Annotated in this window: 40 protein-coding genes, 1 tRNA gene and 2 pseudogenes (2 of these 43 only partly in view); 31 read left to right on the forward strand and 12 right to left on the reverse strand. The window is 68.6% G+C overall.

What is annotated here, in order from left to right:
* The 6 genes and pseudogenes from OG858_RS25940 to OG858_RS25965 form a co-directional block, all read left to right on the forward strand.
* A protein-coding gene (locus OG858_RS25940; protein WP_328544386.1) for a TadA family conjugal transfer-associated ATPase crosses the window boundary here: on the forward strand, positions 1–161 show its final stretch. 1,192 nt of this gene lie to the left of the window's left edge; only the last 161 of its 1,353 coding nucleotides appear in the window; its start codon lies off the left edge, out of view; it ends in the stop codon at positions 159–161.
* Positions 162–175: 14 nt separating this feature from the next.
* Positions 176–1,015 carry a type II secretion system F family protein gene (locus OG858_RS25945; protein WP_319065628.1) on the forward strand — a complete coding sequence of 280 codons (840 nt, stop codon included), beginning with the start codon at positions 176–178 and terminating at the stop codon, positions 1,013–1,015.
* Positions 1,012–1,800: a type II secretion system F family protein gene (locus OG858_RS25950; RefSeq protein WP_319065527.1), complete on the forward strand. Its 789-nt coding sequence runs from the start codon at positions 1,012–1,014 to the stop codon at positions 1,798–1,800. Before OG858_RS25945 ends, OG858_RS25950 begins: the two co-directional genes overlap by 4 nt.
* Before the next feature lie 149 nt (positions 1,801–1,949).
* Positions 1,950–2,183: a DUF4244 domain-containing protein gene (locus tag OG858_RS25955; protein WP_319262635.1), complete on the forward strand. Its 234-nt coding sequence runs from the start codon at positions 1,950–1,952 to the stop codon at positions 2,181–2,183.
* Complete coding sequence (locus OG858_RS25960; RefSeq protein ID WP_319320884.1) at positions 2,170–2,586, forward strand: TadE family type IV pilus minor pilin; 417 nt, start codon at positions 2,170–2,172, stop codon at positions 2,584–2,586. The genes OG858_RS25955 and OG858_RS25960 overlap by 14 nt, the downstream gene beginning before the upstream one ends.
* Positions 2,583–2,969, forward strand: a pseudogene (locus OG858_RS25965) (Rv3654c family TadE-like protein); the annotation flags it as partial. The gene OG858_RS25960 and the pseudogene OG858_RS25965, both read left to right, overlap by 4 nt.
* A 138-nt stretch (positions 2,970–3,107) precedes the next feature.
* On the opposite strand, the gene OG858_RS25970 reads toward OG858_RS25965, so the two are convergent.
* On the reverse strand, positions 3,108–5,582 hold the full coding sequence (locus OG858_RS25970; protein WP_328544385.1) for a DEAD/DEAH box helicase: 2,475 nt from the start codon (positions 5,580–5,582) through the stop codon (positions 3,108–3,110).
* 83 nt (positions 5,583–5,665) lie between these two features.
* Here OG858_RS25970 and bldG point away from each other — a divergent pair, with 83 nt between their 5' ends.
* The 15 genes from bldG (at position 5,666) to OG858_RS26045 (ending at position 37,839) form a co-directional block, all read left to right on the forward strand.
* Positions 5,666–6,007: an anti-sigma factor antagonist BldG gene (gene bldG, locus OG858_RS25975; protein ID WP_005475923.1), complete on the forward strand. Its 342-nt coding sequence runs from the start codon at positions 5,666–5,668 to the stop codon at positions 6,005–6,007.
* Positions 6,008–6,115: 108 nt separating this feature from the next.
* Positions 6,116–6,547, forward strand: a complete 432-nt coding sequence (locus OG858_RS25980) for an ATP-binding protein (protein ID WP_086749727.1) — start codon at positions 6,116–6,118, stop codon at positions 6,545–6,547.
* A gap of 330 nt (positions 6,548–6,877) precedes the next feature.
* The gene (locus OG858_RS25985) at positions 6,878–9,283 is read left to right on the forward strand and encodes a sodium-translocating pyrophosphatase (RefSeq protein ID WP_086749726.1); all 2,406 of its coding nucleotides are present in this window, start codon (positions 6,878–6,880) and stop codon (positions 9,281–9,283) included.
* Positions 9,284–9,489: 206 nt separating this feature from the next.
* A complete protein-coding gene (locus tag OG858_RS25990; RefSeq protein ID WP_086749725.1) occupies positions 9,490–10,101 on the forward strand; it encodes a small secreted protein in 612 nt (203 codons plus the stop codon).
* A 286-nt stretch (positions 10,102–10,387) separates the two neighbouring features.
* Entirely contained in the window at positions 10,388–11,920 is a 1,533-nt protein-coding gene (locus OG858_RS25995; RefSeq protein ID WP_319262630.1) for a DUF7059 domain-containing protein, read from the forward strand.
* A gap of 328 nt (positions 11,921–12,248) precedes the next feature.
* The gene (locus OG858_RS26000) at positions 12,249–14,591 is read left to right on the forward strand and encodes a serine/threonine-protein kinase (protein ID WP_328544384.1); all 2,343 of its coding nucleotides are present in this window, start codon (positions 12,249–12,251) and stop codon (positions 14,589–14,591) included.
* Positions 14,592–14,689: 98 nt separating this feature from the next.
* Positions 14,690–14,887 carry a hypothetical protein gene (locus OG858_RS26005; RefSeq protein ID WP_319262626.1) on the forward strand — a complete coding sequence of 66 codons (198 nt, stop codon included), beginning with the start codon at positions 14,690–14,692 and terminating at the stop codon, positions 14,885–14,887.
* Between the two features lie 309 nt (positions 14,888–15,196).
* Complete coding sequence (topA, locus tag OG858_RS26010) at positions 15,197–18,028, forward strand: type I DNA topoisomerase (protein ID WP_319262625.1); 2,832 nt, start codon at positions 15,197–15,199, stop codon at positions 18,026–18,028.
* A 258-nt stretch (positions 18,029–18,286) separates the two neighbouring features.
* Positions 18,287–21,643 (forward strand): dTMP kinase, encoded by a 3,357-nt coding sequence (tmk, locus tag OG858_RS26015; RefSeq protein ID WP_327724625.1) that lies wholly within the window; start codon positions 18,287–18,289, stop codon positions 21,641–21,643.
* 439 nt (positions 21,644–22,082) lie between these two features.
* On the forward strand, positions 22,083–23,288 hold the full coding sequence (locus OG858_RS26020; RefSeq protein WP_327724626.1) for a DNA polymerase III subunit delta': 1,206 nt from the start codon (positions 22,083–22,085) through the stop codon (positions 23,286–23,288).
* 124 nt (positions 23,289–23,412) lie between these two features.
* Positions 23,413–24,999: an alpha/beta hydrolase gene (locus tag OG858_RS26025; protein ID WP_327744612.1), complete on the forward strand. Its 1,587-nt coding sequence runs from the start codon at positions 23,413–23,415 to the stop codon at positions 24,997–24,999.
* A gap of 122 nt (positions 25,000–25,121) precedes the next feature.
* Positions 25,122–25,198, forward strand: a tRNA-Thr gene (locus tag OG858_RS26030).
* A 1,197-nt stretch (positions 25,199–26,395) separates the two neighbouring features.
* Complete coding sequence (locus OG858_RS26035) at positions 26,396–29,995, forward strand: LamG-like jellyroll fold domain-containing protein (RefSeq protein WP_328544383.1); 3,600 nt, start codon at positions 26,396–26,398, stop codon at positions 29,993–29,995.
* 171 nt (positions 29,996–30,166) lie between these two features.
* Positions 30,167–37,000, forward strand: coding sequence for a polymorphic toxin-type HINT domain-containing protein (locus OG858_RS26040; protein ID WP_328544382.1), 6,834 nt, complete (start codon positions 30,167–30,169; stop codon positions 36,998–37,000).
* Between the two features lie 14 nt (positions 37,001–37,014).
* On the forward strand, positions 37,015–37,839 hold the full coding sequence (locus OG858_RS26045) for a barstar family protein (RefSeq protein WP_328544381.1): 825 nt from the start codon (positions 37,015–37,017) through the stop codon (positions 37,837–37,839).
* A gap of 114 nt (positions 37,840–37,953) precedes the next feature.
* On the opposite strand, the gene OG858_RS26050 is transcribed toward OG858_RS26045, so the two are convergent.
* The 7 genes from OG858_RS26050 to OG858_RS26080 all read right to left on the reverse strand — a co-directional run bounded on the left by OG858_RS26050 (position 37,954) and on the right by OG858_RS26080 (position 43,765).
* Positions 37,954–39,261, reverse strand: coding sequence for a tyrosine-type recombinase/integrase (locus OG858_RS26050; RefSeq protein ID WP_328544380.1), 1,308 nt, complete (start codon positions 39,259–39,261; stop codon positions 37,954–37,956).
* Positions 39,261–39,485 carry a helix-turn-helix domain-containing protein gene (locus tag OG858_RS26055; RefSeq protein ID WP_328544379.1) on the reverse strand — a complete coding sequence of 75 codons (225 nt, stop codon included), beginning with the start codon at positions 39,483–39,485 and terminating at the stop codon, positions 39,261–39,263. Before OG858_RS26055 ends, OG858_RS26050 begins: the two co-directional genes overlap by 1 nt.
* Complete coding sequence (locus tag OG858_RS26060) at positions 39,485–40,930, reverse strand: replication initiator (protein WP_328544378.1); 1,446 nt, start codon at positions 40,928–40,930, stop codon at positions 39,485–39,487. The genes OG858_RS26055 and OG858_RS26060 overlap by 1 nt, the downstream gene beginning before the upstream one ends.
* A gap of 150 nt (positions 40,931–41,080) precedes the next feature.
* Positions 41,081–41,779 (reverse strand): DUF2637 domain-containing protein, encoded by a 699-nt coding sequence (locus OG858_RS26065; protein ID WP_328544377.1) that lies wholly within the window; start codon positions 41,777–41,779, stop codon positions 41,081–41,083.
* Positions 41,780–41,815: 36 nt separating this feature from the next.
* Entirely contained in the window at positions 41,816–43,225 is a 1,410-nt protein-coding gene (locus OG858_RS26070; protein WP_328544376.1) for an FtsK/SpoIIIE domain-containing protein, read from the reverse strand.
* A gap of 1 nt (position 43,226) precedes the next feature.
* Positions 43,227–43,415: a hypothetical protein gene (locus tag OG858_RS26075; RefSeq protein ID WP_328544375.1), complete on the reverse strand. Its 189-nt coding sequence runs from the start codon at positions 43,413–43,415 to the stop codon at positions 43,227–43,229.
* Entirely contained in the window at positions 43,412–43,765 is a 354-nt protein-coding gene (locus tag OG858_RS26080; RefSeq protein WP_328544374.1) for an SCO3933 family regulatory protein, read from the reverse strand. The genes OG858_RS26075 and OG858_RS26080 overlap by 4 nt, the downstream gene beginning before the upstream one ends.
* A 177-nt stretch (positions 43,766–43,942) precedes the next feature.
* Between OG858_RS26080 and OG858_RS26085 the strand changes: the two genes are divergently transcribed.
* A complete protein-coding gene (locus OG858_RS26085; RefSeq protein ID WP_328544373.1) occupies positions 43,943–44,812 on the forward strand; it encodes a GntR family transcriptional regulator in 870 nt (289 codons plus the stop codon).
* 86 nt (positions 44,813–44,898) lie between these two features.
* Here the strand turns inward: OG858_RS26085 and OG858_RS26090 are convergent, their stop codons facing one another.
* Positions 44,899–46,743 carry an IS481 family transposase gene (locus tag OG858_RS26090; protein ID WP_328545292.1) on the reverse strand — a complete coding sequence of 615 codons (1,845 nt, stop codon included), beginning with the start codon at positions 46,741–46,743 and terminating at the stop codon, positions 44,899–44,901.
* 667 nt (positions 46,744–47,410) lie between these two features.
* Between OG858_RS26090 and OG858_RS26095 the strand changes: the two genes are divergently transcribed.
* From OG858_RS26095 to OG858_RS48215, 6 genes are all read left to right on the forward strand, one after another.
* Positions 47,411–48,658, forward strand: coding sequence for a helix-turn-helix domain-containing protein (locus OG858_RS26095; protein WP_328544371.1), 1,248 nt, complete (start codon positions 47,411–47,413; stop codon positions 48,656–48,658).
* A gap of 157 nt (positions 48,659–48,815) precedes the next feature.
* Complete coding sequence (locus OG858_RS26100; RefSeq protein WP_328544370.1) at positions 48,816–49,160, forward strand: hypothetical protein; 345 nt, start codon at positions 48,816–48,818, stop codon at positions 49,158–49,160.
* Positions 49,153–49,440, forward strand: coding sequence for a DUF7848 domain-containing protein (locus tag OG858_RS26105; RefSeq protein ID WP_328544369.1), 288 nt, complete (start codon positions 49,153–49,155; stop codon positions 49,438–49,440). Before OG858_RS26100 ends, OG858_RS26105 begins: the two co-directional genes overlap by 8 nt.
* A gap of 1,176 nt (positions 49,441–50,616) precedes the next feature.
* On the forward strand, positions 50,617–50,931 hold the full coding sequence (locus tag OG858_RS26110) for a hypothetical protein (RefSeq protein WP_328544368.1): 315 nt from the start codon (positions 50,617–50,619) through the stop codon (positions 50,929–50,931).
* A 100-nt stretch (positions 50,932–51,031) separates the two neighbouring features.
* Positions 51,032–51,463 (forward strand): hypothetical protein, encoded by a 432-nt coding sequence (locus OG858_RS26115; protein ID WP_328544367.1) that lies wholly within the window; start codon positions 51,032–51,034, stop codon positions 51,461–51,463.
* A gap of 1,071 nt (positions 51,464–52,534) precedes the next feature.
* Positions 52,535–53,290: a hypothetical protein gene (locus OG858_RS48215; RefSeq protein WP_408059488.1), complete on the forward strand. Its 756-nt coding sequence runs from the start codon at positions 52,535–52,537 to the stop codon at positions 53,288–53,290.
* Positions 53,291–53,338: 48 nt separating this feature from the next.
* Here OG858_RS48215 and OG858_RS26125 read toward each other — a convergent pair.
* Positions 53,339–54,964, reverse strand: a pseudogene (locus OG858_RS26125) (tyrosine-type recombinase/integrase).
* A complete protein-coding gene (locus tag OG858_RS26130) occupies positions 54,961–55,263 on the reverse strand; it encodes a hypothetical protein (protein ID WP_328544366.1) in 303 nt (100 codons plus the stop codon). The pseudogene OG858_RS26125 and the gene OG858_RS26130 overlap by 4 nt, the downstream one beginning before the upstream one ends.
* Positions 55,264–55,343: 80 nt before the next feature.
* Here OG858_RS26130 and OG858_RS26135 point away from each other — a divergent pair, with 80 nt between their 5' ends.
* The 3 genes from OG858_RS26135 (at position 55,344) to OG858_RS26145 (ending at position 57,209) form a co-directional block, all read left to right on the forward strand.
* The gene (locus tag OG858_RS26135; RefSeq protein ID WP_328544365.1) at positions 55,344–55,952 is read left to right on the forward strand and encodes an RHS repeat-associated core domain-containing protein; all 609 of its coding nucleotides are present in this window, start codon (positions 55,344–55,346) and stop codon (positions 55,950–55,952) included.
* 40 nt (positions 55,953–55,992) lie between these two features.
* The gene (locus tag OG858_RS26140; protein WP_328544364.1) at positions 55,993–56,625 is read left to right on the forward strand and encodes a hypothetical protein; all 633 of its coding nucleotides are present in this window, start codon (positions 55,993–55,995) and stop codon (positions 56,623–56,625) included.
* A 101-nt stretch (positions 56,626–56,726) separates the two neighbouring features.
* On the forward strand, positions 56,727–57,209 hold the full coding sequence (locus tag OG858_RS26145; protein ID WP_328544363.1) for a hypothetical protein: 483 nt from the start codon (positions 56,727–56,729) through the stop codon (positions 57,207–57,209).
* Between the two features lie 387 nt (positions 57,210–57,596).
* Here the strand turns inward: OG858_RS26145 and OG858_RS26150 are convergent, their stop codons facing one another.
* On the reverse strand, positions 57,597–57,671 hold the end of the coding sequence (locus OG858_RS26150) for a MerR family transcriptional regulator (protein ID WP_328544362.1). It continues 948 nt past the right edge of the window; 75 of the gene's 1,023 nt are visible here — the last part of the coding sequence; the start codon falls outside the window, past its right edge; its stop codon occupies positions 57,597–57,599.

Raw genomic sequence — 57,671 nt, forward strand, 5'->3', positions numbered from 1 at the left:
AGGGCCGGGGCGACGCGCTTCGGGGGTGGTCTGCGGGAGGAGGGCCGGTTGGGCCGCAGGACACGGAGCTCGTCGGGTCCGGGAGGCCGGCAGCCCGGCTCGGTGAGGGTTTTGCGAGAGAAACAGATGGTCTGGACGGTCTGGAGGGTGGGCGGCAGTGACGGGGGTCGGGGAGATGTCGGTCGGGGTGGTGGCTGTTGCGTGCGCCGGGGCTGCGGCCTGGATGGCGGGCGATGGGCGAGGCGCCGAGGTCCGGCGGGCGCGGTTGTTGCTGGCGGGAGGTGAGGTGGTGGGGTCGCCGCCCTGGGCGCGGGTGCTCGGCAGGGTGCGGCGGCTGGGGGCCGAGTGGTGGGCACCGGTCGCCGGGTTGGTGATCGCGGTGCTGGGGGCCTCGGTGCTGCCGATTCTCGCGGGGGTGGCGGCGGTGCCGTTGCTGAGGCGGGTGCGGCGGGCGGCGGAGGAGCGCCGGGCCAGTGAACGGCGGAGCGATGCGGTGGTCGCGCTGTGCTCGGCGCTCGCCGGAGAGGTGCGGGCCGGGCGGCAGCCGGGTGAGGCGTTGTCACGGGCCGCGCGGGACTCCGGAGGACTGGGGGAGGCCGAGGCGGTGGTACTGGCGGCGGCAAGGTTCGGCGGGGACGTACCGGGTGCCCTTGCGGACGCGGCACGGCAGCCGGGGGCCGACGGGCTGCTGGGGCTCGCCGCGTGCTGGCGCGTGGCCGTCGACCGGGGCGCGGGCCTCGCCGCCGGGCTCGACAGGCTGGAGGGCGCCCTGCGCGCCGAGCGGGACCAGCGGGCCGACCTGCGCGCCCAGTTGGCCGGCGCCCGGTCGACGGCGGTGATGCTCGCAGGGCTCCCGGTCCTGGGCCTTGTGCTGGGCACAGCGCTCGGCGCCGACCCCCTGCGTGTGGTGCTGCACAGCACGGCCGGCCTGGGCTGCCTGCTCGTCGGCGCGGTGCTGGAGGGCGCGGGGCTGTGGTGGGCGCTGCGGATCGTACGGGGAGCTGAGGCGGCGTGAGCGGCGAGGTTGTCCACAGGCTGGGGATGGCCGTCTGCGCTCTGGCGGGACTGTGGTGGCTGGCCCGGTCGCTCGACACCGCGCGGCGCCGACGAAGGCTGCGGGCCCGGCTGGCCGCGGTGCTCGCCCTCGCGGCCGAGCCGCCCCGGCGGAGCATCGTGTCCCGGGGTGTCGTGCGGCGATGGCTGCCGGTCGCCGGGGCGGTCTGTGCCGCGTGGGTGCTTGTCGGTGGCCTCCCGGGGCTGCTGCTGGGGCCGGCTGCCGGAGTCGGGGCCTGGCTGTGGCTGCGGAGGGCGCGACGCGCGGGTGGTGACCCGGCGGAGGCGTACGACGCTGCGGAAGCCGCTCGCCGACTTCCGCTCGCCGCCGACCTGCTGGCCGCCTGCATCACGGCCGGGGCGAGCCCTGTGGTGGCCGCGCAGGCCGTGGGTGAGGCGCTGGGCGGGCCGGTGGGCGAGCGACTGTCCAGGGGGGCGGCAGAGGCACGGCTCGGGGGCGAACCGGCCGAGGCGTGGCGTGGGTTGGCTGCCCTCCCCGGCGCCGGGGCTCTGGCGAGGCTTCTGGAACGCGCCGACGAGTCCGGCGTACCTGCTGCCTCCCCTGTCGCCCGGCTCGCCGCCGAGGCCCGCGCCGAGTGGGGCCGTTCGGCGACGGAGCGGGCCCGCCGGGCCGCCGTGATGGTCACCGCACCGGTGGGGCTGTGCTTCCTGCCCGCCTTCATCGCGGTGGGCGTGCTGCCGGTGGTGATCGGGCTGGCGGACGGGTTGTTGGGAGGGGGTGGGTGATGACGGGGCGGGCTTGAGCGGACGGGGTGCGGTGCTGACCGGCGAGGACCAGAAGTGGCCGACGAACGACCGGCGGGCCCGCTGACCAGCGGTGACAGCAAATCAGTAACCAGCGGTAGTCAATGGAACAGAGCCTCACGGGGGTTGAGATGTACAAGGCAGTGAAGGCAGTCGGGGAAGCGGTGCGGGTTCGGGTGGTGTGTGCCGTGATGTGCCGGGTGCGGGCGGCGCGGAGGGACGCGGGGATGGTGACCTCCGAGTACGCGGTGGGGATCATCGCGGCGGTGGCCTTCGCCGCGGTGCTCTACAAGGTGGTGACCAGCGGGCAGGTCCAGGCGGAACTGCAGCAGATCGTCGGGCGGGCCCTCAATGGTGGTGCGTGAGCCATGTGGGCCGTGGCGGCGTCGCGGGGTTCTGGGCGGCGACGGCGGGTTCGTGACGGCCGAGGCGGCCATGGTTCTGCCCGTGATGCTGCTGTTCGCGACGGCGCTCGTGTGGGCCCTGTTCGCCGTCTGCGCGCAGATCCAGGTCGTGGACGCCGCTCGGGCCGGTGCCCGGGCGGCAGCCCGGCAGGACCCGTCGACTGCCGTCGTGGCGGCGGCCCGCAGGACGGCGCCGGACGGGGCGGAGGTGAGCGTGGACAGGGAGGGCGACTTCGTACGTGTCGTGGTCTCGGCCCCGGCGCCGGGGCCGGACGGACTCGGCCTCGACCTGAGCCATGCGGCCGTCGCGCTGGCGGAGGAGACGGTGGGGGCGGCCACGACGGAGGGGGCGGAGGCCGGGTGAGCGCGTTCTCGTGGTCCGGCCGACGGCCGGGAGTCGTCCGGTCGGTCCGGTCGGACCGAGGCTCCGCGACCGTCTGGGCCGTCGGTTCGATCCTCGCGCTGTGTGCCGTGTTCGGTGCCCTACTCGCCCTGGGGCAGGCCGTTGTGATCCGGCATCGGGCTGCCGCGACGGCCGACCTTGCGGCCCTCGCCGCCGCCGACCACTGGATGAAGGGCGGCGAGGGGGCCTGCGTGACGGCGGAACGGGTGGCGAGGGCTCAGGGCGGCAGACTCGTGCACTGCGAGGTCGAGGGAGAGATCTCGGACATCACGGCGGCCTCGGACATGGGCCCGCTCACCGCGGAGGTCAGGGCGAGGGCGGGACCGCCAGGCATGCCGGGCCCGGCAGGCTCCGCAACGGGCTGGAGGGAACGCCGGCGTGCCCGTAGGAGCGCCCCGCAGGAGCGCCGGGTAGGGCGTGCGAGGGACCGCGCGATCAGCCACGCACGACTGGCGGGCGCCAGAGCCCAGTGGCCCCGAGCCTTAGGGTGTCCGGTCCTCCGGCGGAGCGTCGGGTGCTGCCCTGAGCAGTTCGGTCAGCAGCCGTACGGCGCCTCGCTTGTGCAACGGGTCGTTGCCGTTGCCGCACTTGGGGGACTGGATGCAGGACGGGCAGCCGGCGTCGCACTCGCAGGAGGCGATGGCCTGGCGGGTGGCGGTGAGCCAGGCGCGCGCGGTGTGGAAGGCGCGCTCGGCGAAGCCCGCGCCGCCGGGGTGGCCGTCATAGACGAAGACGGTCGGGAGCAGTGTGTCCGGGTGGAGCGGGACCGAGACGCCGCCGATGTCCCAGCGGTCGCAGGTCGCGAAGAGGGGCAGCATGCCGATCGAGGCGTGTTCGGCGGCGTGCAGGGCGCCGCCGAGGATCTCGGGGTTGATCCGGGCCGCGTCGAGCTGGTCCTCGGTGACGGTCCACCAGACGGCACGGGTGCGCAGCGTACGAGGAGGGAGGTCGAGTTTGGACTCGCCGAGCACCTCACCGGTGATGAGGCGGCGACGGAGGAAGGAGACGACCTGGTTGGTGACTTCGACGGAGCCGAAGCACAACCGGCCTTCGCCCCAGGGGACTTCGGTGTCGGTCTCCAGGACGGAGATGGAGGTGGTGTCGCGGGCGACCGTCGAATAGGGCGGGTCGGCCTGTTCGACGAGGGCGACGGAGTCCTCCAGGTCCAGTTCGCGCACCAGGTACGTACGGCCCTGGTGCAGGTGGACCGCGCCCGCGTGGACGGTGGTGTGGGCGGCGCCCGCGTCGACCGTGCCGAGGAGTCGGCCCGTGCCGGTCTCGACGACCTGGACGGGGCGGCCGCCCTGGCCACGGATGTCGGTGAGGTCGGCGGCCCGTTCGCGGCGCGTCCAGTGCCAGGCCTTGGCCCGGCGGCGGAGCAGTTTCGCGGCCTCCAGTTGCGGCAGCAGTTCCTCGCAGGCCGGGCCGAACAGGCCGAGGTCCTCGTCCGTCAGGGGCAGTTCCGCGGCGGCGGCGCAGAGGTGCGGGGCGAGGACGTACGGGTTGTCGGGGTCGAGGACGGTCGATTCCACCGGTTGGTCGAACAGGGCTTCCGGGTGGTGGACCAGGAAGGTGTCCAGCGGGTCGTCGCGGGCGACGAGGACGGCGAGGGCTCCCTGGCCGGCGCGTCCGGCGCGTCCGGCCTGCTGCCAGAAGGAGGCGCGGGTGCCCGGGTAGCCGGCGATGAGGACGGCGTCCAGACCGGAGATGTCGATGCCGAGTTCGAGGGCGGTGGTGGCGGCGAGGCCGAGGAGTTCGCCGGAGTGGAGGGCGCGTTCGAGGGCGCGGCGTTCCTCGGGGAGGTAGCCACCGCGGTAGGCGGCCACGCGCCGGGCGAGGGAGCGGTCGATCTCGGAGAGGCGTTCCTGGGCGATCACCGAGATCAGTTCGGCGCCGCGCCGGGAGCGTACGAAGGCCACGGAGCGTACTCCCTGGACGGTCAGGTCGGTGAGGAGGTCGGCGGTCTCGGCGGTGGCGGTGCGGCGGACGGGGGCGCCCTTCTCGCCGTGCAGTTCGGTGAGCGGGGGCTCCCAGAGGGCGAACACCAGTTCACCACGGGGTGAGGCGTCGTCCGCGACCTCGGTGACCGGGACGCCGGTGAGGCGGCGGGCGGCGACCGAGGGCTCGGCGGCGGTGGCGGAGGCCAGCAGGAAGACGGGTTCGGCGCCGTAGCGGGCGCAGAGGCGGCGCAGTCGGCGCAGGACCTGGGCGACGTGGGAGCCGAAGACACCGCGGTAGGTGTGGCACTCGTCGATGACGACGTACTTGAGGGCGCGCAGGAAGGAGGACCAGCGGGGGTGGGAGGGGAGGATCCCACGGTGCAGCATGTCGGGGTTGGTGAGGACGTAGTTGGCGTACTGGCGCACCCACTCGCGTTCCTCGACGGGCGTGTCGCCGTCGTACACGGCCGGGCGTACGGCGTTTCCGAGAGGTTGTGAAAGTTTTTTCACGGATCGGTGCTGATCTGCCGCGAGGGCTTTCGTGGGGGCCAGGTAGAGCGCGGTCGCCCCACGTCCGTTGGGGGCCTCGGAGCCGTCCAGGAGGCGCGACAGGACGGGGACGAGATAGGCCAGCGACTTGCCGGAGGCGGTTCCGGTGGCGACGACGACCGAGTCGCCGTCCAGCGCGTGCTCGGCGACGCGTGCCTGGTGGGCCCATGGATGTTCGATTCCCGCGGCCTGCACGGCGGCAACGACTTCCGATCGGATCCGGTCGGGCCAGACGGCATGGCGGCCCGCTCGCGGGGGCACATGCTCCGTATGAGTGATGCGCGAAGCCCGGCTCGGCCCCGAGGCGAGCCGGTCCAGGACCGTGCTCGGCGAAGGGCTGGAGGCGGTGTCCGTCGGGGATCGATCGGATCGGTGATTCTTGGCCATCGGCATCGAGTGTGTCACCGGCGTGACGGACAATGGAGCCAAGGCGTCGTGCACGCCTGCCGGTAAGTGATTGAATGCCATCGCGGCTGGCGAACCGTCCCGGGGGCTTTCAAGCCGAGGTGTCCCGAGGGGCGAACGCTCGATAGCAAGGTGCTGGAGGATCCGTGGACCTGTCCCTGTCGACCCGTACTGTCGGCGATCGTACGGTCGTCGAGGTCGGTGGCGAAATCGACGTTTATACCGCGCCCAAGCTGCGTGAGCAGCTGGTCGAGCTGGTCAACGACGGGAGTTTCCACCTCGTCGTCGACATGGAGGGCGTCGACTTCCTCGACTCCACCGGGCTCGGCGTGTTGGTGGGCGGCCTGAAGCGAGTACGGGCTCATGAGGGCTCGCTGCGACTGGTGTGCAACCAGGAGCGGATTTTGAAGATCTTCCGCATCACCGGTCTGACCAAGGTGTTCCCGATTCACACCTCGGTCGACGAAGCGGTGGCGGCCACCGACTGATCGCGCCCGCCCGGGCCCAGCGCCCGGAACGGCAAGAGACAAGTGAGGGGGACCGGGCCCGTGGGGCCCGGCCCTCCGACAGCACGCCCGTAGTTCCGAGGGGGATGCATGGCCACCGTTGAACTCCGCTTCAGCGCGCTGCCCGAGCACGTCCGGACCGCCCGACTGGTGGCGGCAGCGGTGGCGCGCAGGGCCGGAGTGGACGAGGCCGTCCTCGACGAGGTCAGGTTGGCCGTCGGCGAGGCGTGTACCCGTGCCGTTGGACTGCATCAGAGCAGCGGTATCTCGGCGCCGGTGCAGGTGTCGCTGATCGAGGAGGAGAAGCAGTTCTCCATCGAGGTCGGCGACGAAGCGCCGCACGCCGTGCCCGGTGACAAGTCGTCGGGCGCTGGCGACGTGGACGCCGACATCGAGGAGGACGACATGGGCCTCGCGGTGATCAGCGGTCTCGTCGACGACGTCGAGGTCTCTGCCGGGGAGAACGGCGGGTTGATCCGCATGACCTGGCCGACGACGACGTCGATCGCCGTGCTGCCCTGATTGCACTGATCTTCTCAACTTCTCAACTTCAAGTAGTACCGCGAAGGGCCCTGCTGAGCAGGGCCCTTCGTGTTTATTCGGCATTTATTCCGATCGCCGTTCATCGGAACACCGGAATTCGTGAAGGAATTCACGATCAATCACGCGATCATTTGATCAAGCGTCAATGCCTTTGAGGCGTTACTTCTTTCGAGTAATGTGGTCGTGCGCGGATCGTTTGCTGAAGAGCATGTGAAGGCCAATTCTGCTTGCCGCGCACTGTTTTGATCAGGTTCTGCTCCCTACAATCCGTCCACATCTTGAGCTCAGCCCAAGCGTCAAGGAGGACGAATGGCGGGGCTTTCTACCCCTCAAAGGTTTGACCGGACCACGGACTTCGCAGCCGCGGTACTGACGGACGACAACCGGATCATCGTCATGGTGATCGGCTTCGTGGCACTGGCCGCGCTGGCCGTCGCCGGGGTCCTGGTGCGCCAGGTGCTCGCGGCGGGCGAGGGCACCGACAGCATGAAGAAGATCGCTACGGCGATCCAGGAAGGTGCGAACGCCTATCTGGCACGGCAGATGCGCACGCTCGGCGTATTCGCAGTCGTCGTGTTCTTCCTGCTCATGCTGCTGCCCGCGGACGACTGGAATCAGCGCGCCGGCCGTTCGGTGTTCTTCTTGATCGGCGCGGTGTTCTCGGCGGCCACCGGCTATATCGGTATGTGGCTCGCCGTGCGCAGCAATGTGCGCGTCGCCGCGGCGGCCCGGGAAGCGACACCGGCGGAAGGCGAGCCGGAAAAGGATCTCACCGCCGTCTCGCACAAGGCGATGAAGATCGCATTTCGCACGGGCGGCGTCGTCGGGATGTTCACGGTGGGGCTCGGCCTCCTCGGCGCGTCCTGCGTGGTCCTCGTGTACGCGGCCGACGCGCCCAAGGTGCTGGAGGGCTTCGGCCTCGGGGCCGCGCTCATCGCCATGTTCATGCGGGTCGGCGGCGGCATCTTCACCAAGGCCGCCGACGTCGGCGCCGACCTGGTCGGCAAGGTCGAGCAGGGCATTCCGGAGGACGACCCGCGTAATGCCGCGACCATCGCCGACAACGTGGGCGACAACGTCGGCGACTGCGCGGGCATGGCGGCCGACCTCTTCGAGTCGTACGCCGTGACGCTCGTCGCCGCGCTGATCCTCGGCAAGGCGGCGTTCGGCGACTCCGGGCTCGCGTTCCCGCTGATCGTGCCCGCGATCGGTGTACTCACCGCGATGATCGGCATTTTCGCCGTGGCGCCACGCCGCACCGACCGCAGCGGAATGTCCGCCATTAACCGCGGCTTCTTCATCTCCGCGGTGATCTCGCTGGTGCTCGTCGCCATCGCCGTCTACGCCTACCTGCCGTCGTCGTACGCCGACCTCGAAGGCGTCACGGACACGGCGATCGCGGGCCACGACGGCGACCCACGGGTCCTCGCGGTCCTCGCGGTGGCCATCGGCATCGTGCTGGCCGCACTGATCCAGCAGCTGACCGGCTACTTCACCGAGACCACCCGGCGTCCGGTGAAGGACATCGGCAAGAGTTCACTGACCGGCGCGGCCACCGTCGTCCTCGCCGGTATCTCCATCGGTCTCGAATCGGCCGTCTACACCGCGCTGTTGATCGGCCTCGGCGTGTACGGGGCGTTCCTGCTCGGCGGCACGTCGATCATGCTCGCGCTGTTCGCGGTGGCGCTGGCCGGCACCGGACTGCTCACCACGGTCGGCGTCATCGTCGCCATGGACACCTTCGGGCCGGTCTCCGACAACGCACAGGGCATCGCCGAGATGTCCGGCGACGTCGAAGGCGCGGGCGCACAGGTGCTCACCGACCTGGACGCCGTCGGCAACACCACCAAGGCCATCACCAAGGGCATCGCCATCGCCACGGCCGTACTCGCGGCCGCCGCGCTCTTCGGCTCGTACCGCGACGCGATCCTCACGGCCGCGAACGACGTCGGCGAGAAGGTCTCCGGCGAAGGCGCGCCGATGAACCTGATGATGGACATCTCGCAGCCCAACAACCTGGTCGGGCTCATCGCGGGCGCAGCGGTCGTCTTCCTCTTCTCGGGGCTGGCGATCAACGCGGTCTCGCGGTCGGCGGGTGCGGTGGTCTACGAGGTACGGCGGCAGTTCCGCGAGCACCCCGGGATCATGGACTACAGCGAGAAGCCGGAGTACGGCCGGGTCGTCGACATCTGCACCAAGGACGCCCTGCGGGAGCTGGCCACGCCCGGTCTGCTCGCCGTGATGGCGCCGATCGCGATCGGGTTCACGCTCGGGGTCGGCGCGCTGGGCGCGTACCTCGCGGGCGCGATCGGCACGGGGACGCTGATGGCGGTGTTCCTCGCCAACTCCGGTGGCGCGTGGGACAACGCCAAGAAGCTCGTCGAGGACGGCCATCACGGCGGCAAGGGCAGCGAGGCCCATGCCGCGACCGTCATCGGCGACACCGTGGGCGATCCGTTCAAGGACACGGCGGGACCGGCCATCAACCCGCTGCTGAAGGTGATGAACCTCGTCGCGCTGCTCATCGCGCCCGCGGTGGTCCAGTTCAGCTACGGCGAGGACAAGAGTGTCGGGCTGCGTGTCGTCATCGCGGTGGCCTCGATCGCCGTGATCGTCGGGGCGGTGTACGTGTCCAAGCGGCGCGGGATCGCCGTGGGTGACGAAGGCAACTCCGAGCGGGTTGCCAAGTCTGCGGATCCAGCGGTGGTTTCGTAGGCGGTCTTAGATCCGGGCCTGCGAGGGTCCAGCTCAAGGAGCGGGCGGGCGGCGCGTGTTGACGCGCCGTCCGCCCGCTTCCGTGTATGCCGATGTGCTTCGTGAGCCTTCTCTCTCTTGGTGCAAACGGTTACAAAAGGGTGTACTGGGGGTGCTCGGCACACAGGTGTCGCCCATGTGGCGTGTATGTTCCGGGGCCGAGAGCCATGGAAGGGACCAATCCGGTGAACAAGAAGCTCGCGGCCGCACTGTCCGGCGGTGCGGTACTGGTACTGGCGCTGTCCGGCTGCAGCAGCGACGACGCAACGAACGACAAGCTGAACACCTGGGCCAAGCTGGTCTGTGACTCCGTGCAGCCGCAGATCAAGAAGATCGCGGCGGCCAACGCCTCGATCCAGAAGGAGACCTCGGACGACAGCGCACCGGCAGACGTGCAGAAGGCCGACTCCCAGGGCTTCCAGGACATCTCCGACGCGTACAAGGCGATGGCGACGGCCATTCAGCAGGCCGGTGCTCCGGATGTCGAGGACGGCCAGAAGAAGCAGAAGGCCGCGGTCGCCGAGCTGAACCAGCTGTCGACGGCGTACGGCGAGTTGAAGAAGAAGTCGGACGCGCTGAACACGAAGGACCAGGCGAAGTTCGCTGACGGGCTCGAAGGGGTTGCCACCGAGCTGGAGAAGTTGAGCAAGACCGGCAGCGACGCGCTGAAGGAGCTGGAGAAGGGGGAGGTGGGACAGGCGATGGCCGATCAGCAGAGCTGCAAGTCCGCGACCACCTCCGGGGTGGCGTCCGCGCCGGGTTCCTCGACCAAGAGCTGAGCGGGGTTCTTCTGGGCGGCGGTTGACCGGGCCGGGGCTGATGGGGCGTCCGGCGGTCGGGCTGGGCGGGGTGGGTTTGGGTTTCGCCCACCGGCGCTCGCCGGGTGCCGCTGCGCCCCCCCACTTTCGGCTTCGTTCGAGCGGGAGGCGCCTCCATCGCACCCGGGGGCACGACTGCCCGCGGCCGGACAGGTGGACGTGCTTCTGCCGCTGCCGGGGGCGCTGCTCCAGCGGCTCGATTGCCCGCAGCCGAGCGGGGCCACGATGCGCGGCTACGCTGAGCGGTGTGAGTGACTTCAGGCTGTCTTCTCTGCCCTCTGCCGACCGGTCCGATGTCGCTGTGCGGCTTCGGGAGGCGCTGCTCGGTGCCGAATTCACCGCCGACGGGCTTCTTGAGCTGCTCGGTGCCTCCGCGTACGCGGCCCTGGCGCGGAGTGAGGTCGTGCCGGCGCTCAGGGCGACGCGGGGGGACACGGCGCTGGAGGCGCTCGTGCGGTTGTTCCTGTTGCAGCAGGCGGTTCCACGCGCGCGCGTGGAGGGTGTGCTGCCTGTAGACGCGTGCGTGGAGAGTGGATGGCTCGTTCGCGTCGGTGCGGACGGCGACGAGATCGCAGCCGCCGTCGACGTGCGGCCGTACGGCGGGCCCGGTGGTGAGGACTGGTTCATCGTGTCCGACCTGGGGTGCGCGGTCGGCGGGGCCGGCGGGATCGGGAGCCGGGACGAGGGTGTGGTGCTGGGGGTCGGTGGGGCGTCCACGACCCTGGCCGGGATCACCGTGCGCACGCCTGTCGGGTCCGCCCTCGACCTCGGGAGCGGCTCCGGCATTCAGGCGCTGCACGCCGCGCAGCACGCCACGCGCGTGACCGCGACCGACCTCAACCCGCGCGCGCTGCACATCACGGCGCTCACGCTGGCGCTCTCCGGGGCCCCTGCGGCCGATCTGCGCCAGGGTTCCCTCTTCGAGCCGGTCGGGGCCGACGAGACGTACGACCTCATCGTGTCCAATCCGCCGTTCGTGATCTCCCCCGGCGCCCGGCTGACGTACCGCGACGGCGGGATGGGCGGGGACGACCTGTGTCGCACGCTCGTTTCGCAGGCGGGGGAGCGGCTGAACGAGGGCGGGTTCGCGCAGTTCCTCGCCAACTGGCAGCACGTGGAGGGGGAGGACTGGCAGGAGCGGCTCAGGTCGTGGGTGCCGCGCGGGTGCGACGCGTGGATCGTGCAGCGGGAGGTCCAGGACGTCACGCAGTACGCGGAGTTGTGGCTGCGGGACGCGGGCGACCACCGCGGTGACGTGGCCGAGTACGAGGCGCGGTACGACGCGTGGCTCGACGAGTTCGAGGCGCGGAAGGTGAAGGGCGTCGGGTTCGGGTGGATCACGCTGCGGAAGGCGGCCGCCGCGGACTCCGAGCCCTCGATCACCGTCGAGGAGTGGCCGCATGCGGTCGAACAGCCGCTCGGCGAGACCGTGCGGCAGCACTTCGCGCGCGTCGACTACCTGCGGGGACACGACGACGCGGCGCTCCTCGCCGCGCACTTCCGGCTCACCGCCGAGGTCGTCCAGGAGCAGGTCGGGCTGCCGGGCGCCGAGGACCCCGAGCATGTGGTGCTGCGTCAGAACCGCGGTATGCGCCGGGCCACGAAGGTGGACACGGTCGGTGCGGGATTCGCCGGTGTGTGCGACGGCAGGCTCAGCGCGGGGCGCATTCTGGACGCCATCGCCCAGCTCGTCGGCGAGGACGCGGTGGCCCTGCGCGACCGGACACCGGTCCAGATCCGGCTGCTCGTCGAACAGGGGTTCCTCGAACCGGCTCGGTGAACCGCCGGCACCTGCGGCCCGGCACCTGCGGCCCGGCACCTGCGGCCCGGCACCTGCGGCCCCCGGCGCCGCCGAGTGGCGCCGCAGTGACTCGCGGACCCGGTGACGATTTCCGTACCGTCCGATGACCGTACTGGTACCCCTCGCGATGCCCGTCCCCGTGACGTGTGAGGCGTATGCGCACCCCTGGGGCTCATGTGTCCCCTCTGGCTGGATTGGTCCGTAAAAGGGCTCCTGTCAGTGGTGCGTGCGAAGCTATTTTCAAGAGACGGATTCGACGTGTCCTCGGGGGAGGCACGCGCAGTCTCTGGGGGATCGGGGGATCGCGATGGCGGGGGATACGCCGGAGCAGGGCCGGGGAAGGGTCATCAACAACCGGTACCGACTGCTGCGCACCCTGGGCGCGGGCGGCATGGGCAGGGTCTGGCTGGCGTACGACGAGGAGTTGGCCTGCGAGGTCTCCATGAAGGAGATCTCCCTGCCCGACGTCCCGAGGGACGCGACCGAGCCCGCCCAGCGCATCGCGCGGGCCCGTAGCGAGGCACGGCACGCCGCGCGGCTGCGCGGCCACCCGCATGTGGCGACGGTCCACGACGTGGTGCTCCACGACGGCCTGCCGTGGATCGTCATGGAGTACGTGCCGGACGCGATCGACCTCCAGGCGGTCGTACGGCAGCGCGGACCGCTCCCGCCCGAGCAGGTCGCCCGGATCGGGATCGCCGTCCTGGACGCGCTCACGGCGGGGCACCGGATCGGCATACTGCACCGGGATGTGAAACCGGCCAACATCCTGCTGGCCGCCGATGCCTCGGGCGACCTCTACGCGCGCGTGCTGCTCACCGACTACGGCATCGCGCTCCAACCGGAGTCCCACGAACCCCGGCTCACCGCCACCGCCGGAATCCTCGGCACCCCCGGGTACCTGGCCCCGGAGCGCGCGCGGGGCGAGCCGCCCACACCGGCCGCCGACATGTTCTCGCTCGGCGCCACGTTGTACGCGGCGGTCGAGGGGCGCGGCCCCTTCGACCGCCACGGCGAGTACGCGACGCTCACGGCCCTTCTCGGCGAGGAGCCGACGCCGCCCGTCCGCGCCGGTGAACTGGCCCCCGTCCTGCACGGCTTGCTCATCAAGGACTCGGTGCGCCGGCTGTCGCCGGAGGCGGTGGCGCGCGGACTGGAGCGGGTGGCCGGCGCGGGCGGCGCACCGACCCCGCCGGGCTGGGGAGCCACCCCCGCGTCGGCGCCCGGGGGCTTCGGACCGGCGCCCGGTACTCCCGGCGCACCGGGTACTCCCGGCGGTAACGCGACCGCCGGTGCGCCCCCGGGGTATGTGGCGAGCGCGCCGCCCGGGTACGTGGCCGCCGGGCAGCACGGCCTCGGAGGCACCCCGAACACCCCGGGCGCACCCCACACGCCGTACACACCTCAGACCCCTGGCGCCCCGCACACACCCGGTGCGCCCTCGGCGCCGAACACGCCGAACACCCCGGCGGGCGGCCCGGCACCGTACGACCCGTGGCAGCAGGGGCAGCAGGGGCAGCAGGGGCAGCAGGGGCAGCAGGGGCAGCAGCCCCGTAGTCCCTACGACAGCTACAACCCGTACGGGGGCGGCCGGTCCACGCCGTACGGCGTGGGTGGCGGCGGTCAGGCGCCGGCGTACGGCGGCACCGTGGGCCAGCAGTCGCTGCCGTACGCGGCCAACCCGTCGACGCCCTACGGGGGCGGCGGGGCCGGACCGCCGGGGAACGCTGGGTTCTTGACCATCACGGCCGGAGGGCCGCCGCCCGGTGGACCGAAGCGGAAGGTGCCCGCGGCGGGCATCGTCGCGATCGTGGTCGCCGTGCTGCTCGTGGCGGGCGGCGGGACCTGGGCCGCGGTGAACTTCACGGGCGGTCCGGACCCCAAGCCCTCCGAGACCCCGGAGGCGCTCGTGTCGTTGCCGGGCTCGGAGTACCCCTACGGCGAGCAGGCGGCCCTCAAGAAGCCGCTGGAGGTGGGGGACTGCGTCAAGGCGGTCTGGACGGGGGCGGCGTTCGCGTCGGTGCCCGACCTCGGCGTGGTGGACTGCGAAGAGGACTGGCCGGACGGTCAGGTCGTGGCCGTGGCGACGGCGTCGGACCACGCGGACGCCAGGGCCGACGGCGCGCAGCGCTGCGCCGGCCAGGCCGACGCACTGGCCGAGGCCCTGCCCGACGCGGGGGTCTACGCGCTTCTCCCCACGAAGGAGGGCTTCGCCGCGGCCAAGGGCGGTACGGCATGTCTCGTGCTCGGCAGGCACGTCCCGATCGGCGGCGAGGTGGGCCGACTCCGTGACATGGGCACGAACCTGTGGCCCACGCAGATGGCCGTCGGCGACTGCTGGGACTACACCACGAGGGAGGAGGGCTACGACGCCCCACTGACCGACTGTGCCGAAGCACACACCGACCAGGTGGTCGGATCGGTTCAGGCACCCGCCAACATGACCTTCGACGGAGCCCTCGCCGAAGGCGGAAAGCTGTGCACCAACAGGTTCGAGTCGAGTTGGGCGCCCGGCACTGACCTGATCGTGTCGGGGTGGGTGTCCGAGAAAGAGGAATGGAAGAAGGGCTTCAACAAGGTGGTGTGCACGGTGCGCAACGCCGACGTGTCGAGGACGACCGGGAAGATACCCACGCCCGGCTCGGTCTGAGGGCCGGGGACGCCTCGCGTTCACCTGGGGTTAGCGCGCCCGCTGCCCGTCCGTGCCAGCCTCCCGTCCCGGAGTGTCGAGGGGTGGGAGGACGGGACATGGAGAGCGGACCGGCGATCTTCGTGGGGGTGGTGTTCGCCCTGTTCGGGGGCGGGCTGCTGCTGTGGACCACGACACGGCTGCGCCGGGGCGAGCCGGTCGCCCAGGGGGTACGGCCCGTGCTGTCGGCGACGCTCGCCGGCGCCGCGGCGGTCACCGCCCTCGTGCTCGGCGCGTGGTGCCTCACCAGGATCTGAGCGGGGCCGGTGAGCCGGTGCCAGCGAGCGGGTCGGGTAACCGGGATGTGACCCTCCGCATCGGCCCCGAACGGATCGCTGAAGACGCCGGGCGGCAGGAATGGCGGTAGTCGGGTTACCGTTCGAGTGGCCGTTGCGGGCTTTTCCCGTTTGACACGGGGGCGGGATGTACCGTCACACTCCGCAGCGTCAGCATGACCCGACCCCCGGGCCGACAGCCGAGCCTCGTGCGAGGAAAGGCCTCCGGGGGCGCCCGCCCCGGGACACAAGCCCGGGGAACCCCAGCGTCGACCGGAGAGAAGAGCGAAGTTGTCCCCGACCAGCGAGACCGCGAAGGGCGGCCGCCGACTCGTCATTGTCGAGTCGCCTGCCAAGGCGAAGACGATCAAGGGCTATCTCGGCCCCGGCTACATCGTCGAGGCGAGCGTGGGGCACATCCGCGACCTTCCCAACGGCGCCGCGGAGGTGCCCGAGCAGTACACCGGCGAGGTGCGCCGCCTCGGCGTGGACGTCGAGCACGACTTCGCGCCCATCTACGTGGTCAACGCGGATAAGAAGGCGCAGGTCAGGAAGCTCAAGGACCTCCTGAAGGAGTCCGACGAGCTCTTCCTCGCCACCGATGAGGACCGCGAGGGCGAGGCCATCGCCTGGCACCTCCAGGAGGTGCTCAAGCCCAAGGTCCCGGTCAAGCGGATGGTTTTCCACGAGATCACCAAGGCCGCGATCCAGGCCGCCGTCGCCAACCCGCGCGAGCTGAACCAGAAGCTGGTCGACGCCCAGGAAACCCGCCGCATCCTCGACCGCCTCTACGGCTACGAGGTCTCGCCGGTCCTGTGGAAGAAGGTCATGCCGCGCCTGTCGGCGGGGCGCGTCCAGTCCGTCGCGACCCGGCTCGTCGTGGAGCGGGAGCGGGAGCGGATCGCCTTCCGCTCGGCCGAGTACTGGGACCTGACCGGCACTTTCGCGACCGGCCGCGCCGGTGACGCCTCCGACCCGTCGTCCCTGGTCGCCCGCCTGCAGTCCGTCGACGGCCGCCGTGTCGCCCAGGGGCGCGACTTCGACTCGGTCGGGCAGCTCAAGAGCGCGAACATCCTGCACCTGGACGAGGGGGACGCCCGAGCACTGGCCGCCGCCCTGGAGAACACCCGGTTCGCGGTCCGCTCCGTCGAGTCCAAGCCGTACCGCCGCTCGCCGTACGCCCCGTTCCGTACGACGACGCTCCAGCAGGAGGCCTCGCGCAAGCTCGGCTTCGGGGCCAAGGCGACGATGCAGGTGGCGCAGAAGCTGTACGAGAACGGCTTCATCACCTATATGCGTACGGACTCCACGACGCTCAGCGACACCGCCGTGAGCGCCGCCCGCGCCCAGGTCACACAGTTGTACGGCGCCGACTACCTGCCGGCCCAGCCGCGTACGTACGCCGGGAAGGTCAAGAACGCGCAGGAGGCGCACGAGGCGATCCGCCCCTCGGGTGATCGTTTCCGTACGCCCGCCGAGACCGGCCTGACCGGCGACCAGTTCAGGCTCTACGAGCTGATCTGGAAGCGGACGGTCGCCTCCCAGATGAAGGACGCGGTCGGCAACAGCGTCACGGTGAAGATCGGCGGCACCGCCTCCGACGGCCGGGATGCCGAGTTCAGCGCCTCCGGCAAGACGATCACCTTCCACGGCTTCCTGAAGGCCTACGTCGAGGGCGCCGACGACCCGAACGCCGAGCTGGACGACCGCGAGCGCAGACTGCCGCAGGTCGCCGAGGGTGACGCGCTCTCCGCCCAGGAGATCACCGTCGACGGGCACGCCACCAAGCCCCCGGCCCGCTACACCGAGGCGTCGCTGGTCAAGGAGCTCGAAGAGCGCGAGATCGGCCGCCCGTCGACGTACGCGTCGATCATCGGCACGATCCTCGACCGGGGATACGTGTTCAAGAAGGGCACGGCCCTGGTGCCGTCGTTCCTGAGCTTCGCCGTGGTCAATCTGCTGGAGAAGCACTTCGGGCGGCTCGTCGACTACGACTTCACCGCCAAGATGGAGGACGACCTCGACCGCATCGCGCGCGGCGAGGCCCAGGCGGTGCCGTGGCTCAAGCGCTTCTACTTCGGTGAGAGCACGGGTGCGAACGGCACCGCGGCCGAGGCCGGCAACGGTGACGGCGACCACCTCGGCGGCCTGAAGGAACTGGTCACCGACCTGGGCGCGATCGACGCCCGCGAGATCTCGTCGTTCCCCGTCGGCGACGGCATCATGCTGCGCGTCGGGCGCTACGGCCCGTACATCGAGCGCGGCGAGAAGGACTCCGAAGGGCACCAGCGGGCGGACGTGCCCGAGGACATGGCCCCGGACGAGCTGAGCATCGAACTCGCCGAGGAACTGCTCGCCAAGCCGAGCGGTGACTTCGAGCTCGGCGCCGACCCGGACTCGGGCCACCAGATCATCGCCCGCGACGGCCGCTACGGCCCGTATGTCACCGAGGTGCTCCCCGAGGGCACCCCGAAGACCGGTAAGAACGCGGTCAAGCCGCGTACGGCCTCGCTGTTCAAGTCGATGTCGCTGGACACGGTGACGCTGGCCGACGCGCTGAAGCTGATGTCGCTGCCGCGGACCGTCGGCGCCGACGCCGAGGGCCAGGAGATCACCGCGCAGAACGGGCGGTACGGGCCCTACCTGAAGAAGGGCACGGACTCGCGGTCGCTGCAGGCCGAGGACCAGCTCTTCACGATCACCCTCGAAGAGGCGCTGGCGATCTACGCCCAGCCCAAGCAGCGCGGGCGGGCCGCCGCCAAGCCGCCGCTGAAGGAACTGGGCGAGGACCCCGTCAGCAAGGCGCCGGTCGTGGTGAAGGACGGCCGCTTCGGGCCGTACGTCACCGACGGCGAGACCAACGCGACGCTGCGGTCCGGGGACAGCGTGGAGACGATCACGCCCGAGCGCGGGTTCGAGCTGCTCGCCGAGAAGCGGGCGAAGGCCCCCGCCAAGAAGACGGCGAAGAAGGCGCCCGCGAAGAAGACGGCGACCAAGACCGCCGCGAAGAAGGCGGCTCCTGCGAAGAAGACCGCTGCCAAGAAGACGGCGACGTCGAAGACGGCTGCGGCGAAGAAGGCGGCTCCTGCGAAGAAGGCGACGACGGCCGGGGAAGGCGCCTAGCCGCTCGGGGGTGCGGGTGCTTTGCGGCTGTGGGCTGAGTGTGGCTGGTCGCGCAGTTCCCCGCGCCCCTTCGCGCAGTTCTCCGCGCCCCTGCGCGTAGTTCTCCGCGCCCCCTTGGGGGCCGTGGCGCCGAGCGGTGGCTGGAATGGTCGCCTCGGCTTTGCCGAACGTGTGCGGGTTTTGTGCGACTTGGTTGTGCGGTGTGCGTGCGTTCGGGCGCTGCTTCGGAGTGTCGGTGGGTGCCGATAGGCTGAAAGCATGATGCGAGCCGAGCAGCCGACGGCCCACAACCCGGCCTCCGACGACGCCCTGGTAGCCGATTCCAGGGAGCGCGCCGTGCGGGCGCTGCTGCGCCGACCTCAGCTGAAACGGTTGTGGAGCGCACAGCTCGTGGGCGGTGTGGGCGATGTGCTCGCACTGTTCGTGCTGGTGCTCCTCGCCTTCCAGGCGGCGATCAGCGAAGGCTCCTTCGGCGGTGGATACCGGGGCGTCGCCCTGACGGTCGCGGCCGTCTTCGGTACGCGTGCCCTCGCGACCCTGCTCTTCGGAGCCGTACTCCTCGGGCCGCTCACCGCACTGACCGCGCAGGAGGGGCCGCTCGACCGCCGCTGGACCATGGTCGGCGCGGACGGGGTGCGGGTCCTGCTGCTGATCGTCGCGCCCCTGTGGATCGACTGGACGCCGGAGAACGCGCTCGCGGTGCTGCTGGTCACCGCGTTCGTGGCAGGTGTCGCCGAGCGGTTCTGGACGGTCTGCCGGGAGAGCGCGGCGCCCGCGCTGCTGCCCGCGCCGCCGCCCGAGGGAGCGACCGTACGGCCGCTCCCGGACCACATGGACGCGCTGCGGCGCCTGGCACTGCGTACGGGATTCGTCGCCGTGCCTCTCGCGGCCGCCGTCCTCGTCGTCGCGTCGCTGCTCAACAATCTGCTGGGCGCGGGCCTCGACTGGTTCGGACAGCACCAGGCCGCGCTGGCCTCGTACGTCGCCGCAGGGCTGTTCGCCGCCTCGCTGTCCCTGGTGACCTTCCTCGAACTGCCGAAGACACGCACCCCCCGCGCGCGGTCGCCGCTGGAGGGGCTGCGCCGGCCCAAGACCGGCACGGGTGTGGACAAGGGACGCACGGGTGCGATCCCGCTCCTGGTGCCGGCATGCGGGGCTGTCGCCGGTGCGGTCGCGGCCGCTGTCGCCGTCGCCGTGCTGCACGCCAAGGATCTGAGCGGCGGGCCGGTGCTGTACGGGCTGTTCGTCGCCGCGCTGACAGGTGGTGTGGTCGTCGGGATCCGTCGGGCGCCGTCCGTGCTGCCCTCGCTGTCCCGGCGCCGGCTGCTCGCCCTCGCGATCGCCTTCACCGGTGTCGCGCTGCTCGCCGCCGGACTGACGCCGGATGTCACGAGTGTGGTGCTGATCCTGGGGCTGGCCGGAGCCGGCGCGGGGATCGCCGCCAACACCGGGCACACTCTGCTCGACCAGGAGGCCGAGGACTTCCGTAGGGCGCGGACCACTGAGCATCTGCATGCCGTCGTACGGGTGTTCGTGGCGCTGGCGGTGCTCGTCGCTCCGCTGGTCGCCGCAGTCATCGGCCCGCACCGGCTGGAGAGCGGCAAGTTCGTGTTCGCGCACGGGGGTGCGGCGTTCACGTTGATGCTGGTGGGCGCGTTGCTGCTGCCGGTGGCCGCGCTGGTGCTGGCCAAGGTCGACGACCGGTCCGGGGTGCCGCTCCGGAAGGATCTGCGGGACGCGTTGCTGAAGGGCGACGATCCGGTTCAGGCGCCTGCCGGGACCGGGTTCTTCATCGCCCTGGAGGGCGGTGACGGGGCCGGGAAGTCCACCCAGGTCGAGGCGCTCGCCGAGTGGATCCGGGCCAAGGGGCACGAGGTCGTGGTGACGCGGGAGCCGGGGGCCACTCCGGTGGGCAAGCGGCTGCGGTCGATTCTGCTGGACGTGTCGAGTGCCGGGCTGTCGCATCGCGCTGAGGCGCTTCTCTACGCGGCGGATCGTGCCGAGCATGTGGACACCGTGGTGCGGCCCGCCCTGGAGCGGGGTGCCGTCGTCGTCTCCGATCGGTACATCGACTCGTCCGTGGCCTATCAGGGAGCCGGGCGAGACCTTTCGCCCACGGAGATCGCCCGGATCTCGCGGTGGGCGACCGATGGGCTCGTGCCTCATCTGACGGTGCTGCTGGATGTGTCGCCCGAGGCGGCGCGGGAGCGGTTCACCGAGGCGCCGGACCGGTTGGAGTCCGAGCCGGCCGAGTTCCACGAGCGGGTACGGGCGGGGTTCCTGACGCTCGCCGCCGCGGATGCCGGGCGCTATCTGGTGGTCGACGCCGCGCAGGATCCCGAGGCGGTGACCACGGTGGTCCGGGCCCGGCTCGATGTGATGCTGCCGCTGTCCGAGGCCGAGGTGAAGGCGCAGGAGGAGGCCCGGCGCAAGGCCGAGGAGGAAGCGCGGCGCAAGGCCGAGGAAGAGGCCGCGCGGAAGGCCGAGGAGGAGCGGCTGGAGCGGGAGCGTCAGGAGGAGCTCGCGCGGCTGCGGGCCGAGGAGGAGGAGCGCAAGCGGCGCGAGCTGGAGGAGGCTCAGCGGCGCGAGGCGGAGCGGCAGGCGGAGGAGGCCCGGCAGCGGGCCGAGGAAGCGCGTCGTCGTGCCGAGGAGGAGCAGGCGCGGCTCCTCGCTGAGGAGAAGGCCCGTGCCGAGGAGGAGGAACGGCGGCGGGTCGAGGAGGAGCGGCGTCGCAAGCAGGCCGCGGAGGAGCAGCGGTTGCGGGCGGAGGCGGAAGCGCTCCGCCTGGAGAAGCAGCGGAAGGCCGAGGAGGCGTTGCTCCGGGCCGAGGACGCTCGGCGGGTGGCCGCTGCGGCGGAGGCCGAGCGGGCGGCCCGGGTCGAGGCGGAGAGGGTCGCGGCGGAGAGGGCTGAGGCCGAGCGCGCGGCTCAGGCCGAGCGGGGAGCTCGGGCTGCGGCGGAGCGCGCCGCGGCGGCTGAGCGGGATGCCCGGGCTGAGCGGGATGCTGAGGCCGGGCGGAGTGCGGAGGCCGAGCGGGGGGCTGGGCGCGAGCGCTCTGCTGCTTCGCGGGGCGACGACGCGGTCACTGTGGCCACGCCGTTCGTGACGCCGACGAACGCGTCGGGTGGGCCTGTGGACGAGACGGCCGTGTTGCCTCCGGTGCGGGGGGATGGCCCTGGTGGGGCTGGGTCGTCTGGTTCTACGGGTACTGCGGGTTCTACGCGTTCGCATGGTGGGGCGGACTCTGAGACGACGGCGAAGCTGCCCAAGCCACCGGTGCCCTCTGCGGGGGCGGCTGCGGAGGATGAGACCACGGTACTGCCGCAGGTCCCCTCGGGGGCGGCCGACGAGACGGCTGTGCTGCCTCCGGTGCGGGACGATCGGGTGCCACCGGGCTATTTCCGGGACGAGCGGCCAGGACCCGACGGGGCGGAGGGCCGGACGCGGGAGCTCCCGCAGGTCGACGAGGAGGGTACGCCGCGTCGGCGGCCCCGGTCGGACTGGGCCGAGGAGACGCCGCTGGACGATCTGCCCACTCTGGCGGACGAACTGTTGGGGCCGCTCGGCGACGACGACACGGACGACGGGCGGGGCTGGCGGCGGCGACGCCGGTGAGCTGAGCCGGTTCGCGGGCTGTCGGTTCGCGCGCTGCTGGTTCGCGCGCTGCTGGTGAGCCGAGTTGCCGGTTCGCGTGCGGTTGCCTGTGGGTCGAGGCCGTGCCGGTGCGTCGGCCTGTCGCTTGGTGCGGTGTCGCTCGGATTGGAGCCGGGTGACTTCTCCGGGCCGCTGTATGCGACGGGATTGACGCACCGGCACGGCCCCTTCCGCGTGGGGCCGCCGTGCCGGCCGTGCATCGTGGCTGAGGCCCGTGTACGCCGACGCCCCAGCCCTACCCGGCTGGCCCGCCGACGTCAGCGAGCGATAACCGCCCCTGACCGGCCCCGGCACTCCCGGGCCTGGCACCGGAGGCGGGGGCCGGATGCGGGGCGGGTTGTCGGTGGGGTCGCGCACAATGGTGCGCGGAGAGGTCTTGTGGGACGGAGGGTGGTGGGTCATGGCCGTGTGGGACGACCTGGTGGGGCAGGAGCGGCTGAGTGGGCAGCTCGACGCGGCTGCCCGGGATGCGGACGCGATCGTCACGGCGGCTACGACGGGGACCGCGCCTCCGGAGGCGTCGAAGATGACGCACGCGTGGTTGTTCACGGGGCCGCCGGGGTCGGGGCGGACCACGGCGGCCCGTGCGTTCGCGGCGGCGTTGCAGTGTGTGAGTCCGGACCGGGCGCTGGGCGGAAGCCCGGGGTGCGGGTTCTGTGACGGGTGTCATACGTCGCTCGTGGGGACGCACGCGGATGTCAGCACCGTGGCGGCGGTGGGCACGCAGATTCTGGTCGACGACATGCGGGACACGGTGCGCAAGTCGTTCACGTCGCCGGCGAACGGGCGGTGGCAGGTGATCCTCGTCGAGGACGCCGAGCGGTTGAACGAGAAGTCGGCGAACGCGGTGCTGAAGGCCGTGGAGGAGCCCGCCCCGCGGACGGTGTGGATGCTGTGCGCTCCCTCGCTGGAGGACGTGCTGCCGACCATCCGGTCGCGGTGCCGGCATGTCGGGCTGCTCACACCGTCGGTGGACGCGGTCGCGGACATGCTCGTACGGCGGGAGGGCATCGAGCCGGAGGCGGCCGCGGTGGCTGCCCGGGCCACGCAGGGGCACATCGAGCGGGCCCGGCGGCTGGTCACCGATCCACGGGCTCGGGAGCGGCGGGCCGCCGTACTGAAGCTGCCGTTGCGGGTCGAGGACATCGGAGGGTGTCTCAAGGCCGCGCAGGAGTTGGTCGACGCCGCTTCGGAGGAGTCGAAGCAGCTGGCCGAAGAGGTCGACACCAAGGAGACCGAGGAGCTGAGGACGGCGATGGGCGCGGGGCAGGGCGGGCGTATGCCGCGCGGTACGGCGGGGGTGATGAAGGACCTGGAGGACAAGCAGAAGCGGCGGCGTACGCGGGCGCAGCGGGACAGCCTGGATCTCGCCCTGGCCGAGCTCACCGGGTTCTACCGGGACGTTCTGGTCCTGCAGTTGGGGTCGCGGGTCGCGCTCGCCAATGTCGAGGTGCGGGACAGCCTGGAGCGGATGGCGCGGGGCGGCACGCCGGAGTCGACCCTGCGGCGGATCGATGCGATCGCGGCCTGCCGCGAGGCGTTGGAGAGGAACGTGGCGCCCCTGCTGGCCGTGGAGGCGATGACGATGGCTCTGCGGGCCGGGTGACGTCACGGGGACGGCGTCCAGCGTTCGGGGGAGCGCGTGGAGCGTTTGGTTGACTGTGTCACTCGTACGAGGAGCATTCGTTGCTGTTCGTGATCAATTGAGTGCTTCTGGTTACGCTCGCGAGATGTACACCAGGCTTACTTCCCGGCCGAATCGATCCCTGCGGGTCGGCGGCGCGTTGCTCGCTGCCTTCGCGTTGCTCGCTGCGGGCTGCTCCTCCGGCGCTTCCGGTACGGCGACCACGGCGGCGGACGGGGAGCCCGCCCTCGGCGCGCTGCCCCGGGCGACTCCGTCGGTGCTGACCCCGTACTACGAGCAGAAGCTGAGCTGGCGCGACTGCGAGATCCCCGGTTTCCAATGCGCAACGATGAAGGCGCCGCTCGACTACGCGCAGCCCGGCGAGGGTGACATCAGGCTGGCCGTCTCGCGGAGGAAGGCGACGGGCCCCGGTGAGCGGCTCGGCTCGCTGCTGGTCAATCCGGGCGGGCCCGGTGGGTCGGCGGTCGGGTATGTGCAGGGGTACGCGGGCATCGGTTACCCGGCCGAGGTGCGGGCGCGGTACGACATGGTGGCCGTCGACCCCCGCGGCGTGGCCGGCAGCGAGCCGGTCGAATGTCTCACCGGGCGCCAGATGGACACGTACACGCAGACGGACCTCACCCCGGACGACACGGGGGAGACGGCTGAACTGGTCGCCGCGTACAAGCGGTTCGCGGAGGGGTGCGGGCAGCGGGCGCCGCGGCTGCTGCGGCATGTCTCCACGGTCGAGGCGGCCCGGGACATGGACATCCTGCGGGCCGTGCTGGGCGACGGGAAACTGACGTACGTCGGTGCCTCGTACGGGACGTTCCTCGGGGCGACGTACGCGGGACTGTTCCCCGAGCGCGTCGGCCGGCTGGTGCTGGACGGCGCGCTGGACCCGTCGCTGCCCGCCCATCGGCTCAACCAGGAGCAGACGGCGGGTTTCGAGACGGCCTTCCAGGCCTTCGCGAAGGACTGCGTGGGACGGAAGGACTGCGTGCTGGGGAGCACGCCCGCGCAGGTCGCCGAGAACCTGCGGGCGTTGTTCGAGCTGTTGGACGCGCGGCCGCTCCGGACCGGTGACGCCGGCGGCCGGCGGCTCGGAGAGTCCCTGGCCACGACGGGTGTGATCGCGGCGATGTACGACGAGAGAGCCTGGCCCCGGCTGCGCCAGGCGCTCACCGAGGCGGTCAGGAAGGACGACGGCGCCGCCCTGCTCGCCCTCTCGGACAGCTACTTCGAACGAGGCCCCGACGGCACCTACTCCAACCTGATGTACGCCAACGCCGCCGTGAACTGCCTCGACCTCCCGGCCGCCTACAACACCCCCGAGGAGGTCGAACGAGCCCTCCCCGAGTTCGAGAAGGCGTCCCCGGTGTTCGGCCGGGCCCTCGCGTGGGCGTCCCTGAACTGCGCCTACTGGCCGGTGAGGCCGACGGGCGGACCGCACCGTATCGAGGCGAAGGGCGCCGCCCCGATCATCGTCGTCGGCACCACGCGCGACCCCGCCACCCCCTACCGCTGGGCCCAGGCCCTCGCCTCCCAGCTCTCCTCCGCCCGCCTCCTCACCTACGACGGCGACGGCCACACCGCCTACGGCCGCGGCAGCGCCTGCGTCGACTCCGCGATCAACGCGTACCTCCTCCGCGGCACACCCTCGGCGGACGGAAAGCGCTGCTCAGCGTCCTGAACGCCGACCGCGGTGACGGCCCGTCCGGGCCCTCCCGCGGGGCTCCGACCCCTGGTTCGGAGCGCCCTGGAAACTGTGTAGACTTACCGACGTTGCTGACCGCACCATGGTGTGGACAGCGCGCCGCCTTAGCTCAGATGGCCAGAGCAACGCACTCGTAATGCGTAGGTCTCGGGTTCGAATCCCGAAGGCGGCTCCATGGTGAACCCCAGGTCAAGCCTTTGACCTGGGGTTTCTTGTTTCTGGTGACCTTGGAATTCGGGCCAATCGGGCACGTGTGGGCTGCGCATCGCAATGCGTGGGTCTGAGGTTTGCAGTCGGTGGCGGTCTTGCTCTGCAAGGCTGTGAACTGGTCTTTTGTGTCTTGTGGTCACTCTTCTTCGGGCTGTTCGAATTAGCGCGGTGGCCGTGTGGTGGCCGAGCGTGCAGACCGGCTCCCGGTTAACCGCGAGCTTGATGGTTCACAGGGGAACGGTGGTTGTGGCATCCCGACAGTGGGGGCGTGCTCTTTGGGCACTCCCAGGGGATGAGCCTGAACTTGGCTTTTACGTGTTGCGACTGCTGGATCCACGCGAACGGTCTCCGGGCGGACAGAGCGGTGGACAGCGGTGCGGGCAGCGGCCGAACCCCGCGATGAGGACTGTCTTGTCTGACCTTGGCGACCGTGGGCCCGTTGTCTCCCTGGCGTAGGTGGTTTTGGGCGTTTCGGTAGAGTTGCTCTGCCCCGCTGTGGTCGACTCGAATCGGATGAACGGGCTCTCGAGTCCGTGTGCACCTCGGCCGTTAGGTACTTGGTCCTGGCGGACCTGTTCTGCGGCCTGGGCGTCGAGGCTGACGTAACTGTCGGCCGCTGGGCTGAAGTCGGCGGCCCGGTCCACAGCCACCGCGTACCTGTCTCCACATGCCCCACTGCCTGGTATCTCGGCCGGGGCGGGCCGCCCGCTGGCCATGGCAGCGAGTAGGCAATAGCGGCCCTGCCAAAGGCGCGTCGCAGCCGCGATCTGCTCTGCGGAGATCCTGCGTCAGAGTCGGTGCTGCGCCGCCGGCTTCCCTGCCGCGTTTGCGCCCTGGTGTCGAGCGCGCCGCCGCGAGCCCGCACCCACCGCACCGTACGCGGCGGGTGCGGGCCACCGGCACCCACCGCGTACGCCAATACACCCGGCCGTCGCCAACTGCTACCGAGCCGGAGTGTCCTGGCTATGACCCAACTATCCCTCCGGTCACGGTCTCCACAACAGGGGGGAACCCCGGGGTGTGTGGTGGCTGCTTGCTAGGCGGCGCGCCGTAAGCGGAGTGTGAGATGACCGTCACTGAACAATCTTGGTAAAGATCCCCCCACCAGTTACCCTCCCTTCGTTCAACAAATAATCAAAAAATAAAGAACGCAGGGGGGAAGGTGCGACCAACCAGTCGCAACAGAGCCGTGCGGGGGGCGATGACCGTCGCCTCGGCCGTGCTGGTACTGGCGGGCGGCATACAGGCCGTCCCGGTCCAGGCGGCGGGCATGGACACGGGGGGTTCCAGCACTCCGGCTGACGAGGGGGCGCGGGGCAAGGAGTTCTGGGAGGATGACGCGCTTCCGGCCGCCACACCCGAGCAACGCGCTTCTGAGAAGGCGGTCGCCTCCGGCAAAAGCGTGGAGATCGGCGAGTTGACGTCGTCGACCAGCCGGGTGGTAGCCAATCCCGACGGGACATTCACCGCCGAAACGGCGGCCTCGCCCGAGCGGGTCCTCAAGGCCGGTAAGTGGACTGATGTCGACACCACGCTCGTCACCCGCCCGGACGGCGGCCTCGCACCGCGCGCCGCCGAGAACATCCGCTTCTCCAGCGGCGGCACCGGCGAACCGCTGGCCCGGATGGTGACGGCCGGCAAGGAGTACGCGGTGTCGTCGCCGTGGGCGTTGCCGAAACCGGAGGTCGACGGCTCGTCGGCCGTGTACCGGTCGGTGCTCCCCGACGTGGACCTCGCCGTGCAGGCCCACCCGGACGGATTTACGTACCACTTGGTGGTCCACAGCCGTGCGGCCGCAGCCAACTCGGCCCTGAAGAAGGTGAGTTTCCCGGTCGAGGCCGAGGGACTGTCCGTGCGCACGGACGACTCCGGCGCGGCCACCTTTGTCGACGGCTCGGGGCATGCCGTGATCTCCAGTGGGTCGGCTCTTATGTGGGACGCAGGCACGACCACTGCGAAGGCCGGCAGCGCGGCGCAGACCACCTCCACGGTTTCCGCGTTCGCCGCGGAAACCGCTGCCGATACCCTCGGCGCGAGTGCCCGGTCCCGTACGGCTGTCATGGACACAGACGTCACCAACGATGCCCTCTCCATCGTTCCGGATCAGGACTTCCTTGCCAGCAGCGCGACTTCGTACCCCGTCGTTCTCGATCCGCCGGCGGTCAAGGCGACCCTGACAGGGTGGACGGCTCTGTGGTCCAACTCGCCGGGCACCAGCCTCTGGAAGACCAAGCACGCGCTGGGCGTGGGCTACGACGCGTTCGTGGACAACAAGAAGTCGCGTTCGCTCTTCCAGTTCGACACCCGTAGGGTGGCCGGCAAGAAGATCGTGAACGCGACCTTCACGCCGTACGCGATCTGGTCTGCGAACTGTGTGAAGCACGACGTCGACCTCTATCGCACGAGCCAGATCTTCTCCTCGACGACGTGGAACGATCCCCCGAAGTGGCTTGCGAAGGTCGACACGGTCTCCGCTGCCAAGGGCCACTCCTCCGACTGCCCGGACGGAGACATCGAGTTCGACGCCACGGCGGCCGTCGCGCACACCGCGAAGGCGAAGGACACTCTCACCACACTTGGACTGCGGGCCGACGAGGGCGATCCGATCGCGTGGAAGCAGTTCCTGTCTCCGCTGGACCCCGACGCCACGTCTTCCCGCAAGCCCCGGCTGTCGATCACCTACGTGACTCCGCCGAGCAGCAAGCCCTCATCGGTGAAGATGTCCGATCCCAAGGTCTCCTGCTCTGCTTCTTCCGCCCCGGCGCAGATTCGGGACACCACTCCGCGACTGACTGCGACACCGACATCCAGTGACGCCTCCAACGCCTCGCTGCGCCCCAACTTCGAGTTGTACAAGGGCAGCAGCACCACGGAGACCTCGCTGAAGCCGTCCACGTGGACGGACAGCGGCACGGCCGGAACGGTGGTTCCGGCGGCGTTGGATCAATCGGTCACCTACAAGTTCCGCGCCCGTACCGAGTACAAGTACACCTGGCAGGGGGACTCCCACTCCCTGTTCGGGCCCTGGTCGAGCTACTGCTACTTCAAGGTGGACTCCAAGGGACCGCCGGTACCGAAGGTGTCCTCGACCGTGTACAAGGAGTGCGGCGGCACGATTTGTGAGGCCGCCGACCCGGAGCTGGGCAGCGTCGGCATGACCGCCGGCTTCAAGATCGACGCGGGTACCAGCGACGTACGCCGCTACGACTGGTGGCTCAACGGGGCGAAGCTGGGCAGCAAGACGTTCACGGCCAACACCTCGACGTACGAGATCGAGGCAGCGCCCGACAAACGGCTCACCAACACCCTGCGGGTGCAGACCTACGACGGGGCGGGGAACCCGAGCGCCCACTACGACTACCTGTTCAAGGTGGCAAAGGGCTCGGATCCCGTGGCGAGCTGGAAAATGGACGACGGCAGTGGCGCCACTGCCGCCGACAGTTCGGGCAAGAACCGGCCGCTGGCGCTGACCTCGGCGGCCTGGACGGACAAGGCACGGCTCGGTGGCGGACTGCGAGCCAACGGCACGAGCAGTGCGGGCTCCAGCAGCACATCAGTTCTGGACACCACCAACAGCTTCACCGTCTCCGCCTGGGCCCGGCTGACCGCGAAGGACCACATCTCCACCGTGGCCACACAGAGCGGGACCCGGATGGGTACCTTCCAGATCTACTACTCGCAGACGTATGACCGTTGGATCTTCAACCGGTACTCGGCCGACACTGACGATCCGACGATCGTCCGCGCGGTGTCCAAGAAGCCGCCGGTCGTGGGTGCGTGGACCCATCTGATGGGTGTGTACGACCACAACAAGAAGCAGATCCGTCTGTATGTCAACGGACAGCTCCAGGCGACCGCGGAGTTCACCACTCCGTGGGCGGCGAAGGGCTCCTTCGAGGTCGGCCGCATGAAGGGATCGGGTACGTACTCGTCCTGGTTCGAGGGCGACCTCGACCAGGTCCAGGTCTGGGACCGTGTGGTCTTCGGGAACGAGATGTGGTCGATCGCCAACACGCTGAACCCGGCGAACGGCAGGACAGAGCCCGCGCTTCTCGCCAACTGGGGCTTCGACGAGGCATCCGGCGCCACAGCGGCGGACGCCACCGGCCGGGGCAACGCGCTCCAACTCCAGACGGGCGCGGCCTTCGCCGCGACCGAGGATCCAGCCCACGGCAATGTCCTGGAACTCGACGCCGAGAAACTGGGCAGGGCCACCTCCACCGTCGCGCTGGACGAGTCCGGCAGCTTCAGTCTGGCCGGCTGGGTCAACCTGGCCGCCCAGTCGGCGCTTGACGACACCACCGTCGCGCATTCCCCGAGCGTCTTCTCGCACCCGGGTGCCGAGCGGAACTCGTTCCGTCTCTGGTACCGCCAGGAGGCGGGCCAGTCCATCGGTGACTGGAACTTCGGCCGGTACGAGACGGACGTTCTGGGCGGCCCCGCCGTCGCGGCTGTCTCGGACGAGGTCAACTCGCCCGGTGGCTGGGTGCACGTCGTCGCCGTCTTCGACGCGGTGAACAAGTCCATCCACCTCTATGTGTCCGGGCAACGGCAGGGCGACGAGGACGGCGTCCTGAGCGAGGAAGTCTTCCAGCCCACTGGCCCTCTGATGGTCGGCGGCGCACGTCGTCACGACAACGGAGAGTGGGGCAACGCCCTGCCCGGCCAGCTCGACGACCTGCGCGTGTACGCCGGTGTCCTGTCCGACGACGAGATCACGCAGCTCGCGACGGTTGACGAGCCTCCGGTGCCCGTCGAATAACCCCTCCCTTCCTCCTCTCCAGCGGCGTACCGGGCCACGGGCCCGGTACGCCCTCACAACTCAGAATCCAGGAGCACCCCCCAAGTGTTGTCCAGGAACAGCTCACTGCTGCCCAAAAGATGGGCATGGAGCAGAGCGAGCCGGCATCGTCTGGCCGCCGTTGTCCTGCCCTTGTCATCAGCAGTCGTCGCTGGTCTGCTGAGTGCCGCACCGGCGCAGGCAGCCGCGGCGAACCGCGATCACACCGCCCTGCAGAAGGCCAAGTACGGCAAGGCCGAGCGCTTCGACGCGAGGGTCACCAAGGTCAAGGACCCTACGGAGGCCGCTGCCCGCAGGACGCTCGCCAAGGCTCGCGCGAAGGTGACGTGGCCGGGGGCATCGGCAGTGACGGTCGATCTGCCGCCGGGGACCAGCAAGAAGTCGGTCAAGGCCGCCGGGCTGCCCATCGCGCTCGCCCAGCCCAGTGGCAAGGCCGCCGGAGTCTCCAAGACCGCCGAGGCCCCCGATGAGGCCAAGGTCCGCGTTCTCGACCGGAAGACCACCGACCAGCTCGGCATCGACGGCGTGGTCTTCACGGTCGCCCGCGCTGACGGCGACACCGGCGCCGCGAGCCTCGGCGCGTCGATCGACTACAGCTCCTTCGCCGACGCCTACAGCGGCAACTGGTCCTCACGCCTGCGTCTCGTCCAGCTCCCCGCGTGTGCCCTGACCACGCCGGAGAAGGCGGCGTGCCGTAAAACCATCCCGGTGGCGTCGGAGAACGACGGCGAGGCCGAGACGGTCACCGCACAGATCACCACGCCGAAGGCGACCACGCCCGGTACGAAGACCCGGACCGCGATGGCCGCCAAGCCCGCAGCCATGGTCATGGCCCTGTCCGCCGCGGCAGGCTCCGACCAGGGCACCTACGAGGCCACCCCGCTGGCGGCCTCCTCCACCTGGTCCGCAGGTGGCTCCAATGGTGACTTCACCTGGAACTACCCCTTCGAGACGCCGCCGACCCCGGCCGGCCCGGCGCCCAACCTGTCCATCGGCTACTCCGCGCAGAGCGTGGACGGCCGCACCTCCTCCACCAGCGCGCAGCCGTCCTGGATCGGCGAAGGCTTCGACCTGTCGACCTCGTACGTCGAGCGGGCGTACGGCAGTTGTGAGGACGACGGCCAGGACAAGAAGTACGACCAGTGCTGGAAGGAGGACAACGCCTCCCTCGTCCTCAACGGCAAGTCGACGCCCCTGGTGAAGGAGGGCGGCAAGTGGCGGCCCAAGAGCGACGACGGCGAGCGGATCGTCCACGACACCGGCGCCACCAACGGCGACGACGGTGACACCGGGGAGAACGGCGACAAGGGCGAGTTCTGGACGGTCACCTCGACCGACGGCACCCAGTACGTCTTCGGCAAGAACCGGCTGCCCGGCTGGAGTTCGGGCAAGGCCGAGACCAACTCGGTATGGACGCTCCCGGTCTTCGGCGACGACTCCGGCGAGCCCGGGTACTCCGCCGGCGACTCCTTCTCCGGCCGCGCCAAGACCCAGGCCTGGCGGTGGAACCTCGACTACGTCGTGGACCCGCACGGCAACGTCATGACGTACTGGTACGACAAGGAACTCAACCACTACGCCAAGAACGGCACCACCGGCAACGGCACCGAGTACGTCCGCAACGGCTGGCTCAAGCGCATCGACTACGGCCAGCGCACCGACACGGTCTTCTCCACCACCCAGCCCGCCGCGGCCCGTGTGAAGTTCACGGTCGCCGAGCGCTGCCTGCCCGTCTCCGGCGGTGAGAGCTGCGGCTCGCTGACCTCCGCCAACCGCAATGCCTGGCCGGACGTCCCGTTCGACCAGATCTGCGCCGCCGACAAGCCCTGCACCGACCAGCCCAGCCCGTCGTTCTTCACCCGCAAGCGCCTGACCGACGTCACCACTCAGGTGTACGACGGTTCCGGTACCGGCGCCGAGAGTGACTACCGCGCGGTCAACGTCTGGCACCTGGGGCAGACCTTCCCCGACCCGGGCGACGGCTCGGATGCCAGCCTGTGGCTGGACTCCATCAAGCGCACCGGCAAGGTAGGCGGCGACGCCTCCCTGCCCTCGGTCACCTTCAGCGGCATCCAGCTGCACAACCGTGTCGACCGTACCGGTGACGACGTCGCCCCCTTCATCAAGTGGCGAGTCCGTACGGTCACTTCGGAGATGGGCTCCAAGCTGACGGTGAACTACTCCGAGGAGGACTGCGTCGCCGGCAGCGACGTCCCCTCCAAGCTGGACGCGAACACCCGGCGGTGCTACCCGGTCAAGTGGATCCCACCGTCCAACCCGACACCGGGCACCGACCCCAAGCCGCGCACCGACTTCTTCCACAAGTACGTCGTCACCCAGGTCACCGAGTCCGACCCGACCGGCGACGCCCCGCTGAAGCAGACGGACTACACCTACAGCGGCGGCGGCGCGTGGGCGTACGACGACGAGTCGCCCATCACCCAGGCCAAATACCGCACCTGGGGCATCTGGCGCGGCTACCAGAAGGTGACCACGACCACCGGTGAACCTTCCGGCACCCAGTCGAAGTCCACATCCCTCTACTACCGGGGCATGGACGGCGACAAACAGTCCGACGACACCACCCGCAAGGAGACGGTCACCGACTCAAAGGGTGTGGTGAAGACGGACGCGGAACAGTTCGCGGGCCAGCTGCGTGAACAGATCACCTACAACGGCGTGAACGGTCCCGAGGTCTCCGCGACCGTCAACACCCCCTGGTCCCGCACCACGGCCACCGACAAGCACTCCTACGGCACGGTCAACGCGTACATGGTCCGCACCGAGACCACGGTCTCCCGCACCGCGCTGTCGGGCGGCGGAGAGGTGACGGCGGCCAAGACGACGACGTACGACCCGACCAGCGGCCTGCCGCTGAAGGCGGAGACGGACGCGGCAGGGGAGAAGGACTGCACCGTCACGGAGTACGCCACCAACACCTCGGCGTGGATTCTCACCCTGCCCAAGCGGGTGGAGAAGGTGTCCACCGGATGTGCCGCGACCCCGAAGCGGACCGGGGATCCGAAGACGACCGACGTGATCTCGGATGTGCGGACGTCGTATGACGACCAGGACTGGGGGAAGTCGCCCACCAAGGGTGATGTGACCCGTGTCGAGAGGGTGACTGGCTACGACGGTTCCACGGCCAAACTCCAGACCGTCAACACCACCAAATACGACGCGCTCGGCCGTGTGACGGACTCGTACGACACCAAAAGCACCCGGGTCTCGCACATCGAGTACACCCCGGCCGCCGGAGGGCCGCTCACCAAGACCGTCGAGACCAACGCGCTCGACCACACCACTACCAACGAGATCGCCCCTGACTGGGGAGTGCGTACCTCCACCACCGACCCCAACGGCAACCGCACAGAACTGGCGTACGACAGCTTTGGGCAGCTCACCGATGTGTGGCTCGCCAACCGGGACCGCGCCGCCGGCCAGACGGCCAGCTACAAGTTCGAGTACAAGCTGCAGAACACGGCTGCGTCGTGGGTGGCGACCAAGTCCCTGAACAACGACGGCACCACATACCAGACCACCTACGAGATCTACGACGCACTGCTCAGGCTGCGGCAGACACAAGCACCCGCCGCGTCCGGCGCCGGGCGGATCATCACGGAGACCAAGCACGACACCCGTGGCCTGACTGTCGAAACGTCGACCGACTACGTCGACACCACCGCGCCCTCCGGCAAGCTCGCCACGTTGCTCACGGCGGCGCCGACAGGTACGGAGACGGTGTTCGACGGCGCCGGGAGGGTGACGATCGAGAAGATCCTCACCAACGGCAAGGAGTTCTCGCGGATCAAGCACACCCATGACGGCGACTCCACGCTTGTGGAGCCCCCGGCGGGAGACGCGGCCGTCAAGGAGAAGGTCGATGCCCGGGGCCGTACGGTCGAGCGGCTGGAGTACGACGGCAACGCGGTCAGCACCAAGTTCGCCCGGTTCACCTACGGCTACGACCACGCCGACCGGCTGACCACGGTCAAGGACGACGATGCCAACACCTGGTCGTACGGTTACGACTTCCTGGGCCGCAAGGACAGCACCACGGACCCTGACGCCGGCGTAAGTTCGTCCGAGTACAACGACCTCGACCAGGTCGTTTCGACGACCGACGCACGGGACAAGTCGATCGGCCTCACCTATGACGTGCTCGGCCGCCCGACCGGTAGACTCGACGGCAAGGTGCCGGTGGTCAACGGCCAGCCCGCTCCCGAGGACTCCAAGTACCTGGCGCGTTGGACCTATGACTCCATCGCCAAGGGCGAGTTGACGTCGGCGATCAGATACGTCGGGGGCAAGGGCGGCAGCGTCTACGCCCAGACCAGCGCCAAGTACAGCAAGATCTACGAAGTCCTCAGCGAGCAGTACACGATCAGCAAGACCGAGGGGGCCCTGGCTGGTTCCAACGGAACCTGGACCATTGCCAACGCCTTCAACCTCGACGGCACACTGCAGAAGCGGACCATCCCCGCGATGGGAGGCCTCGCTCAGGAGGTGTTGACGTACGGCTACACCGAGCAGCGCATGCCCGACACCCTCCAGGGCCTGACCGGCATCGTCCAGAACACCGACTACCTGCCCGCCGGTGAGCAGATCCGCACCACCCTCGGCGTCTCGCCCCTCGCGGACTGGACGGAGATCAACCGCAGCTACGAGACCGGCACCAAGCGCCTCGCGCGCCAGAGTGTGGTCTCCGAGACCCACACCGGCACGGACTCCGACGTCCACTACCGCTACGACACAGCCGGCAACCCCATCGAGGTCGAGGACAAGGCCACCAGCCCCAGCGACCGGCAGTGCTTCACCTATGACGGCTACCGCCGTCTGAAGACGGCCTGGACGACGACAGCCGACTGCGCCACCGCACCCGCCAAGACGAACGTCGGCGGCCCGGGACCGTACTGGCAGTCATTCACCTACGACAGCGCGGGCAACCGCAAGACGGCGACCGACCACCTGGCCGACGCCACCACCTCGTACACCTACAAGACGGCTGACCAGCCCCGCCCACACGCCCTTGCCTCCACCGAGACCAAGAAGACGGACGGCACGGTCACCGATACGACCAGCTACACCTACGACCCCGCCGGCAACACCGACATCCGGACGCTGGGTGGAAAGCCGCAGGACCTCGACTTCAATGCGGAGGGCAGCCTCGAGAAGGTCACCGAGGCGGACAAGACGACCACGGAGTACCTGAACGACGCCGCCGGCAACCGGCTGATCCGCCGAGACACCACCGGCACCACGCTCTACCTGGGCGAAACCGAACTGAGGCTGGACAAGGCGAGTGCCAAGGTCGAGGCCACCCGCTACTACAGCCACAGCGGGCAGACCGTCGCGGTGCGCACCACGGCGGGTCTGACCTGGACCGCCGCCGACCACAACGGCACGGCGAGTGTGCAGGTGGACGCCGCCACCCAGACCGTCACCCGTCGCCAGATGAAGCCGTTCGGCGAGGACCGGGGCCAGGCCGCCAAGGCATGGGTGGGCGAGCGTGGCTTCGTCGGTGGCACCAAGGAGCCGACCGGTCTCACCCACCTCGGAGCACGCGAGTACGACCCGTCCACCGGGCGCTTCGTCAGTGTGGACCCGGTCATTGACCTCACCGACCCCCAACAGGTCAACGGCTACTCCTACAGCAGCAACAACCCGGTCACCTTCGCCGACCCCGACGGGAAATACCGCGCCTCCGAGATCGCCGTGATCGAGGCTGCTCGGCGCATCGCGGCGCGGGCCATCGCCGCAGCCGGAGCCTTCCTCGTCAGGCAGTCGGGTTCATCCGGTTCGGGTGGTATGTCATCCGCAGGGAGCGCCAACTACGCCTCATCAGGCAGCAGTTCGTGCATGCCGCCCAGAATCTGCGGCAACGTCGAACCAGCGGACCCCAGATCTGTGGGTAGCTGGAAGGACGTTGCGGGAGGCATCGGGGACTTCTTCGCCGAGAGCGCGGATGTGGCCGAGTACGCCACCGAGCCCTGGTGCTGGAGCGGCACGAACCCGGACTGCGGTGGTACCCAGGACAACTATCAGGAGCTGGTCGAGGGATACGGTGCCGATCCCGACTCTGACGTGTATCAGGGAACGAAGACCGTTATGGATGTCGGGTCGGTGTTTGCCGGGGGCTGGGGAATCGGGAAATTCGCCCTGAAGCAGCTCTTCAAGAAGCAGATGCGGAAGCAATCCAAGGACAGAGAAAGGAGCAAAGCAAAGGAGGACAGCGGCTGCAGCAAGTGCTTCCTCGCCGGTACGGGCGTCCAGATGGCCGACGGCTCCACCAAGGACATCGAGGACATCGAGGTCGGCGACGAGGTCCTCGCTACTGACCCAGAGACCGGTGAGACCGGCGTCCGCAAGGTCACGCACCTCATCATCACTGAGGAAGACAAGCACTTCAACGAGCTGTCCATCGCTACAGAGGACGGCATCGAGAAGCTGACCGCGACGTACGAGCACCCGTTCTGGTCTCCGTCGGAGCAGGGCTGGATCGAGGCAGGCGGCCTTACGCCGGGCATGAGCCTGCTCACGGACGAGGGCGACACCGTCGTCGTCACCGCGAACCGCACGTACGAGGACAACGTCCGCACGTACAACCTCACCGTCGACGACCTGCACACGTACTATGTGCTGGCGGGTGAGACACCGGTACTCGTTCACAACAGCAACTGCCCCAAGGGGAAACTGTCTGACGGTTTGCCTCAAGGGATGAACAAGAAGATTGCTGAGGCGTACGATGCGGTCAGGTTGGGGGAAATCAGATCGCATAACACGTACAGTGGTCGGGAGCATTCATGGTGGGCAGGCGCCAAGGAGTATCGAGTTCCGGGGCGCCCGGAGACTGACCGGATCCTGGTCGTGGAGAAAAATGGCGTCGAGGTCTACGGATGGACATCGACTCACTACAGGAAAATTCAGAAGTTCAGCGCGCCACACTTCCCTGATTCCGGCTGGTAAATAGCCTGGTTCGAGTGATACGCCGTAGCGGCATCTTGCTGATGCCGCTACGGCGTATCACAAACTGTCGTAATGTAGAGGCGATTGGTCGACCCTTCATGAAGTTTGAGAGTTTCCCGCTGTATCGGCTCATCGATGATGAATCTCAGGACCTGATTGTTTTGGCGGAAGATGTCCGCGGGTTCTTTGGTGAGCAAGAGGTACACCCTCCGGAAGTTACCTTCATTCGCGTTCACCAGATCGCGAATGCCAGGCGGAAGGTCGAGGATGCGAATCTCGAGGTCGTGAACTCTCAGGGGGTGAAGATTGGCGACTACTGCATCGGTCGGGTTGTCCGAACCGGCCGCCATGGCTTGGTGGAGAATTCTCCTTCGAATGCGACTTATCAGTTCCTTGGTGGCGTATGTGAATACTCTGCGGCGGGAGAAGTGTGGCGGCATTGGGCGTCAAAGGTCGAGGGCGCGATGGATGAGTGGCTTCAGTGGCCGTCGCGCTACCATGAAACTTGGCTTCATGTTGTCCAGAATTCATGGTTCGCTTCTGACAAGAAAGCCGCGAGCTACGGACTGGATGAAGTTGTTTATCTCGATGGGGTGAATATCTGCACGAAGTCGAGTTTCTACTGCGCCTTGGGAGAGGCGGTAAATGGCCCCAGGGGCTATTTTGGGTCGAACCTCGACGCTGTCGCAGATTGCCTATCTCCTGAGGGAACGGCTCCTCTGTCCAGTATTGTGTGGCGTAACTATCAGGCATCACGTGATCATCTAGGGGATGACTTTATGGAGTCGATCCATTCAGTCATGCGCGAGTTTCATGTGGAGGTCATTGCCCGGCAATGACAGGCCTCTGGCAGCTTTCTCGCCAGCAGAAGGTGCGGTTGCAAATTTGATGCCCCGTCAGGTGTGTCCTGGCGGGGCTTTTGCGTGGGGTGACGGCAGTAGTTGACGGCAACGTCAGCGGACGAGTGAGGCGCAGGGTGGCAGTTCGTCGCCGTTGGAGCGTGCTGTCTCGGTGGTCTCCCGGCCGACGAGCGCGCCGCCGAAGGCGTCGATGGCGTCACGCTGGAGGCGGAGTCTGACGTGGGCGTAGACGGTGGCGGTGACGCCGATGTGGGCGTGGCCGAGGAGTTCCTTGATCACGACGAGTTCGACGCCCTGTTCCAGGAGCAGCGTGGCCGTCGAGTGCCGGAGGTCATGAAAGCGGATGCGGCGGAGGCCGGCCTTGCGGAGAAGCGTGGTGAAGGCGCGGGTGAGGTTGGTCGGGTCGATCGATCCGCCCTGCACCGTGGTGAACACATGCCCGCTGTGCTGCCACGCGGTGCCTGCGGCCTCACGCTCGCGCTTCTGCTGCTCGTGGCGGAGCTTCAGCGACTGGACGCAGCGAGTGGGGAGGGCGATGCGGCGCTCGGAGGCCCGGGTCTTGGTAGGCAATGTGATGAGTCCGCCCGTGCTGGTGCGCTGCAAAGTTCGGCGGATGGCAGCGGTACCGGTGTCGAGGTTGAGGTCTTCCCAACGGAGGCCGAGAAGTTCGCCCTTGCGGAGGCCGGTGTGGAGCGCGAGCTCGAACAGGGCATGCAGCCGGTGATCGTACGTGGCGCTGAGGAACTGGCGGGCTTCGTCTGCGGTGAGCGGTTCGAAGCGTCGGGGGCGGGGCGTGCCGGTGCGGACGTTGCGGGCGACGTTGCGAGGGATCTCCTCTTCTCTGACGGCGTGCTCCAGGGCGGATTTGAGGACGGAGTGGAGGTAGGCCAGCGTCAGCGGGGAGAGCCGCTTGGAGCAGCAGGCTCCGGTGGCGCAGCAGCGGGGCTGGTCACGGTCGGCGTCGAGGCGACGGGTGCAGCACTGGCAGGTGGTGCGGAGCTGGTTGAGCCAAGTGCGGACGTCCTTGGCGGTGAGCTTGCTGAGCTTCTTCTTGCCGAGGCCAGGGATGAGGTAGCGGTTGACGCAGGCGGTGTAGCGGGTGTGGGTGTTCTCGCGGAGATGGTGGACGGCGACGTTCTCCAGCCAGTACGTCAGGTACGTGGTCAGGCTGCCCTGCGCGGAGGGGGCGGGGAGGCCGCGGTTGCTGGCGGCGATCTTCTCGGTGAGCTTGGCGAGGGCTTCCTTGCGGGTGGTGCCGTAGACGCGGATGCGCTTGCGGGTGTTGCCGGGGGCGAGGACGTATCCGGCGGCCTCCCAGCGGCTGTCCTTGCGCTGGTAGACGGTTCCGTCGCCGTTGGCTCGGGCGCGGCGGGAGGCGGGGGTGTCGCGGGGTGTGGTCATCAGGCGGCTTCCTGTTCGAGGCGGGTGCGGATGAAGTCGGTCAGCGCGTGGGTGGGGATGCGGCGGGCGCGGCCGAGGGTGATCGAGACGAGCTGGCCGGAGCGGAGCAGGTCGTAGACGGCGGAGCGACCAAGCTGGAGACGGGCCATCACCTGGGGGACCGTCAGCAACTCCCGTGACAGGTCCGGCTCTTGATGAAGCGTCGGAGGCGGGTGCGTAGTCATCAGCAGCCGCCCTCTGCCACGAACTGCCGTTCCTGTTCCTTGCGGTGCCACACGTCGGCGGAGAGGAGCGCGGCGCCGGGGCTGTAACCCGAGCCGAGGTAGTTCCAGTGGTCGACGACGAGGGTGGTCGTCGGGTCGGACTCGGGCAGGCCGGCGTGGGTGCGGGCCTGTTCGGTGCGCCAGGTGCGGCGGGCGTCGCGCAGCGCGCCGAGGGTGGTGGAGTAGCTGCGGGACTTGGTGGAGAAGTGGCCCCGGAAGCCGAGCATGTGCGCCCACTTCCAGAGCTTGAGGTGGGCGAACTCCGGCAGCCTGCCCAGTTCCCAGCAGGTGCGGATCATCCGTCGCACATGCCGGGCGACGGCGAGCCGGGACAGCGGCAGAGCCTGCCCGGTCCCGTCGCACGCGGTGCACGGGAGTGGCGTCCCGTGGGGTAGCACGGTGGCGCCGCGTCCCTGGCAGGGGCGGCAGAACAGGGCGCGGTCGAGGGTGCCGGAGGCGTCGGCGGACTTGGTGGCGTACTTCGCCACGTAGGCGGCCACGGCCTGGTCGGTGAATTCGGCGTCAGTGCCGAAGGAGACGATCTCGCGCACGTCGAACTGTTCGCCCCAGCCGAGTTCGCGTTCCCCGACCGTATCCGAGGCGACCGTGACGCGGACCCGCGCGGCGGCGGCGCGGGCGGCCTTGGTGAGTACGGCGACGGTGGCGTACGGCGGCGGGGACGTGGTGTTGCCCTCCGGGCCGTCAAGCCGGATGACGGCGTGGAAGTGAACTAGACCGCGCTGCTGGTACTCGGCGACCTTGGCGAAGGAGACCCGCAGGACCGCGTGGGCGGTCTTCTGGGTCATGCCGAGCCCGGCGGCGATCTCACGGCGCAGGTAGGTGGTGAAGCGGGCCCACAGTGCGGAGGCATGGGCGTTGAACAAGACCGCGCCCTCGTAGTCGTACGTCGCGGGGTTCAGCGGCGTCCCGATCAGAGCGTCCGTGGGGTCGTGGAACTTGCGGCAGCGGCACGGACGGACATCGCCGCCGGGGGTGGTGAGGCGGTTGTGGACGGGGCCGAAGGACGGCGGGGTGAGGGTGACGAAGACGCGGGGATGGGTGCGGACGGTGTCGGGCACGGTCTTGCCGCCGGAGAGGCCGGCACGGATGAGGTGGTAGGTGTCGGCGGCGTAGATGCGGGAGCAGGCCGGGCAGCGGGAGGCGCGGCGGTTACCGCACGCGGTGAACAGGCTGCCCGTCGGTTCGGCGGAGGAGGTGTAGGAGCGCAGCACTTCGCCGGTCGTGGTGTCGACGGTGGTGCTGTGGCCGGTCAAGCGGACGGGTTCGGCGCAGCCGCCGAGGCGCTCGATCTGCTGCTGTGCGCGGTCGAAGTCGGGGTGGTTGACGAGGTGGAGCAGGTCCCGCACGGCGGGGCTTGCCACGTGGTGCAGGTCCAGGGTGACCATTCGGGGCGTGTCCCTTCTGTTCGGGTGGGTGGCCCCGAGCAGCAACCAGCCGGATCTGTAGGCGTGTTGGTGCTGCTCGGGGCATGGCGAACCAGACCCGTTGGCGGGCGTGGGTTCAGAGAGGGGGATTTGCCTGGGGACGGCCGGGGCTCAGAGCTGAGCGAGTGCGGCGGTGGCCACCGGCAGGGCGACGCCCATGCGCGTGCCCAGGTGGGCGGCGGTGATGGGCGTTCCGTGCTCGGCGCGGTGGGTGTCCGCGATGCGCCGGGCTGAGTCGATCAGGGCGGCTGGCAGGGCCGGGCCGGAGGCGGGCCGAGTCGCATTGGCGACGGCGACAGGCAGATCGGCGGCCGGAGCCGGGGCGGGCGTCGGGGGATCGGGTACGGGTGCGTCGTCGGGCACCGGTTCACAGATGGGGGCGGCGGCCTCCAGGTGCGGGGTGGGGCGGGTGAGGGTGTGGAACCGGGCGAGGAAAGCGGGGCCGACGTGGCCCCAGCCGAGCAGCAGGAGCGGGGCGACGGTGTCCAGGCAGGCTCGGCCGTAGCGTCCGGTCAGCAGCGGTTCGGCGGTGTTCAGGGCGAGGGTGAGCAGGCCGCACAGGTGCAGCAGCCGGGTACCGGCCTTCAACTCCGTCTCGGGGACGCCGTGCAGGGCGAGGAAGCGCAGGGCGACCAGGAGCCCGACGACGGACAGGTCCACCATGGGGGCGATCAGCGGTGCGATCGAGTGGGGAACGCCGAGCCGCAGGGCGAGTGCCCAGACGTTGCCGAAGGAGAAGACGAAGGCCAGGGCCGCGATGACCGCCATGACCACGGTCACGGTGCGCCGGGTGAACCGTTCCTCCGCCATATCCTCAACCTCCTTCCTGGAATGGGCTTTTCGGGGCTACTTGGCGAGCGATGCAATGGCGTCGTCCGGCTCGTCATCGAGGATCGTGCGGCTGGTCGAGGCGAGGAGAGCATCCAGGCACAGGGCGGGATCGGCGGTCAGATGGGAAGTGTCCTCGGCGACGCGGGCCGCGTCGGAGTCCGAGACGTAGGGGGTGCGGATGCGGGTGTAGCCGGGGCGGCCCTGCAACGCCATCACAGCGATGCCGACGTAGGCGGGGTCCTGCAAGGTGACCGGGCTGGCGTCGGGCCAGTTGCGGATGTCGTCACCCAGCGCAGCCACCGCGGCTTCCACGGTCTTCTGTGCGAAGGACAGCCCGATGGGGCACACGTCGCGGATGAAGGTCGGGAGGGCGTCACCGGTGGTCTTCTGGCTGATTAGAATCACCAGGATGCCGACGCTGCGGCCCTTCTTGACCAAGTCCTCCACCAGCCGGGCGTTCTCCGCCGTCAGGGCAGCCAGACGTTTCGTCTCGGCGTCGCTGCCCTTGTACTCGCGGAAGAACGTGTGCGCCTCGTCGATGATCAGGACCGTGAGCGGCCACTGCGGCGAGGGGCCGACGTGCCACATGTTCTTCACGCCCAGCACGTCACGGATGGTCGAGGACCGGCGTCGACGCAGCTCCACCAGCCGCTTGAACAGCGCGTTGGCTTCGTCAAGGTCGTCCCCGCAGAACGCGAACATCCGCTTGACCAGGTCGGCGTAGTCGCCCTCCGAGGCCCGTGACACCTTGCCGTCCGCACCCGCGATCTGCACGGCCGCCGAGGGTGCGAAGTCGCAGACGAACTTGTTGACGGTCGAGGTCTTGCCCGAGCCGGGGGTGCCGGCCACGGTCACGCCGGGCACGTTGGCCAAGGACACGCACACCTTGGCGGCGTACTCGTCCACGCCCAGCTCCCAACGTGTCAGGTCCGTGGGCGGGCGGCCGGTGGGCCGATGCCCGGTCGACGTGGTCAGCGGGTCGGAGCGCACGCCCCGGATCACCACCTTGCCGGGGCCGTCCGGCAGCACGGACACCCGCGTGCACCGCCAGGCATCAGCCAGGAACCGCGCCGCCTTCTGGTACTCCTCCAGCCCGACCTGCGGCAGCGTCCTGGCCCGCACGATCACGCCGAACCGGTCCGGCGTCACCTTGATCCGGGGAGTGAGCACCCGAGGTGCGTGGGCGGGGCCGTCTTTGGCCGCGGTGATCTGCGCGAGCAGGCCCGGGGTCTTATCGGTGACAGTCAACCCGGCCATCCGCGCGAGCCGTACCCAGCCCCACCGCACCCGGACGGCCTGCCGCATGCTCACCCGCGTGCCCCGGTCGGCACGCGCGTAGCGCACCACCGTCACCAGCAGCCACACACCGATCAGCGCAGTAGCGATCGGCAGCGCGTACGACGCGTATCCCGTGATGGCTTCCATGTCAGGCCCCCTCTTCTCGTATCAGGCGGAGCACGTGGGCCAGGTCCAGGCGGGCGGCGGGCTCCGGGCTCAGGCCGAGCAGATCGAGCACCGCGGCCGAGACGGCGAACGTGGCCTTGCCCCCGGTCCCCGGCAGGGGTCGGAGCGGGTGCAACTCCCGCTCCGTCGCAGGGTTTTCGAAGCGGATCACTGGGCCGCCTCCACCGTTGCCAGCTCCAGTCGGGCGGCCCGGTAGGCGACGCCGTCGGAGAGCTGACCGTTGAAGATCCGCGCCCACGGGGTCGCGAACAGCTCGACGGGCCTCACCATCGCGCCCGGCTTGAGCCCGGCGGCCAGGCCCGTCTCCGGGACTGTGATCTTCAGGACCTCGGCCCGGCCGTCCTCCATGAGCATCGCGGTCACCGTGTACAGCGACGCGCCGGTCTCCCGGTCGGTGGCGACCTCCCCGGTCTGCTGGTCCTTGATCTTCAATACCGGCTCGGTGCCCGCGATGCAGACCGCCGACGGCAGCAGGGCAACACGGATACGGGTCATGGCCATGCCATCACATCCTCGTTCGATGGAGCCGCTTGATCGACTCGCCACGAGCATAAGGAGAAGATCGCTCATCTTGCAAGAGCGATTAGCTTGTGAAGTCGATGAGGTGTAGTGAGCGCCAGGTGGGTAGCACGTGGATGTGCCTGTAGCGCTACGGGCTGCTGGCGATACCGTGGGGGCATGACCCTGCCCTTGGACGAGGACTCCCGGCCGCCGTATCTCCAGGCCGCCGAAGCTCTACGGGACGCGATCCTGAACGGCGAATTCCGCCCCGGTGAGCGCCTGCCCTCGGCCAACGTGCTGGGGGAGAGGTTCGGTGTCTCCAGCTCCACTGTCCAAAACGCTCTGCGGGTCCTCAAGCAGGAAGGGCTGGTCCATTCCCAGCTAGGCCGGGGCAGCTTTGTCAGCATGTCCGCGATCGGAAGCGCCGAGCCGACCGACAGTGAGTACGACGAGGCTGAAACCGGAGAGCCGGACGGGCCGGTCGATGCCATCCGTAACGAAGACGGCCGGCCGCCGTACGTTCAGGTGGCCGACGCCCTCCACCGAGAGATCGTGGAAGGCGTCTACCCTCCCGGTTCGCAGCTGCCCCCGGCCCGCGAGATCCAAGAGCGGTTCCAAGTCGCCAACTCCACCGCCCAGAACGCCTACCGCAGACTCAAGCAGGCAGGACTGGTGTATGCGGTCAAGGGACGCGGCGTCTTCGTGCGCCAAGAGCCGGAGCCGGGCAAGTACCACGGGCCGATCACGAACTACCTGCTGAGGGAGGAGATCGACCGAGAGGTCCGCGCAGCCGCCACCGAGTTCGCCGACCTCAGCGATGACGAGCTGTTGGAACGAGAAGCGGAGCTGGACCAGCGATGGGTCACGGTCCGTGAGGAGCACCAGCGGCTCTTCAACGAGCGCCGGAAAGTCAAACGCGAGAAGAGCCGACGAGGCCTGTTCCTGCCGCCCCTCCATGACGACGACGCCGAGCCGGACATGTCGCCGAGCGAGAAGCTGAACACCGCACTGGCCGAATCGAAGAAGCGTCGGCAGCAGCGCCCCTGACCGCCACTCTGACAGCGCGGACACTGGGTTGTCTAGTCCCAGGTGATGTTTGACGTTCTGGTCCCAGATGATGCTTGACGGTGGGCCTAGACAACATCGGAAACCTTGTAGGGCTTGTTCGCCTTGACGTGGCGGACGGGAATGTCGGTCGTGCGCCGGATGACCCGGACCTGCCCGTCCAGCTCGACGGTGATCGTCGTCTCAGACACGTGCACGGTCACCGTCTGGCCTGCGTACGGGCGGCCGAGGGAGACGCTCTGGCGGCAGACCATGATCGTGCCCACAGCACTGATCCGCCGCTGCACCCGCACCGGCTCGATGCCCGGCCGCGGTGGCGGTCCGGCCGGACGCAGGCCCCGCAGCCGACGCACTTCCTCTCCGGTCAGCGGGTTGGGCCGCACCCGCAGGAGTTCTCGCGAGGATGGGTCGAAGAACGACAGCGTCTCGTCGTCGAGGCGGATGCCCACCTGGCGGCCGCCGAGGATCTCCGCGGCCAGCACCTGGCGCCCGGCCAGGCCCACCAGGCCGCTGTTGTTCACGACCCGGTCCACCTCGAACGCCATCCCCTCACCGGCAGGCAGCGGGGCCGGTCCGGCCGTACGGCCGCCCCGGACAGCCAGCCGTCCCAGGTCAGCCACCGACAGGTGCGACCGCACGCTCTTGATCCGCGTCCCAGCGATCAGCAGATGGATCACCGACGTGTCCGCCCAGAACGTCACCGTCAGCCCCGAACGGGCCGGACCCAGCCAAAACTGCTTGCCCGCCACCTGCAGATTCCCACTCGCAGGCACCACCCGATCGAACTCCACCGGCCCACCGGGCTCCACCGCCGCGGCCGGGACCACCTCAGGCAGGGCGGCGGGCACAGCCGAGGCTTCAGCCGGAGCCGGAGCCGGAGCCGGAGCCGGAGCCGGGTCCGGGTCCGGGTCCGGGTCCGCTGGAGGTGTCCGCTGCTGCGGCACCAGCGCCAGCACTCCGGGAATCTTCAGCCCCAGCATGTCCCGCTCCTCCTCGGGCACCGGGGTGAACCGGTCTCCCGGAGACTGCATGTCCAAGGCCTGATGCGGACGCATCGAGTTGTATTCCTGCACCCAACGATCCAGTGCCGCCTGGGCCGCTTCGATGCTCTCGAACGCGCCGCAGTCGTCGAGGAGTTCACGCCGCAGCGTCTGATGGAACCGCTCCACCTTGCCCGTCGTGGTCGGCGACGCCGGCTGCGTCAGCCGATGCGCGATCCCGTTCTCCCGGCAGATCCGGTCGAACAACACCTCACCGCCCTGCCCGAACCGGTCGGTGAACTGCTTGCCGTTGTCGGTCAGCACCTCTTCCGGCACCCCGAACCTCCGCAGGGCCCCCGCGAACGCCGCACAGACCGCCCGACCGGTCGCCCGCTCCACCACCGACGCGATCACGCAGAACCGGGAATGATCGTCCACCCCGGTCACGACTTTGGCCTCGGTCAGCTCACCGGTCACCGTGTTGACCAGCATCACGCCGCCGACGATGTCCATCTGCCACAACTGCATCGGCCGGTCCCGCTGCCAGCGCTTGTAATCCGACCGCTTCCGCCGCCGCACCCCCGGCTCCACCAGACCGTGACGGACCAGGATCCGATACACAGTCATCCGTGACGGCAGCGGGCTCACCGCCCCGGACCGCTCCAGCGCATGAGCGATCCGCCGCGGACCCCAGCGAGGGTGCTTGCGCCGCAGCTCGCACACGGCCGTCTCCACCTCGGCGGAGGCCTGATGCGGACACGAGGCCGGCCTGCGTGACCGGTCCGCCAGCCCCGCCAGGCCCGAGGCGGCATACCTCGACTTCCACCCGCTCACCGTCTGCCGCGACACCCCCAGCGACGCGGCGATCTCCGTCACCGTCGCACCCGCCAGCACCGCGAGCACAGCCCGGTATCTCTGCTCGACAACCGACAACTCCACCAGAGCCAATCCCGGCCTCCCGCCACACGCCACAACAACGTGCACAGAAAAGCCGATCACGGCCACCGTCAACCATCAGCTGGGATCGAAGTGTCAAGCATCTCCCGGGACCGGACAACGCGGACACTGGGTGAGCTGTTCAGAGTTTCTTTACTTGATCAAGGCGGTCCGCTGACGCGGCCCGCGCGCGCTCCGGCCCTGCGGGGCCGCCGCCCGCTCCTGTCTCCGCCCCGCTGACGACGGCCCCGCCGGTCCGGGCGCGCAACAGCCAGCACAGCGAACCATCCTGGGGCCCTGCCCCAGACCCCGGCCCTCTCTCTGAGGGGCAGGGGGTCGACTTGCGGGTGCGGCTTCGTCGTTGTGTGGGGTCGGGGTCGCGGGAGGGGGTCCCTCGCCGACCGATCACCGGGGGCGTACCAGGAACCCCCGGGGGCCGCCAAGGCCGAGCGCATGCGTCACGGTGTGAGCCTTGGCGGCCCCCGGGGAACCCTGGCACGGCGAAGCTGCTCGACCGACGAGGGACCCCCTCCCGCTCAGGCCCCGATTCTGCCGGTGCTCCGGCTCGCCACGTGGTGGGGCACTCCTGTGGGTGGGTGTCTGCCGGATCGTCCCCGGCTGATGTGCCGGCCGGGCGTACCGTGGAGTGGGAGGTGGTGAGTTGATGATTACGGAGCTGGCCGACAACGTCCGCAAGTACCGGCGTCGCGCGGGGATGAGCCAGGAGGAACTGGCTCACGCCGCAGGCGTATCGCCGGGCACGGTACGCAAGGCCGAGCAGGGCGGCACTCTCCGCATGGAGACCCTGCACACGCTCGCCCGAGCCCTGGGGGTGACGACGGCAGCCTTGATGGCGTCCGATGCCCCGGAGCCCGTCGGGCGGACCGAGGAGCCGAACCGCGTCAACCTGATTCAGCTCCGCGCCGCCCTCACCCCAGCCGTCGGACTCGTGGACCAGGACGCCGAAGCCGTGGCCGAGGAACCGAACCTGCGCACCTTCCGGCGGACGCTGCAAGACGCACGGGTGCTGTACTTCTCCGACAGCTACAAGAGCGTCGCGGCCCAACTGCCGGTCCTGCTGCGTGATGCCGCACAAGCCGTCGCCTACTACGACAGCGGGGACGAGCACCGGCAGGCTCTGCTGGCCCGTGCCGAGGCGCTGCGTCTGGCCGGCACCTATCTCACCCAGGTACGGCAGTACGACATCGCGTACGCCGCCGTGCGCGGCGCCATCATGGATGCCCGTCAGGCCGGAGACATGCTTGCGGCGGGCTCCGGTGTCGGCTGCATGTGCTGGTTGCTGGTGCGGCAGGGCCGCTTGGACGAGGCGGAACAGGTCGCCGCCCAGAGCATGGATGCGGTGGAGCCGAAGATCACCGGGGCCGAGCCGGACCACTACGCGGTGTGGGGCGGCCTGGCGATGGAGGCCGCCGCCGCAGCCGCGAGGAACAACCGTCCCGACGAGGCGAAGGCGTACCGTCAAGCCGCCCGGGTCGCGGCAACCGCGGTCGGGACGGCACATCGCAACGTCTCCCGGCACTGGTCCGTCTTCGGGCCGGTCACCGTCGCTGTCAAGGCACTCGAAGACTCGCTGGTCATCGGCGACGCCCGCGCGGTAGTGCGCAAGGCGGGCGAGCAGGAGGAGTTGTCGCCCAAGGCATGGAAGCGCTTGGGCAGGCCCAGCACCAACGACGGGAACCGCTTCACCCTCGATGTGGCGCGCGCCCACACCCGGACCGGCGACCTGTCCGCCGCCATGGAGGAGTTGACCCGCGCCAGGGAAGCCGCCCCGCAGTGGCTGCGGCACCAGAACGGGGCCGCCGAGACCATGCAGGAGATCCTCGGCAAACGCAAGCGCACCCTCACCACGGAGATGCGCGAAATGGCCGACTACCTGGGCGTTGTCGGGTAGCTGCCACGCAGCGTGGCAGTTCGCGAACCAAGAGTCGCGAACTGCCGTGACGCTCACCTGGGGTGACGATTAGTCAGTGCCTACGGTCGGTGTGTCCACCATCAGTGACCCAGGCCGGGGGTGCCCAGTGAGCCAGCCCAGGAGCGATGCCGACCGCATGCGTCGCAGAGACCTGTACGACGCCGCGTCGGGTGGGAGAGGCCCCCGCTTACTGCCGTGGACCAGCCCGGAGGGGAAACCCTGCTACCTGAGCACCGACGGCCGGGGCTACCTCTCCACCCTCGCCGACAGTATCGAGACGGTACAGCTCAGCATGGGCCAGGAGCTGCTGGAGCACGCCCGAGAAGCCACGGCTCCCGGAGTGCCAACTTTATCGGCCACCGAATACCGTTGGCTGGCCTGCCGGTTGACCGAGGCCCTGGCGGACGCGCTCCGAGTAGCCGACTCGCGCGGGCAGCGCCTCCCGGACCCGGAAGAGGAAGAGGTGGACGAGGGTGCCTGACTCTGCGGACACCAACGCACCGGTCCGCGACGCCGCACGGGGGCGCTACCGCTTCCGCGAGTACCACGTGACCACCGTCCCCGACCCCCTGGCACTGCCGGCCTTCACGGCGGTCTGCGTCACCGGCGAGGAAAGCAACTGCGGTGCCACATCCGGCACCCTGCACACCCCGGACGAGCTGACGCATTGGATCGCCGGACACTGCGCCCAGACCGGCCACCAGCACTACGAGCAGACCGTCCGAGCCATACTCCGCGCCGAGCCCGGCGCGTGGCAGTAAAGTCCCCGTGCGCCGACACTCCGCCAGCGGCAGCGCCACCGTGCGCCCCGCGCTCCTGACGGCAGTAGCGACGGCAACACCCACGGATTCCCTCGCACAACCACGGACACCAGCGGTACCCGAAACCACCGCTGATCTGCGAATACGCAGATAGAGAGGGGTCGCGTAGCACACGTACTATGTGCTGGCGGGGAATACCCCGGTACTCGTTCACAATTCCGATGGTTGCCCGACGTTCTCAACAACTCACGAGCGAGCTGGCGATCTCGGTGACATGTACACCGAGGGGCAATCGACTCGGGATCCAGCGTCACAGTGGTATCACGAGGAATTGAGCAACGAGGACCTTCTGGATGGGATCAACAACGCCGCTGAGGGAGACGGGATTCTTGTCTCGCGTGGCGGCACGATTCTTGGAGGTCATCACCGCTGGGACGAACTCCAGACAAGAATTAACGATGGACGCATCGACGCAGACACGCCCATACGTATTGACGTATTCGAAGGAGAGTAGTGTTCTGATGCCTATGATCCATTCGACTGACCCTGACTTCCGGGTCTGTCAGATCAGTTTCAATACCCTCCTCGAGATCCAGTCGGAAGCGGAGGATCGAGGCTGGGCGACTCGGTGGTCCTCTCTGGACGCGGTTCGCAGTCAGGTCAAAGAGGAAGCAGTTGTCCTCCAATCGCTGATGCGCGAAGAGCGAGGAGGGGCTTTGCGGGCATACCGATGCCTCGTGTTGTTCTCGACTGTAGATGGCAGGGAGGCGGGCGGTATCGCTACGCTCGACCTCACTCCGGAGAGATTCGAATCGCTGGATCGTCTCGATCGAGACCCTGCCGTCCGAAAGGCACTTGTCCGGATCTTCTCCCTCGCGAGCGGAGGAATTTCGATGGTCTCGAAGAATTAGCGAGATGTGTCAAGCCAAGAATCGAGGGAGTTACTGCAGATTAGGTCGGCGAACTCCCTACCCCTACAAATGAAACGCCTACCTCTGGTACGAGGAGTAACCGCCCAGTGCGGCAGAATACCTAGTCGATAACGTCCCAGCGATAACTCCAAGGGCCCCTTCGGAATGATGCTCCGGTGGGGTCCTTGGCTATCTGACGGACGACTTGTTTCCTTCTGGTACGACGATGCCCACTAGGCGAGAGGAGCATGTGATTCTCAGTTTCATGGACGCCTACACTCTTTGGCGTAGCCTTCCGTTCCCTCGGAGTGGATCGAGTAGCGACCTGATTCTGGCGCGCAGCGATCTAGCGGAAGCCGACGAGTATGTGACGACGGTGATCCGCTACGTGGAACGCGGTGTCTTCAAGACAGCGCCGGTCGACGTCCTTGCGATGCTTCAAGAGCTGATGCAGCGAATCGACCGGATCAGTGAGACGACATCGGACGACGACCGGGCCATCGCCCGTTCACAGCACGCGTATGCGGCGCTACTGAGCCTCGTCTACCGGCAGTTTCTCGAGGTAGGGCGTTCGGGTTGACAGGGTTGAGGGCCCGCCGGGCTGTCCCGGCGGGCCCTCAACCCTTCAGTGCGGGGAATTCTTGCGGCGCAATCACCAGCAGCGCTACGAAAGGCCGCAGATGGCGATGAAGCCGCCATCTGCGGCGTCGAACGCCCCTTGGGGATCATCACCGTTTGGCCCAGTCGCCGAGCTCAGAGGAATCGTGCAGGACATTCGAGACGCCGCCGAGGAATCGTGCGGAGTCGAGTCCGTCGAGCGGGATCTCGATATCTTGAAGTCGAATCCCGGCTCCAGGGATGCATTCGAGGAAGTGCTCGTCTCGGTGATCGATTCGCTGGGGGACGGTGCCGTCGAGCTGATCTCATTCTGCATGCATGAACTGAGATGGCAGGCAGTTAAGGAGGCGGTCACAGCGAGGATTTTCGACCCCCGGCGGAATGTCAGCGACCTCGCCTCTAAGAAGCCATGTTGGACGCCTTCTCCGACTCATGGCGAGATCGTGATCTCTACGCGAGATTCGATCGGCAGGACGGATGACGCACAGTTGTGAGCGTGCAGCCCCATCGGGTGACCGATGGGGCTGCGGTCTTCTCCGCGGAAAGGTGATGCACGTGAGGTGTGTCGTACCGTTCCGCTCAGCCCTGCAACACCGGAAACCCCCGAGGTGTCACGGCCGGCAGCGCCAATGTCACCATGCAGGGGTCGTGCGCCCAGGTAGACGCGTAGGGGTACTGGCATAAGGGCGACTTCCTGCTGTCCTGCGTGATGTTTTCCTTGCGGCTGGTACCTTCGCACGACGACGATGCTGTTTCGGCGACGCCGACAGGAGGCTCTGTGGGAGGCCGACAATCCGGGTGACCGGTTCCTTGCTACCTTCGGCATCTGTCTCGGTGGCCAGTCGGTGGCCGGACGCCTTTGGACGGCGTAATACGAGGTAGCACAGGCCAACCAGCCGCACATGTTCTGATCAGGCAGAACGTCACTGGGCAGTACGACCGGGCACCACGCAACACGATCCCTCACGGTCTCGTAATGCGTAGGTCTCGGGTTCGAATCCCGAAGGCGGCTCGGATTAACCCCAGGACTCACTCGCCGTGACCTGGGGTTTTTTCATGTCTGGGACATGTCGAGCCGCGCGACGGGGATGTCGTGGAGGGGCTTGCGTGAGCGATGCGTGAGCGGATGGGCCTGGAAGAGGTGCACCGCCGAGTGCTGCGGTTCATGATCTGGCATTCACGTCAAACCGCAGCGACGCGGTGCCATCAGCGACTTAGGGTGGCGAAGCTAGGCACTCAGAACGTAGAGAGGTGAAGTCGGGTTGGCGCGCTGCGACTGTGGTCAACAAGTTGGTAAGAATGACACTTTTTGTCGGACTTGTGGTGCGCGCGCCTCTTCGGCCGGCTCGCTGTGTGGAACTCTCAGTCGGCGCGCCGAACTGACCTTTGAAGCCTTGGCTGCCGAACACCGTAGGGGCTGGCCGTCGAGTGAAGTGACACACACCGAGGAGAATCTCCGGGCCATCGATCGGGCCCATGGTGACCGGGTGGCGATCCATCCGTTCGCGAGCGATGAGGAACGCTCGAACGGAGCGGACTGGGAGTGGTGGTTTCACTCCGGCGCCGTGGGGTTCGGCATGCGCGTCCAAGCGAAGCGTGCCAACCGAAACGGCGGATACGACCTACGATATCGACCCGATGGCGACAGGTACCAGAATGATCTTCTGATCGAAGACGCCATCAAGGCAGGTTGCATTCCAGCCTACGTCTTCTACAACCACCTCAACTGGCCACAGAGACGTCCAGGCAAGCCGTGGTTGGGCTGCGACCATGGCACCTTCAATGAGGGTCAGCTGGGATGCACCATAGCGTCAGCCCTGGTTGTCAAGCAGACGCTTCGCGGAGCGCGCGCGAGCTCGCGATACGTGAAGGATCGCAGTCGCCCTTGGAACCGCATCCTTTGTGATGGGAGTGAATCCAGTGCGCCAAGCCTGGAAATTGCTTACGGGAGGGTGCTGAGTCTGCACCAGACAGCTCTTGCGGAGCTTGAGTGGGAGACGGAGCTCTCGCAAAACTCTCCAGTAGTGGCTGGAGCTCCGATCCGGTTGACCAACCCAGAGGAGCCGAGCCGGGTTGATCGTCATCAGCACGATAGCGAGGATGACCGCGGGCGGGCCGAGCGCGACGAGACGACGCGTGGTGCAGCGCCGCTTAGCCCAACTGAACGTGCCCTTCGCGGACAACTACGGGAAATGGCAGACCGTCCGGTGGGCCGGCTTCCGCAGCGTGTACGAGCCATGGTCCGTGGCGCTGAGGGGGAACCGGCCGACGAGCGAGTTGCAGGTGCGGTGCTAGTGAATCTTGGCTCCGCTGAGACCTGAGGTCTACCCGGGGCTGCGACAGGCAGGCCATCCCGGAGACAGCTGACGTTACCGAGAGCCCTGTTTCTTGAGCTTTTTCAAGTCGTCCTTCTTCTTACCCTTGGCCCGGTCTTTCGCTTTGGCCTTGGCCTTCTTGGTGGCCTTCGCCGCCTTGCGGGCCGCCACTTTCGCCTCGGTCCTACGCTGGAGGGGGACCAGTTTGGCCGTGGCCTCGGCAGCGCTCTTCCCGACGTGAGGCAGGACGCTTTGGTAGATGTCTCGCGTGATCCGGGTATCGCTGTGCCTGAGCGTGTCCGACACGATCTTCACGTCGATGCCGGCGGCGAGCATGAGCGTGGCCGCCCCGTGCCGGAGGTCGTGCAGCCGGATCGGCGGGAGCCCGGAGGCGGCGACGAGGCGCTCGAAGAGGGCGGTCACTTTGCCGGGGTGGAGCCAGGAGCCGTCTTCCTGGGTGAAGACCATGCCGGTCTCGGCCCAGGCTGATCCCCACTCCTCGCGGTCCGCGTCCTGCTGTTCGCGGTGCCGCTTGAGGACGTTGACGGTGTCGTCGTCGAGCGCGACCACGCGGAAGCCGCTGTCCGTCTTGGGCTCGGAGGTCTTGACCTCCCACCCGTCCTGGACGAGCTGGGCGGAGACGGTCAGGGAGTGGTCATCGAGGTTGGTCTCCGACCAGGGCTGCGCGCATGCCTCGCCCCGACGCAGGCCCCGGAAGGCGATCAGGTGCCACATCGCGTACAGCCGGTTCTCCGCGAGGAAGTCGAGGAACGTGCCGGTCTGTTCGGGCGTCCAGACCATGACGGGGGAGAGCTTCTCGCCCGTCTGCTCCCACTTTGGCGACCCGCGCGTCGGTCCACACCAGCGCTTTCGGCTTGCGCACGGGATCGAGTTCGACGTGGGCGGCCGGGTTGAAGGTGAGGATCTGCTGGCCGATCGCGTCGTTCAACGCGGACCGCAGCGTGGCCTTGATACGCAGCCGGGTAGCCGGACCGGTCACACGCCGGAACGGCGGCATGGCATCGATAGCAGTCTTCATCACCTTGCGGCGGGCGCGGTTGTCCGTGCCTTTCCACGGCACGGTGGCCAACTCCTCGACCGCGGCCCGGCGCTGGGTGTTCTGCTCCAGGATCTCGGCATTGGCGTCGGCGATGGCCTGAACATCTCGCTGAGATGGCTCACGCGCAGGCGGTCGAGACGGTGGTGGCCGATCCGGGGCTTCAGGTGGAACCGGATATCGGTCTCGTAGCGGCTGAGCCCCGACCTGCGGATGCGCTTGCCGTCGAGCCATCGGTCGAGCCACTCGCCGACGGTCAGGCGGCCGATCAGGTCCTGACCGGACTTCAGGCGCCGCCGGGTCTCCTCGACATCCGGCAGTGGCGACTTCTCGTCGCCGACCTCCTCCAACATGGCGGCGATCAGCGTTATGCCCTCGGGGTCGTCGGTGTCGGCGAGGCCGAGCAGCGCGTGTATGTGGTCGAGATCGGCCTGGGCCGCCTTGAGGGAGTCGTAGCCGGCGCGGCTGAAGGAGCGGCGGGTGCCGTCTTCGCGGGGCGGGAGTTCCTGGCGTATGGAGTACGAGCCGTGCTTGCGGCTGGAGAGCTTCGGGCACTGCTTACCGAGCGGCTTACCGGTGTGGGCGTCGCGGCAGTAGCAGCGGCGGTGGGTGGAACCCTTCAAAGATCATTCTCCTCATCGGTGTTGCCGACGGGTGGGTCGACGTCGGCGAGTTCTGGTGGCAGGTGAGGTGGTGTGCCGCCGTCTTCGCGGATGAAGGCGCGGGCGCTGCGGAGGCGGTACTTGGCTTCCAACGCCCTTTCGGAGTAGTCGGCTTGGGCGAGTACGGCTTCCTCGCGTTCGGCCTGATTGGGTGCCGTCTCGGCCTTCCAGCGCTCGTGCTTCTCGCCCTTCAGGGCGGCCAGGGCGGCGCGCTGGTGGCGGACGTGGGCGCGGAAGGAGCGGAGCATGTCGTCTTCCATGCGGCTCCTCGGTCACCGAGTACCTGTACGACGCCGATGGCAAGCGGCTGATCAGTCGCGGTCCCGGCGGTGTTTCGACGTTGTACCTGGGCGCCACGGAGATCACCTGGACGAAGGCCACGGGGAAGACGACGGCCCGGCGGTATTACGACCTCGGCGGGGCGGGCGCCGTACGCCAGGACGACGGCACGCTCTCGTTCGTCGTCGCCGACCACCACGGCACCGGCGAACTCGCCGTCGACGCCAGGACCCAGGTCATGGTGCAGCGCCGCAACATGCCCTTCGGTGAAGCACGCGGCACGGCGGTGCCGGCCGGAACCTGGCCGGGCAACAAGGGCTTCATCGGCGGTACGCAGGACCCGACCGGCCTCACCCATCTCGGAGCCCGGGAGTACGCCCCGGACACGGGCCGTTTCCTCAGCGCTGACGCGGTGGTCGACCCGTCGGACCCGCAGCAGTTGAACGGCTACGCCTACGGGCACAACAACCCGCTGCGGCGCAGCGACCCGACGGGAAATTACGACCCGGACGAGAGGGAGTACTGCAACCAGAACCCCGGGAAATGCGTGGGCGGAAAGGTCGTCCCCAGCAAGCCCTCGAAGCCCAAGAAGAACCCGAACCCGAGGATGGGCAAGAAGCGCGCCCATATGCCGGCGGTGCAGAGCGAGCGCCCTCAAAAACATCATTGAGGAGCTCTGCATTCGGGAGAAGGTTCCGGACTCGGACGTAGTGGGCGACGGCAAGACCGCCACGGCGCTGATCGAGGAACTGAACGAGGGCAAGGCGTTCGGCGGTGGCGGAACGAGATGGCACATCGAGAAGGCGGTCTCGAAGCTGAGCGGTCTGCGGAAGTTGTTGGAGGACGACCGCATGGCCAAGGAGGACACGGGTAAGGGGATTATCTCCGACTCCGACCGTAAGGTCGCGATCAATGAATCGAAGGAACTCTGGACGGCCATCCAAGCGGACGACGTCGCTGGGGTGGTGACGCAGAGAGTGAAGGCGTCGGGGTTCGACAAAACGGTGTCCAAACTCGTCAAGACCGTCATCTCGGCGGCATCGATGAGCGAGGTCACGGGGCAGAAGTTCGCCGTCCCTGCGAACCGTCACCCGAAGACGCACCGGAGGCCTGTGCCCACGGGAGAGACGATCAAGGGTCGGGGCTTTGCCAAGGCGTTCGGGGTGGTGGGCGTCGGCGCCGGCGCCGCACAGTTCCCGGTGGACGTCTACAACTACGGGGTCGAGGAAGCGACGAAACAGCTCACAGAATCCCTGACGGATCCGCTGGACGCGCTCCCCGACGGACAGGGCGCGGGATGCCTGTTCTTCGGTGACTGCTATGTGGTGACCCCAACGGCCTGACCCTGACCCCATCGGGCCACCTGCCAGAGACGCCACCGGCCGGAATGATTTTCCGGCCGGTGGCGCGATATTATCCATCGAAACACGAAGGAGTATGAACAATGCAGGGAATATCCTCGGATGATCTGGTTACGCAGCTCCTCCGGCTGCTCCCAGAAGTAAAGCCTTTTTTCGAGAAGGCTGCCGAACGTGAGGGGTTGCATGCATCGCAGGTGACCCACTGGGAACAGGTCGACGTTCACCCGGGGACGCTCCTGTCCGAAGTGCTTGCTCACCCGCTGTTTCAGCCAGTGATGAGATCTCCGGAAATCGACGCAAAGCAAATGGAATTCCTGGAGCGTTGTTTCGAGTTCATCGAGGGGCTCGAGGAGGACCCGTCGGGTTGGCTGGTGGACACGGCTTACTTCACTTTCGTGGAATTTTTCTTGGACAGTGATGAAGTGCTCGACCGCGCAATCCGGTTCGCCTGGCCGAAGACCCGGGCGGAGGTCCTGGCGATGCTGAGAGGTTGGAATGTCCCCGTGGATCCGTCCTGGGAGGACCCGCCAGGGGAGGGGGCTGTCGGAATAGCACGACTACGGTGAGAGGGCGATTCGTGCGTGGATCGATGTCCGGTTCGCTGTTGCCTGATGGGGAGAGGGCAAGTGCTCCTGCGGCGGCCAGAGCAGTGGCATCGCGCCCCACGTACTGCATGACCAAGTCAGTCCCCTTTACTGGTGAAGGGGCAGTGTTCCAGGGCTGCGTTATTCGGCTGCCTGGAGGATCGACGTATGAGCACCGACCCGCTGCCTGCGTCCGGGTGGCCGAGGCGCTCACCCGGCGATTCCCTGTCCGAGATGCACCTGCGGTGTGCGCGCACTGCCGTCCAGCTATGCCCGTGACACCGGCTGCCTACCAGGCGAGCCTCTCGTGAAGCGCATTGAGAGGCCATGGGTGATGCCTCGTTCAGATCGCGCTTTCAGGAAAGCTCGTCAACGGTCTTCGAGAGACTGGTACTTGAGAACTCCGACAAGGGCCGAGGCGACGAGGGCGACAGCACTGTCGTC

It is taken from the genome of Streptomyces europaeiscabiei, assembly GCF_036346855.1.
GTDB classification, from domain to species: Bacteria; Actinomycetota; Actinomycetes; order Streptomycetales; family Streptomycetaceae; genus Streptomyces; species Streptomyces europaeiscabiei.

Coding starts and splice junctions, on each gene's coding strand:
- OG858_RS26020 (WP_327724626.1), top strand. CDS start 22,083: ATGGCCGTGTGGGACGACCTGGTGGGGCAGGAGCGGCTGAGTGGGCAG.
- tmk (WP_327724625.1), top strand. CDS start 18,287: ATGATGCGAGCCGAGCAGCCGACGGCCCACAACCCGGCCTCCGACGAC.
- OG858_RS25970 (WP_328544385.1), bottom strand. CDS start 5,582: ATGGCATTCAATCACTTACCGGCAGGCGTGCACGACGCCTTGGCTCCA.
- OG858_RS26110 (WP_328544368.1), top strand. CDS start 50,617: ATGGACGCCTACACTCTTTGGCGTAGCCTTCCGTTCCCTCGGAGTGGA.
- OG858_RS26095 (WP_328544371.1), top strand. CDS start 47,411: ATGATTACGGAGCTGGCCGACAACGTCCGCAAGTACCGGCGTCGCGCG.
- OG858_RS26130 (WP_328544366.1), bottom strand. CDS start 55,263: ATGGAAGACGACATGCTCCGCTCCTTCCGCGCCCACGTCCGCCACCAG.
- OG858_RS25985 (WP_086749726.1), top strand. CDS start 6,878: ATGGCGGGGCTTTCTACCCCTCAAAGGTTTGACCGGACCACGGACTTC.
- OG858_RS26145 (WP_328544363.1), top strand. CDS start 56,727: ATGCAGGGAATATCCTCGGATGATCTGGTTACGCAGCTCCTCCGGCTG.
- OG858_RS25990 (WP_086749725.1), top strand. CDS start 9,490: ATGGAAGGGACCAATCCGGTGAACAAGAAGCTCGCGGCCGCACTGTCC.
- OG858_RS26070 (WP_328544376.1), bottom strand. CDS start 43,225: ATGGAAGCCATCACGGGATACGCGTCGTACGCGCTGCCGATCGCTACT.
- OG858_RS26050 (WP_328544380.1), bottom strand. CDS start 39,261: ATGACCACACCCCGCGACACCCCCGCCTCCCGCCGCGCCCGAGCCAAC.
- OG858_RS26080 (WP_328544374.1), bottom strand. CDS start 43,765: ATGGCCATGACCCGTATCCGTGTTGCCCTGCTGCCGTCGGCGGTCTGC.
- OG858_RS26060 (WP_328544378.1), bottom strand. CDS start 40,930: ATGGTCACCCTGGACCTGCACCACGTGGCAAGCCCCGCCGTGCGGGAC.
- OG858_RS25955 (WP_319262635.1), top strand. CDS start 1,950: ATGTACAAGGCAGTGAAGGCAGTCGGGGAAGCGGTGCGGGTTCGGGTG.
- OG858_RS26115 (WP_328544367.1), top strand. CDS start 51,032: ATGGCGATGAAGCCGCCATCTGCGGCGTCGAACGCCCCTTGGGGATCA.
- OG858_RS26065 (WP_328544377.1), bottom strand. CDS start 41,779: ATGGCGGAGGAACGGTTCACCCGGCGCACCGTGACCGTGGTCATGGCG.
- OG858_RS26085 (WP_328544373.1), top strand. CDS start 43,943: ATGACCCTGCCCTTGGACGAGGACTCCCGGCCGCCGTATCTCCAGGCC.
- OG858_RS26100 (WP_328544370.1), top strand. CDS start 48,816: ATGCGTCGCAGAGACCTGTACGACGCCGCGTCGGGTGGGAGAGGCCCC.
- OG858_RS26055 (WP_328544379.1), bottom strand. CDS start 39,485: ATGACTACGCACCCGCCTCCGACGCTTCATCAAGAGCCGGACCTGTCA.
- OG858_RS25945 (WP_319065628.1), top strand. CDS start 176: ATGTCGGTCGGGGTGGTGGCTGTTGCGTGCGCCGGGGCTGCGGCCTGG.
- OG858_RS26025 (WP_327744612.1), top strand. CDS start 23,413: ATGTACACCAGGCTTACTTCCCGGCCGAATCGATCCCTGCGGGTCGGC.
- OG858_RS26005 (WP_319262626.1), top strand. CDS start 14,690: ATGGAGAGCGGACCGGCGATCTTCGTGGGGGTGGTGTTCGCCCTGTTC.
- OG858_RS25960 (WP_319320884.1), top strand. CDS start 2,170: ATGGTGGTGCGTGAGCCATGTGGGCCGTGGCGGCGTCGCGGGGTTCTG.
- OG858_RS26000 (WP_328544384.1), top strand. CDS start 12,249: ATGGCGGGGGATACGCCGGAGCAGGGCCGGGGAAGGGTCATCAACAAC.
- OG858_RS25980 (WP_086749727.1), top strand. CDS start 6,116: ATGGCCACCGTTGAACTCCGCTTCAGCGCGCTGCCCGAGCACGTCCGG.